Source organism: Streptosporangium sp. NPDC049078 (assembly GCF_040648855.1).
Classification (GTDB): domain Bacteria; phylum Actinomycetota; class Actinomycetes; order Streptosporangiales; family Streptosporangiaceae; genus Streptosporangium.
Window position 1 is genome coordinate 266,896 of record NZ_JBEZEL010000008.1, and the last position, 56,890, is coordinate 323,785.

55 protein-coding genes (2 of these 55 running past the window's edge) are annotated in these 56,890 nt (G+C 70.4%); 35 read left to right on the forward strand and 20 right to left on the reverse strand.

The features are described from left to right. Positions 1-213, reverse strand: the 5' portion of a protein-coding gene (locus AB0B90_RS15800) for an LLM class flavin-dependent oxidoreductase (protein WP_350946749.1). The gene continues 687 nt to the left of window position 1, outside the view; 213 of the gene's 900 nt are visible here — the first part of the coding sequence; the start codon lies at positions 211-213; the stop codon falls past the left edge of the window. A gap of 431 nt (positions 214-644) precedes the next feature. Between AB0B90_RS15800 and AB0B90_RS15805 the strand changes: the two genes are divergently transcribed. Then, the gene (locus tag AB0B90_RS15805; protein WP_350946750.1) at positions 645-1,187 is read left to right on the forward strand and encodes a hypothetical protein; all 543 of its coding nucleotides are present in this window, start codon (positions 645-647) and stop codon (positions 1,185-1,187) included. A 172-nt stretch (positions 1,188-1,359) separates the two neighbouring features. On the opposite strand, the gene AB0B90_RS15810 is transcribed toward AB0B90_RS15805, so the two are convergent. Then, on the reverse strand, positions 1,360-1,923 hold the full coding sequence (locus AB0B90_RS15810) for a MarR family winged helix-turn-helix transcriptional regulator (RefSeq protein ID WP_350946751.1): 564 nt from the start codon (positions 1,921-1,923) through the stop codon (positions 1,360-1,362). 151 nt (positions 1,924-2,074) lie between these two features. On the opposite strand from AB0B90_RS15810, the gene AB0B90_RS15815 reads away from it, so the two are divergent. After that, on the forward strand, positions 2,075-3,682 hold the full coding sequence (locus AB0B90_RS15815; RefSeq protein ID WP_362923039.1) for an LLM class flavin-dependent oxidoreductase: 1,608 nt from the start codon (positions 2,075-2,077) through the stop codon (positions 3,680-3,682). Positions 3,683-3,723: 41 nt separating this feature from the next. On the opposite strand, the gene cydB is transcribed toward AB0B90_RS15815, so the two are convergent. The 3 genes from cydB to AB0B90_RS15830 form a co-directional block, all read right to left on the reverse strand. Beyond that, positions 3,724-4,665: a cytochrome d ubiquinol oxidase subunit II gene (gene cydB, locus AB0B90_RS15820; protein ID WP_362923041.1), complete on the reverse strand. Its 942-nt coding sequence runs from the start codon at positions 4,663-4,665 to the stop codon at positions 3,724-3,726. Between the two features lie 11 nt (positions 4,666-4,676). Further along, positions 4,677-6,143 (reverse strand): cytochrome ubiquinol oxidase subunit I, encoded by a 1,467-nt coding sequence (locus AB0B90_RS15825; RefSeq protein WP_362923043.1) that lies wholly within the window; start codon positions 6,141-6,143, stop codon positions 4,677-4,679. Positions 6,144-6,630: 487 nt separating this feature from the next. Further along, positions 6,631-7,503 (reverse strand): polysaccharide deacetylase family protein, encoded by an 873-nt coding sequence (locus tag AB0B90_RS15830; RefSeq protein ID WP_362923045.1) that lies wholly within the window; start codon positions 7,501-7,503, stop codon positions 6,631-6,633. A gap of 352 nt (positions 7,504-7,855) precedes the next feature. Between AB0B90_RS15830 and AB0B90_RS15835 the strand changes: the two genes are divergently transcribed. From AB0B90_RS15835 to AB0B90_RS15875, 9 genes are all read left to right on the forward strand, one after another. Continuing rightward, positions 7,856-8,842: an acyl-CoA desaturase gene (locus AB0B90_RS15835; RefSeq protein WP_350946855.1), complete on the forward strand. Its 987-nt coding sequence runs from the start codon at positions 7,856-7,858 to the stop codon at positions 8,840-8,842. A 232-nt stretch (positions 8,843-9,074) separates the two neighbouring features. Continuing rightward, positions 9,075-9,797 carry a carbon monoxide dehydrogenase subunit G gene (locus AB0B90_RS15840; RefSeq protein ID WP_362923047.1) on the forward strand — a complete coding sequence of 241 codons (723 nt, stop codon included), beginning with the start codon at positions 9,075-9,077 and terminating at the stop codon, positions 9,795-9,797. A gap of 209 nt (positions 9,798-10,006) precedes the next feature. Further along, positions 10,007-12,799, forward strand: coding sequence for a Na+/H+ antiporter subunit A (locus tag AB0B90_RS15845; protein ID WP_350946757.1), 2,793 nt, complete (start codon positions 10,007-10,009; stop codon positions 12,797-12,799). Further along, entirely contained in the window at positions 12,796-13,617 is an 822-nt protein-coding gene (locus tag AB0B90_RS15850; protein WP_350946758.1) for a Na(+)/H(+) antiporter subunit C, read from the forward strand. Before AB0B90_RS15845 ends, AB0B90_RS15850 begins: the two co-directional genes overlap by 4 nt. After that, positions 13,617-15,218, forward strand: a complete 1,602-nt coding sequence (locus AB0B90_RS15855; RefSeq protein ID WP_350946759.1) for a Na+/H+ antiporter subunit D — start codon at positions 13,617-13,619, stop codon at positions 15,216-15,218. The genes AB0B90_RS15850 and AB0B90_RS15855 overlap by 1 nt, the downstream gene beginning before the upstream one ends. After that, the gene (locus AB0B90_RS15860; RefSeq protein ID WP_350946761.1) at positions 15,215-15,775 is read left to right on the forward strand and encodes a Na+/H+ antiporter subunit E; all 561 of its coding nucleotides are present in this window, start codon (positions 15,215-15,217) and stop codon (positions 15,773-15,775) included. The genes AB0B90_RS15855 and AB0B90_RS15860 overlap by 4 nt, the downstream gene beginning before the upstream one ends. Then, the gene (locus AB0B90_RS15865; protein WP_350946762.1) at positions 15,772-16,032 is read left to right on the forward strand and encodes a monovalent cation/H+ antiporter complex subunit F; all 261 of its coding nucleotides are present in this window, start codon (positions 15,772-15,774) and stop codon (positions 16,030-16,032) included. The genes AB0B90_RS15860 and AB0B90_RS15865 overlap by 4 nt, the downstream gene beginning before the upstream one ends. Beyond that, positions 16,029-16,361, forward strand: coding sequence for a monovalent cation/H(+) antiporter subunit G (gene mnhG, locus AB0B90_RS15870; RefSeq protein ID WP_350946763.1), 333 nt, complete (start codon positions 16,029-16,031; stop codon positions 16,359-16,361). The genes AB0B90_RS15865 and mnhG overlap by 4 nt, the downstream gene beginning before the upstream one ends. Before the next feature lie 25 nt (positions 16,362-16,386). Next, on the forward strand, positions 16,387-17,286 hold the full coding sequence (locus AB0B90_RS15875) for a hypothetical protein (RefSeq protein WP_350946764.1): 900 nt from the start codon (positions 16,387-16,389) through the stop codon (positions 17,284-17,286). An 8-nt stretch (positions 17,287-17,294) separates the two neighbouring features. On the opposite strand, the gene AB0B90_RS15880 is transcribed toward AB0B90_RS15875, so the two are convergent. Both AB0B90_RS15880 and AB0B90_RS15885 read right to left on the reverse strand, forming a co-directional pair. Next, on the reverse strand, positions 17,295-18,278 hold the full coding sequence (locus AB0B90_RS15880) for an MBL fold metallo-hydrolase (protein WP_350946765.1): 984 nt from the start codon (positions 18,276-18,278) through the stop codon (positions 17,295-17,297). Between the two features lie 307 nt (positions 18,279-18,585). Next, the gene (locus tag AB0B90_RS15885) at positions 18,586-19,467 is read right to left on the reverse strand and encodes a serine hydrolase (RefSeq protein WP_362923051.1); all 882 of its coding nucleotides are present in this window, start codon (positions 19,465-19,467) and stop codon (positions 18,586-18,588) included. Positions 19,468-19,707: 240 nt separating this feature from the next. Between AB0B90_RS15885 and AB0B90_RS15890 the strand changes: the two genes are divergently transcribed. The 3 genes from AB0B90_RS15890 (at position 19,708) to AB0B90_RS15900 (ending at position 22,634) form a co-directional block, all read left to right on the forward strand. Beyond that, entirely contained in the window at positions 19,708-20,706 is a 999-nt protein-coding gene (locus AB0B90_RS15890) for a LysR family transcriptional regulator (protein ID WP_362923053.1), read from the forward strand. Positions 20,707-21,110: 404 nt separating this feature from the next. Continuing rightward, positions 21,111-21,563 carry an ATP-binding protein gene (locus AB0B90_RS15895; RefSeq protein ID WP_350946768.1) on the forward strand — a complete coding sequence of 151 codons (453 nt, stop codon included), beginning with the start codon at positions 21,111-21,113 and terminating at the stop codon, positions 21,561-21,563. Positions 21,564-21,935: 372 nt separating this feature from the next. Next, positions 21,936-22,634, forward strand: coding sequence for a DsbA family oxidoreductase (locus tag AB0B90_RS15900; RefSeq protein WP_362923056.1), 699 nt, complete (start codon positions 21,936-21,938; stop codon positions 22,632-22,634). A gap of 27 nt (positions 22,635-22,661) precedes the next feature. Here AB0B90_RS15900 and AB0B90_RS15905 read toward each other — a convergent pair whose 3' ends face one another. Beyond that, positions 22,662-23,294 (reverse strand): thymidine kinase, encoded by a 633-nt coding sequence (locus tag AB0B90_RS15905; protein WP_350946770.1) that lies wholly within the window; start codon positions 23,292-23,294, stop codon positions 22,662-22,664. Between the two features lie 235 nt (positions 23,295-23,529). After that, on the reverse strand, positions 23,530-24,168 hold the full coding sequence (locus tag AB0B90_RS15910) for a hypothetical protein (protein ID WP_350946771.1): 639 nt from the start codon (positions 24,166-24,168) through the stop codon (positions 23,530-23,532). Between the two features lie 335 nt (positions 24,169-24,503). Here AB0B90_RS15910 and AB0B90_RS15915 point away from each other — a divergent pair, with 335 nt between their 5' ends. The 5 genes from AB0B90_RS15915 (at position 24,504) to AB0B90_RS15935 (ending at position 30,473) form a co-directional block, all read left to right on the forward strand. Continuing rightward, the gene (locus AB0B90_RS15915; RefSeq protein WP_350946772.1) at positions 24,504-24,950 is read left to right on the forward strand and encodes a hypothetical protein; all 447 of its coding nucleotides are present in this window, start codon (positions 24,504-24,506) and stop codon (positions 24,948-24,950) included. Positions 24,951-25,159: 209 nt separating this feature from the next. After that, positions 25,160-27,319, forward strand: a complete 2,160-nt coding sequence (locus AB0B90_RS15920; protein ID WP_362923059.1) for a hydantoinase/oxoprolinase family protein — start codon at positions 25,160-25,162, stop codon at positions 27,317-27,319. Continuing rightward, on the forward strand, positions 27,312-29,231 hold the full coding sequence (locus AB0B90_RS15925; RefSeq protein WP_362923061.1) for a hydantoinase B/oxoprolinase family protein: 1,920 nt from the start codon (positions 27,312-27,314) through the stop codon (positions 29,229-29,231). The genes AB0B90_RS15920 and AB0B90_RS15925 overlap by 8 nt, the downstream gene beginning before the upstream one ends. Positions 29,232-29,509: 278 nt before the next feature. Further along, positions 29,510-29,713: a cold-shock protein gene (locus tag AB0B90_RS15930; protein ID WP_350946775.1), complete on the forward strand. Its 204-nt coding sequence runs from the start codon at positions 29,510-29,512 to the stop codon at positions 29,711-29,713. A 112-nt stretch (positions 29,714-29,825) separates the two neighbouring features. Beyond that, positions 29,826-30,473, forward strand: a complete 648-nt coding sequence (locus AB0B90_RS15935; protein WP_362923064.1) for a histidine phosphatase family protein — start codon at positions 29,826-29,828, stop codon at positions 30,471-30,473. 195 nt (positions 30,474-30,668) lie between these two features. Here AB0B90_RS15935 and AB0B90_RS15940 read toward each other — a convergent pair whose 3' ends face one another. Then, positions 30,669-31,556, reverse strand: coding sequence for a phosphotransferase (locus AB0B90_RS15940; RefSeq protein ID WP_362923066.1), 888 nt, complete (start codon positions 31,554-31,556; stop codon positions 30,669-30,671). 172 nt (positions 31,557-31,728) lie between these two features. Here AB0B90_RS15940 and AB0B90_RS15945 point away from each other — a divergent pair, with 172 nt between their 5' ends. The 3 genes from AB0B90_RS15945 to AB0B90_RS15955 all read left to right on the forward strand — a co-directional run bounded on the left by AB0B90_RS15945 (position 31,729) and on the right by AB0B90_RS15955 (position 33,848). Next, positions 31,729-31,902 (forward strand): hypothetical protein, encoded by a 174-nt coding sequence (locus tag AB0B90_RS15945; RefSeq protein WP_350946778.1) that lies wholly within the window; start codon positions 31,729-31,731, stop codon positions 31,900-31,902. A 249-nt stretch (positions 31,903-32,151) separates the two neighbouring features. After that, on the forward strand, positions 32,152-32,484 hold the full coding sequence (locus AB0B90_RS15950; protein WP_350946779.1) for a hypothetical protein: 333 nt from the start codon (positions 32,152-32,154) through the stop codon (positions 32,482-32,484). After that, entirely contained in the window at positions 32,481-33,848 is a 1,368-nt protein-coding gene (locus AB0B90_RS15955; RefSeq protein ID WP_362923069.1) for an AAA family ATPase, read from the forward strand. The genes AB0B90_RS15950 and AB0B90_RS15955 overlap by 4 nt, the downstream gene beginning before the upstream one ends. A 94-nt stretch (positions 33,849-33,942) precedes the next feature. Here the strand turns inward: AB0B90_RS15955 and AB0B90_RS15960 are convergent, their stop codons facing one another. Next, positions 33,943-34,161, reverse strand: coding sequence for a hypothetical protein (locus AB0B90_RS15960; protein ID WP_350946781.1), 219 nt, complete (start codon positions 34,159-34,161; stop codon positions 33,943-33,945). Between the two features lie 9 nt (positions 34,162-34,170). Between AB0B90_RS15960 and AB0B90_RS15965 the strand changes: the two genes are divergently transcribed. The 3 genes from AB0B90_RS15965 to AB0B90_RS15975 all read left to right on the forward strand — a co-directional run bounded on the left by AB0B90_RS15965 (position 34,171) and on the right by AB0B90_RS15975 (position 37,589). Then, the gene (locus tag AB0B90_RS15965; RefSeq protein WP_362923071.1) at positions 34,171-34,587 is read left to right on the forward strand and encodes a hypothetical protein; all 417 of its coding nucleotides are present in this window, start codon (positions 34,171-34,173) and stop codon (positions 34,585-34,587) included. A gap of 265 nt (positions 34,588-34,852) precedes the next feature. Beyond that, positions 34,853-36,043, forward strand: a complete 1,191-nt coding sequence (locus tag AB0B90_RS15970; protein ID WP_362923073.1) for a CoA transferase — start codon at positions 34,853-34,855, stop codon at positions 36,041-36,043. 49 nt (positions 36,044-36,092) lie between these two features. Next, positions 36,093-37,589, forward strand: a complete 1,497-nt coding sequence (locus tag AB0B90_RS15975; protein ID WP_362923075.1) for a carboxyl transferase domain-containing protein — start codon at positions 36,093-36,095, stop codon at positions 37,587-37,589. A 124-nt stretch (positions 37,590-37,713) separates the two neighbouring features. On the opposite strand, the gene AB0B90_RS15980 is transcribed toward AB0B90_RS15975, so the two are convergent. From AB0B90_RS15980 to AB0B90_RS16005, 6 genes are all read right to left on the reverse strand, one after another. Further along, positions 37,714-38,145 (reverse strand): hypothetical protein, encoded by a 432-nt coding sequence (locus AB0B90_RS15980; RefSeq protein WP_350946785.1) that lies wholly within the window; start codon positions 38,143-38,145, stop codon positions 37,714-37,716. After that, complete coding sequence (locus tag AB0B90_RS15985; protein ID WP_350946786.1) at positions 38,142-38,603, reverse strand: hypothetical protein; 462 nt, start codon at positions 38,601-38,603, stop codon at positions 38,142-38,144. Before AB0B90_RS15985 ends, AB0B90_RS15980 begins: the two co-directional genes overlap by 4 nt. Before the next feature lie 10 nt (positions 38,604-38,613). Further along, positions 38,614-39,408 (reverse strand): carbon-nitrogen hydrolase family protein, encoded by a 795-nt coding sequence (locus AB0B90_RS15990; protein WP_350946787.1) that lies wholly within the window; start codon positions 39,406-39,408, stop codon positions 38,614-38,616. Next, a complete protein-coding gene (locus AB0B90_RS15995) occupies positions 39,405-40,394 on the reverse strand; it encodes a DUF418 domain-containing protein (RefSeq protein ID WP_362923077.1) in 990 nt (329 codons plus the stop codon). Before AB0B90_RS15995 ends, AB0B90_RS15990 begins: the two co-directional genes overlap by 4 nt. Before the next feature lie 89 nt (positions 40,395-40,483). After that, entirely contained in the window at positions 40,484-41,848 is a 1,365-nt protein-coding gene (locus tag AB0B90_RS16000; protein ID WP_362923079.1) for an extracellular solute-binding protein, read from the reverse strand. Positions 41,849-41,955: 107 nt separating this feature from the next. After that, on the reverse strand, positions 41,956-43,968 hold the full coding sequence (locus AB0B90_RS16005) for a VWA domain-containing protein (protein ID WP_362923081.1): 2,013 nt from the start codon (positions 43,966-43,968) through the stop codon (positions 41,956-41,958). A gap of 478 nt (positions 43,969-44,446) precedes the next feature. On the opposite strand from AB0B90_RS16005, the gene AB0B90_RS16010 reads away from it, so the two are divergent. From AB0B90_RS16010 to AB0B90_RS16020, 3 genes are all read left to right on the forward strand, one after another. Further along, positions 44,447-45,646 (forward strand): pyridoxal phosphate-dependent aminotransferase, encoded by a 1,200-nt coding sequence (locus AB0B90_RS16010; RefSeq protein ID WP_350946791.1) that lies wholly within the window; start codon positions 44,447-44,449, stop codon positions 45,644-45,646. A 214-nt stretch (positions 45,647-45,860) separates the two neighbouring features. Beyond that, positions 45,861-46,778 (forward strand): tetrahydrofolate dehydrogenase/cyclohydrolase catalytic domain-containing protein, encoded by a 918-nt coding sequence (locus AB0B90_RS16015; RefSeq protein WP_350946792.1) that lies wholly within the window; start codon positions 45,861-45,863, stop codon positions 46,776-46,778. 225 nt (positions 46,779-47,003) lie between these two features. After that, positions 47,004-47,504 (forward strand): RICIN domain-containing protein, encoded by a 501-nt coding sequence (locus AB0B90_RS16020; RefSeq protein ID WP_350946793.1) that lies wholly within the window; start codon positions 47,004-47,006, stop codon positions 47,502-47,504. Positions 47,505-47,706: 202 nt separating this feature from the next. Here AB0B90_RS16020 and AB0B90_RS16025 read toward each other — a convergent pair whose 3' ends face one another. Then, the gene (locus AB0B90_RS16025; protein ID WP_350946794.1) at positions 47,707-49,296 is read right to left on the reverse strand and encodes an MDR family MFS transporter; all 1,590 of its coding nucleotides are present in this window, start codon (positions 49,294-49,296) and stop codon (positions 47,707-47,709) included. Positions 49,297-49,376: 80 nt separating this feature from the next. Between AB0B90_RS16025 and AB0B90_RS16030 the strand changes: the two genes are divergently transcribed. From AB0B90_RS16030 to AB0B90_RS16050, 5 genes are all read left to right on the forward strand, one after another. After that, positions 49,377-49,937 carry a TetR family transcriptional regulator gene (locus AB0B90_RS16030; RefSeq protein WP_350946795.1) on the forward strand — a complete coding sequence of 187 codons (561 nt, stop codon included), beginning with the start codon at positions 49,377-49,379 and terminating at the stop codon, positions 49,935-49,937. Between the two features lie 109 nt (positions 49,938-50,046). Next, positions 50,047-50,775, forward strand: a complete 729-nt coding sequence (locus AB0B90_RS16035; protein WP_350946796.1) for an alpha/beta fold hydrolase — start codon at positions 50,047-50,049, stop codon at positions 50,773-50,775. An 88-nt stretch (positions 50,776-50,863) separates the two neighbouring features. Further along, on the forward strand, positions 50,864-51,772 hold the full coding sequence (arcC, locus tag AB0B90_RS16040; protein WP_350946797.1) for a carbamate kinase: 909 nt from the start codon (positions 50,864-50,866) through the stop codon (positions 51,770-51,772). A 27-nt stretch (positions 51,773-51,799) separates the two neighbouring features. Next, complete coding sequence (locus AB0B90_RS16045) at positions 51,800-52,891, forward strand: ring-opening amidohydrolase (RefSeq protein WP_350946798.1); 1,092 nt, start codon at positions 51,800-51,802, stop codon at positions 52,889-52,891. Positions 52,892-53,109: 218 nt separating this feature from the next. After that, entirely contained in the window at positions 53,110-53,673 is a 564-nt protein-coding gene (locus tag AB0B90_RS16050; protein WP_350946799.1) for an SseB family protein, read from the forward strand. Here AB0B90_RS16050 and AB0B90_RS16055 read toward each other — a convergent pair. Next, on the reverse strand, positions 53,594-54,613 hold the full coding sequence (locus AB0B90_RS16055; RefSeq protein WP_362923087.1) for a cation:proton antiporter: 1,020 nt from the start codon (positions 54,611-54,613) through the stop codon (positions 53,594-53,596). The two genes, AB0B90_RS16050 and AB0B90_RS16055, sit on opposite strands and share 80 nt — an antisense overlap. Then, on the reverse strand, positions 54,592-55,584 hold the full coding sequence (locus tag AB0B90_RS16060; RefSeq protein ID WP_350946801.1) for a hypothetical protein: 993 nt from the start codon (positions 55,582-55,584) through the stop codon (positions 54,592-54,594). Before AB0B90_RS16060 ends, AB0B90_RS16055 begins: the two co-directional genes overlap by 22 nt. 385 nt (positions 55,585-55,969) lie before the next feature. On the opposite strand from AB0B90_RS16060, the gene AB0B90_RS16065 reads away from it, so the two are divergent. Continuing rightward, on the forward strand, positions 55,970-56,752 hold the full coding sequence (locus AB0B90_RS16065) for an A24 family peptidase (RefSeq protein WP_350946802.1): 783 nt from the start codon (positions 55,970-55,972) through the stop codon (positions 56,750-56,752). 83 nt (positions 56,753-56,835) lie between these two features. Beyond that, positions 56,836-56,890 carry the 5' end (the start) of a chorismate synthase gene (gene aroC / locus AB0B90_RS16070; protein ID WP_350946803.1) on the forward strand. Its footprint extends 1,124 nt past the window's final position, so only the first 55 of its 1,179 coding nucleotides appear in the window; the start codon lies at positions 56,836-56,838; its stop codon lies beyond the right edge, outside the window.

Consider the following 56,890-nt stretch of genomic DNA (forward strand, 5'->3'; position numbering starts at 1 on the left):
CCCGACCCTGATCCGCGCGGTCGCCCCCGCCGCGACGGCGAGCGCCACGGCGCAGTCCAGCGACGCCGTTCCGGTGGCCAGATGGTCGCCGTGCCAGACGCCGTCCAGCCCTACCTGCTCCGCGTGCCGTGCGGCGGTGCCCAGGTCGAGCCGCTGCTCTCGCTGTACGGCGACGCTGGGCAGGATCACTCCGATGTCCATGAGGGAGGCCATGGGGGTCAGTCTTCAACCTCAAGTCTTCTTGAGGTCAATCGCGCTTTCGTGGAGATGTGTGCAGGAGCTCTCGTCTGGTTTCCAAGGCGACAAAAATATAGTCAGATAAATTAATTACAATACCGACAAATAGTACGTTGCTCTGAGCTGGTGGTCGGGTTGATCTGGCTCTTTCTCTCGTTTTCTGTTGCTTCTCCAGATCGTATTGCCCTCCGTCTTTCGGGAAAGGAAGATTTCGCTTTACGCTACTCCTGTAGTCAGGAATGCATCTTCTGCCGCCGGGTGGGAGACAGGGTGGAGAGGGTGCCGGGAGGGAGATCGGCATGGATTTCATGGGGTCGAGGAGTCGAATCCGGGCGAGGGCGAGGGCGAGGGCGGACGAGGACGGGACGTGGAGCAGGAGGGCCCGGACCGGGAGGAGCAGGGGAAGGGTGGCGAGGGCGCTCGCCGCGGGGGTGTTGCTCACCGGGGCCGTGGTGTCGGCTCCTGCCGCGCAGGCGTCCGCGTCGGGACAGGCCGGGGCGAGCGCGCCCACCGGGTCCGGGCAGGTGGTGAGTGCCGCCTTCCCCTACCGCTTCCGTACGGCGAGGGTCACCCGGTTCCAGCAGCTGAAGGGGCAGCCCGCCTGGGCGAACAGCGCGCTCTCGCGCGTCAGGAACGCGGTGTGGGTCTTCTCGGGAAACGGCACGTTCGCCTTCAATACCACCAACGTGCGCACGGACCTCTATCCGCTGCGCGGCCGGTTCCAGAGGCAGGGGAACAGCTGGGTCTTCGCGGCGAACGGTTCGTCGCGGATCGGTGGCAGCAGTAACTTCACCGAGATGGTGGGCAACATCGACTTCAGCGGGAACCGGCCGGTGATGACGTTTCACTGGGCGAGCGGCGCCGGTTACGGATCGGTGGTGAACGACCAGCGATTCGGCGCGGGAGCGTCTTCCGCCTACAGCTCCACGCTGATCCTGTCCGTCGGCTGAGTCGCGTCCGGGGCGGTTCCGGGCCGGGGGTGGGTGCGTCCCCGGCCCGGAACGGCTTCTCCGGATCTTCGGTGCGCCCGGTTCGGCGGGTTCTCGGCGCCTGGTTCTTCATGCCCACCGATCCTCCGGCGGCCTCGCGGGCGTGCTCACGGGCGCTCGCGACGGCCGGTGGTCAGCGGCGGGGGGAGCGTCGCGGCTTGGCGGGGGCGGCCGATGCCGAGGGGACGCTTTCCGGGGCGAGCTCCTCGACGAGCCGGCAGGTGTTGTGCTCCGGGTCGAGGCTGTCGGCCCGGGCGGCGAGCCTGCGCAGCAGTTCCCGGAACACCGAGCGGTCGGCGGGGTCCAGCGGCTCCAGCACATGGTCTTCGGCGTGCTCCAGCCGGGTCTGCGTGTCGACCCAGGCCGCCCTGCCCCGCTCGGTGGCGACGACGCGCTTGTTGCGCCGGTCGGCGGGGTCGGGGCGGCGCTCGACCAGCCCGGCCTTCTCCAGGTCGTCGAGCAGGTAGGTCATGACGGTCTTGTCGACGCCGAGACGCTGTGCCAGCGCGCCCTGGCCGCCGGGGAGTCCCTGGGCCGCCGCGGCGAGCACCTGGTAACCGCGCGGGCCGCCGGGGAGGTGGCTGACCAGCGCGTTCGCCGTCCTGACGTAGGCGCGGAAGACGACTCCGAGGGTCCAGCCCAAATCGCTGTCCAGGGCGTCCTGGGTCTCGGCACTGGTGGGTCGGGGCGCGGGCATGTCACGAGGTTACCAGGATCGACGGTTAGCGAGACCTTCTGTTTGACAATTCATCTGTTTTACATACGATCTGTCCTGCCGCACCATCGCGGTGCCGCGCGTCCGGAAGGGACGTGTGTCGCGCATCCGAGATGACGCACCGAGGAGAGACATGCCCGACTACCGGCACGAGTTGTTGTTCGGGACATTCCTGACACCGGTGGCCGACCAGGCCGAGAGGGTCGTCGCGCTCGCCAGGCTCACCGAGCAGGTGGGGCTGGACCTGGTGACCGTGCAGGACCACCCGTACCAGGCGCGGTTCCTCGACACGTGGACCCTGCTCTCGGTCATCGCGGCCGGCACCTCGACGCTGCGAGTGTCGCCGAACGTGGCGAACCTGCCCCTGCGCCCGCCCGCGGTGCTCGCCCGCAGCGTCGCGACCCTGGACATCCTCAGCGGTGGCCGCGTCGAGCTCGGGCTGGGAGCGGGCGCCTTCTGGGACGGTATCGCCGCTCTCGGTGGCCCGCGGCTGACCGCGGCCCAGGGGGTCGACGCGCTTGAGGAGGGCATCGAGGTCATCCGGGCCATGTGGAAGGCAGGGGGCAGAGCTGTGCGGGTGGACGGCGGCCACCACCGCGTGCGGGGGGCACACCCCGGTCCGGCCCCCGTCCACGACGTCGGCATCTGGCTGGGGGCCTACAAGAGGCGCATGCTCGACATGACCGGCAGGCTCGCGGACGGCTGGCTGCCCAGCCACGCCTACGCCGGCCTGGACGCGCTCCCGGCGATGAACGCGATCATCGACGAGGCCGCTCTCGGCGCGGGACGCTCACCCGCCGACATCCGGCGCCTGTACAACATCGGCGGCACCTTCACCGGCTCCGGCCGCGCCTTCCTCCAGGGACCCGCGGGCGTGTGGGCCGAGCAGCTCGCCGAGCTCACCCTGGACCAGGGGATGAGCGCCTACATCCTCGCGAGTGACGACCCCGACGACATCCGGCGGTTCGCCGCCGAGGTCGTCCCCGCCGTACGCGAACTCGTGGACGCCGAGCGTGCCGGTTCGCCTGCGGCCACCGGCGCGGGCCGGCCCACCGGAGTGAGTGCGGAGATCGCGCGGAGCGTGTCACCGGACGTCACCGCCCACCCCGCGCCCGTCGCCGCTCTCGGCGGCGGGGTCCCTCCCGCCCTGGGGGTCACGCCGACCCCGGACGACGGCACCCGGCTCTCCGATGTCCGGGTCTGGGACGAGACCACCCGGCCCACCGGTCCCGCTCCCGACCCGGCCCGCACCTACACCCCCAGGGAGCAGGCGGCGGGACGCCATCTCGTCGACGTCCACGACCACCTCCGCCAGGAACTGGCCGAGGTACGGCGGCTCGTCGAGGAGGTCACCTCCGGAGCGATGGATCCCGGCATCGCGCGCTCGCACATCAACGCGATGACGATGCGCCAGAACAACTGGACGGTCGGCGCGTACTGCGAGTCCTACTGCCGGGTCGTCACGACCCACCACACCATCGAGGACCAGAGCCTCTTCCCTCGTCTGCGCCGCGCGGACCCCGGGCTGGTGCCCGTCGTCGACCGGCTGGAGCAGGAGCACCACGCCATCCACGAGGTCCTCGAAGACGTCGACCGGGCGCTGGTCGCCTTCGTCTCCGAACCCGACGGTCACAAGGCCCTGCGGGGCGCGATGGACCTGCTGAGCGACACGCTCCTGTCGCACCTGTCCTACGAGGAGAGGGAACTCGTCGAGCCGCTCGCCAGGCTCGGCCTGCACTGAGGCGGCTGCCCGGGGCGGCCGGGTCGGGGTGGCCGGTGTTCTCAGGAGACCTCGGCGACCAGGCGCTTGCGGAAGACCCAGTACGACCAGGCCTGGTAGCCGAGCACGAACGGCAGCGCGATGAGGCCGATCCAGGTCAGCACGCCCAGCGTGTACGGGCCCGAGGCGGCCTCGGCGACGGTGAGGCCGGGGAAAGGGGCGGGCCACAGGGCGCCGAACAGGGCGGCGCCGCCCAGCGCGATGGACGAGGCCGTGGCGGCGAAGGCCCAGCCGTCCCGGCCGCGCCAGGTGAGCGCGATTCCGGCGGCGAGGGCCGCCATCGCGGCGAGCGAGGCCGCCCACAGCCACGGGGCCGCCGACCACGCGTCGATCGTCGTGGTCGCGACGGGAATGGTCGACAGCGCCGCCACCGCGGCGGGCAGTGCCACCACGGAGGCGATCAGGGCGGCGCGCCGGGCACGGGAGCGCACCGGTCCCGTGGTCTTGAGCGCGACGAACACCGCCCCGTGCAGCACGCACACCGAGAGCGAGAACACTCCGCCGACGAGGGCGGCCGCCGCGCTGCTCCGCAGCAGATCGGCGAAGACCGCGCCCCACAGGAACGCGGGCAGGGCGCTGCCGACCAGCACGCCCAGGTCGCACCAGACGCGGTCGGAGGCGTGCTGGACCTTGCCGCGCCACTCCAGGCCGACGCCGCGCACGATCAGCCCGACGAGGACCAGCACGATCGGCAGGTAGAACTCGCTGAGCAGTCCGGCGTACCAGGCGGGGAAGGCGGCGAACATGGCGCCGACCGCGGTGATCAGCCAGACCTCGTTGCCGTCCCAGACCGGGCCGATCGTGCCCAGGACCTGCTTGCGCTCGGCCTCGTTCCTCGCCAGTACGGGTGCCAGCATGCCCACGCCGAAGTCGAAGCCCTCCAGCACGAAGTAGCCGGTCCACAGGAACGCGATGACCGCGAACCAGAAGGTGGTGAGTTCCATCGTCGTCGCCTTCAGTACATGAGGGTCGGCTGGAGCCGGGCGTCCGCGTCCTCGTCGTCGCGTGAGGGCGGCGGCGCGAGGGGAGCGGCGGGGGCGGCGGGCTCGGGACCCGCCTTGACGTGGCGCGTGAGCAGTACCGCCTCGGCCAGCGCGAGCGCGCCGTACAGCGCCGTGAAGACCGCGAGCGAGACGGCCACCTCGGCCAGGCTGACGCCCGGCGAGACGCTCGCGGCCGTGAGGAGTTCGCCCTGGACGGTCCACGGCTGGCGGCCGATCTCGCTGAGCAGCCAACCGGCGATCATCGCGACGGTCGGCAGTGGCAACGCGAGCACGCAGAACCGGGCGAACCAGGCGGGAATCTCCCGGGGGGCGAGGGGGGTGCCGCGCCGCCTGCGGCGGGTGAGCCAGAGACCGAGCACGGAAAGGGCCACCGTGGACAGACCGAAGACGATCATCACGCGGAAGGACCAGAAGACCACCGGCAGGTTGGGCCGGTAGTCACCGGGGCCGAACCGCTCCTCGTACCGCGCCTGCAGGTCCTCGGTGCCCTGGACCACGGCGTTCGGGTCGCCGGTGGACAGGAAGCTGAGCAGCATGGGCACCTCGATCCCGGGGACGGGCGAGAACGCCGCGCCGGCGGTGTCGTGCCGCAGTCCTTCCGCGGCGGCGAGTTTCATGGGCTGCTGCTCGTACAGCAGCTTGGCCGACATGTCGCCGCTGCCCGCGACGAGGGCCCCGGCGATCGCCGTCATCAGCAGCGCGGCCCGCATCGGGGTCCGCCAGATGCTCGGGCCGCCACGCGGCGCCGTCACCGAGGCCGTGCCGGCACCCGGGAGCGCGCCGGCGCCGGTGCGGCGCTCGCGCAGGAGGTGGTAGCCGCAGATCGCGAGCACGAAGCCGCCCGCCACGACGAAGGCTCCGGCGATCACGTGGGGCACCTGGGCGAGCGCCGCGGAGTTGGTGAGCACCGCCCACAGGTCCGTCATCCTGGCCTTGCCGTCGACCACCTCGTACCCGACCGGGTGCTTCATCCAGGCGTTGGCGGCGAGGATGAAGTACGCCGACAGGTTGGACCCGATGACCGCGGCCCAGATGGTGGCGAGGTGGACGCGCTTGGGGAGCCTGTCCCAGCCGAAGATCCACAGGCCGATGAAGGTCGACTCCAGGAAGAACGCGAGCAGTGCCTCCAGAGCGAGCGGCGCGCCGAAGACGTCGCCCACGAAGATCGAGTACTCGCTCCAGTTCATGCCGAACTGGAACTCCTGCACGATGCCGGTCACCACGCCCATCGCGAAGTTGATCAGGAAGAGCTTCCCGAAGAACTTCGTGAGCCGCAGGTAGTGCTCCTTGCCCGTCCGGTGCCAGGCGGTCTGCAGGCCGGCCACGAAGACGCCGAGACCGATCGTGAGGGGTACGAACAGAAAGTGGTACACGGTGGTCACCCCGAACTGCCACCGGGCCAGGTCTAGTGCGTCCATCTTCCCCTTGCGTTCCCTTCGCGGGCCAGGAGCTCTACGACTCGTAGTTCTACTTCTAGTAGTACTACGGCTTGTAGAGCAACGGGAGGGAGAGGCGCCGCGAACCGCTGCGATCTTTGTCACATGGCCCGGTGGGAGACCGCACTTCTCCGTCGAACCAAGATCGTCTCTGTCGGCTCGCGACGCCGGATCTTCCTCGTGCCCCCGAGAATCCCCTCTCGGGCGCCCCGCGCGCGCAGGACATGTGTTCCGCCGGGCCCGGCGATCCCCGCGCCCGCTTCCCCCCGGGGCGTGGCTCAATGATGGGCCGGGCGCCCTCTCCGGGACGTCCGTCTCCTGGGGGATTTCCGGGTACGCCGGGCGGTGGACCCGCCGTCCGGTACGCGGCCGAGATCGCTTGGAGGGTTACGCCGGGCGGTGGACCCGCCGTCCGGCACGCGGCCGAGATCACTCGGCGGGTCGCGGCCTCCCGCTGTGCGCCGATCGCTCAGCGGGTCGCGGCCTCCAGATACGCGTCGAGGTTGCCGATCTCGAAGCCCCGGCGCTTGATCTTCGCGACGAGGATCCCGAAGTCGCGGGCGAGGTTCGGACGGAAGTGCAGCAGCAGGACGTCTCCGGGGCGGAGCTTCTTGTCGGGCACCTGGTAGGCGATCTTCCCGCCCGGCTGCACGGTCGCGGTCCAGAGCAGGAGCGCGTCGATGCCACAGGCCTTGGCGGCCCTGCGGGTGAGGGTGTTGTGGTTGCCGAACGGCGGGCGGAACAGGGTGGGGGTGGTGCCGGTGTGCCTGCGGATCAGCTTGGAGACGCCGCAGATCTCGGCCTTCTGGCCCTCGTAGCCGAGCGCCGGCAGGTTCGGGTGGGTCAGCGTGTGGTTCTCGATCGTCGCCCCCGCGTCGCGCAGGTCGCGCACGTACCCCCACTTGCCCGCACCGAGGTATCTGCCGCCCTGTGCGGTCGGGTCGGCCGCGCCCCTCGCATCCACGGCGTCGCGGGTGACGAAGGCCGCCACGGGAATCCGCTGGTCCCGGATTCGCGCCACGAAACCGGGGTCCTGCTCCCAGCCGTCGTCGATGGTGAGGAAGACGACCTTCCGCTTGGTGGGAATGGAGCTGATCACCGGAGGCAGGCCGTCGCCGGGGCGGGGGATCCTGCCCACCTCGCCCGGCCTGGGCCTCACCCCGGGAGGTCCTGTCGGTCTCACCGCCTGCTCTCCTGAGGAGGGCTTCGAGGCTCGGGAGGCGCCCGGCGCGGAGGTGGCACCGTCCTCGCCCGCACCGTCGAGGCCGGTGGCACACCCGGCGCTCACCGCCAGAGCCGTCGCCGCCGCCGTTCTGACCGTCCAGTATGTCCCCGATGCCATGGGCGACCATCCTGCCAGCAGCCGGGAGCCCGGCCTAACGCCGCTGAAAGCGGCGAATGTGATTACTTCCATGACTACCCTGCGGCAACCCCTAAATCCGTATATTTGCCGGGGTAGGGTCAGCACTACCACAAGCTGGGGTGGAAGCGGGGGTTTGTGATCACAGCTACCGCGCAATCCTAAGATGGCCGTCCTGCTTGGTTGACGCAGATCTGTGCCCCTCCTTGCTGACGCAATCATGTCGAATGATCCGGCCCATTTGAGGAGAAGCGTGTCCAACTCAACCGCGATCGATGACGAGGACCTTCCCGCCATCCCGGCAAACGGGGAGCGGGGCAGTGATTTCGCCCGCCTGTCGCGCCGGATCGCCAAAGCCGGTCTGCTCGACCGGCGCCCCGGTTACTACGCCGCGCGACTCGGCCTGGTCGCCGCGGCCTTCGTCGGCGGCTGGGCCGCCTTCTTCGCCCTCGGCGACTCGTGGTACCAGCTGCTGGTGGCGGCCTTCCTCGCGGTGGTGTTCGCTCAGATCGGGCTCGTCGCCCACGACCTGGCCCACCGTCAGGTCTTCCGCTCCCGCCGCTCCAGCCAGCTCGCCGGACTGGTGGCGGGAAACCTCGCCATCGGCATGAGCTACGGCTGGTGGATGGACAAGCACACCCGTCACCACGCCAATCCCAACCACGAGGACCACGATCCCGACGTCAGCCCCGACTTCCTGCTCTGGTCACCCGAACAGGCCGCCGTCAGCAAGGGGTTGCCCAGGTTCATGGGCCGCTGGCAGGCGTTCCTGTTCTTCCCGCTGCTCACGCTCGAGGGGTTCAACCTCCACGTGTCCAGCGTCCGGGCGCTGGCGCGCCCGACGATGAAGAACCGCGTGCTGGAGGCCTCGCTGCTGGTCGTGCACGCCGTCCTGTACGTGGGCGCGCTGTTCGCGGTGCTGTCTCCCGCCAAGGCGGTGGTCTTCTTCCTCCTGCACCAGGCGATCTTCGGCGTCTACCTGGGCTGCACCTTCGCCCCCAACCACAAGGGCATGCCGATGCTCAGGGGCGAGGACAAGCTCGACTTCCTGCGGCGCCAGGTGCTGACCTCGCGCAACGTGCGCGGCGGCGTGCTCCTCGACGTCGTCCTCGGCGGGCTCAACTACCAGATCGAGCACCACCTCTTCCCGAGCATGCCGATGCCCAACCTGCGCCGCGCCCAGCCGATCGTCCGGGCGTACTGCGAGGAAGTGGGGGTCGACTACCTGGAGTCCGGGATCGTCAGCTCGTACGCGCAGGCGCTGCGCCACCTGCACGACGTGGGCGAGTCCCTGCGGGTGAAGAGTCCCGCGCCCGGCTAGTCCGTTCGGATCGGTCGGTTCGGCCCGTCCCGCGGGGCCTCGCGTTCGGCCCGTCCCGGGCGGGGCCCCGCGTTCCGCAGGCGCGAAGGCCCCGCCCGGGACGCCGAGGCTGCGTCCACGGCGTCGGCGCAGCACTGACACAGCACTGACACAGCACTGACAAGGGCGGGGCGCGGCGGCGGGCAGATGTTGCTGTTATCCGCCCGACCGGCGATTGCCTATGGTGCTTGGTGTGAAGCTCGCAGGCAGTGCCGTGCTCGGCATCGACAGAGATCGTGTGTGGTCAGCGCTCCAGAACCCGGCCGTGCTCGTACGCACGATCCCGGGGTGCGAGCGCCTTGAGGAGACAGGGCCGGACACCTACCGGATGACCGTCACCGCGGGGGTGGCCTCCATCAAGGGCGTCTACCAGGGCGAGGTCGCCCTGTCGGAGCCCGAGGCACCGGAACGGTTCGTGCTCAGGGCCCGGGGCCAGGGCGCTCCGGGAACCGTGGACGCCACCGTGGAGATCCGCCTCAGCGAGGTCGAGGGCGGCACCCGGGTCGACTACGACGCCGAGGCCGTGATCGGGGGCATGATCGGCGGCGTCGGCCAGCGCATGCTCGGCTCCGTCGCGAGGAAGACCGCGGGGGAGTTCTTCTCCGCGGTGGAGAGCCATCTCGCCTCCGGAGCGGTTCCCGCCGTTCCCGCCGGCCACGCCCTCGCCGAGATCGCGCCGGGCGACGAATCCTCGCTCGCCGCACCCGCCGCCCTCTCGTCCGCCACGCCGGCATCGTCGGCCGGGGCGGGCCAGGCCGGAGCCGCGCACGTCTTCGAGCGCCCGGTCCCGCCCAGGGAGACCACGTCGGGAGTCCCCGCCTGGTCGCTCCTGGCCGCCTTCGGGATGGGCGCGGGCGTCGCGCTCGGCGGCGCGGTGATCGGCTGGTTGCTCGGCCGTGGCGGCGGAAAGCGGTGATGTCGCTCACAGCCGGAGCAGGGTGATCGTTTCCTTCGCCCGCGCCGCCGGAGATGTGAATGGCCCTGCCAGCAGGAATGCTCATAAAGTTGATCATGGATCGGTGGCGGGCGGGCGCCCCCGGACCAGGCGGCCCGCGAGTTTGACCTGTCAAAGTCGGGCCTTCTAGGATCCTGGCGTACGTCTGCCACGACGGGTCACGGGGGAACATGGAGCCGCTGCTGATCCTGCACGCCGTGGCGGCGATGCTCGCTCCGGCGTTGGTACGCCGCTTCGGCAGGAACGCGTTCTTCCTGCTCGCCGTGCCACCCGCCTGCGGATTCGTCTACACGATCTGGATCGCCCTCACCGGCATCCCCGTCGAGTCGCACCACGACTGGGCGCCCGGCCTCGGCATGGGACTCTCCTTCCGTGTCGACGCGCTCGCCCTGCTCATGATGGCCCTGGTCACCGGCGTGGGCACCCTGGTCGTGCTGTACTGCTCGCGTTACTTCTCCGCGGGCAGCGAGGGGCTCGGCCTGTTCGCCGGGGTGCTCGTCGCCTTCGCCGGGGCGATGCTCGGGCTGGTGGTCGCGGACGACCTGCTGCTGCTGTTCGTGTTCTGGGAGCTGACCACGGTCTTCTCCTACCTGATGATCGGTCACGATCCCGCGAGCAGAAGCAGCCGCAGAGCCGCGATGCAGGCGCTGATCGTCACCACCACCGGTGGCCTCGCGATGCTGGGCGGCATGATCATACTCGGCGAGTCGGCGGGAACGTACCGCATCTCGCAGATCGTGCAGAGCCCGCCGTCCGGTGGCCTGACGGCGGTCGCGGTGGTGCTGATCCTGATCGGAGCGCTGTCGAAGTCGGCGGTCTTCCCGTTCAGCATGTGGCTGCCCGCCGCGATGGCCGCGCCGACCCCGGTCTCGGCCTACCTGCACGCCGCGGCGATGGTGAAGGCGGGCGTCTACCTGCTCGCCCGCCTGGGCCCCGCCTTCGGGGAGCTCGCCGCCTGGTGGTGGACCGCCGTACCCCTGGGCCTGCTCACCATGCTGTTCTGCGCCTGGCGGGCGCTGCGCGAGCACGACCTCAAGAAGCTGCTCGCCTACGGCACGGTGAGCCAGCTGGGTTTCCTGACGGTGCTGTTCGGCGCGGGCACCCGCGACGCCGCGATCGCCGGGGTCGGGATGCTGCTCGCGCACGCGTTGTTCAAAGCCTCCCTCTTCCTGGTCGTCGGCGTCGTCGACCACTCCACCGGCACCCGCGACCTGCGCAGGCTGAGCGGTCTGCGGCGCTCGGCACCCTGGCTGGCCGCGGTCGGCACCGGGGCCGCCGCCTCGATGGCCGGCATCCCGATGTTCCTGGGGTTCGTCGGCAAGGAGGCGGCCTTCGAGTCGCTGATGACCGGGCGGGGCATCGACACGGCGGTGCTCGCCGGGATCGTCCTCGGCTCCGCGCTCACCGCCGGCTACAGCGCGCGTTTCGTGTGGGGCGCCTTCGCCGCCAAGCCCGGTGTCGAGCCGGTGGACGTGCGCTCCTTCGGCGCCGCGGAGTTCGTGCCGCCCGCGCTGCTCTCCGCGCTCGGCCTCGCCGCCGCCCCGTTCGCCGCCCTGTACGGCGGGGCGATGGAGAGCTACACCGACACCTTCGCCGGGCCCGGTCACGGCACCCACCTCGCGCTGTGGAGCGGCGCCCTGGTGCCGCTGCTGCTCTCGGCCCTCGCGCTGGCGGGCGGAGCGCTCCTGTTCCGGTTCAGGGAACCGGTGGCGCGGGTCGGGGAGTCCCTGCACGTGATCGACTCCGGCCGGTCCTACTGGGCACTGGTCCGCGGGCTGGAACGCTTCTCCCTGCAGCTGACCGGCGTCGTCCAGCGCGGCTCGCTGCCCGACTACCTCACGATCGCGTTCGTCTCGGTGGCGGCGGTGGGGGTCTTCTCACTGAGCTACGGCCCCGGATTCGACCTCGGGCTGGACATGGTGGTCTGGGACCGCATCGAGCAGCCCGTCATCGGCGTGCTCATCGTCGCCGCGGCGGCCGTCGCGCTCCGGATGCGCTCGCACGTCGTGCTCGTGCTGCTGGCCGGTCTGACGGGGTACGGCACGGCGTTGCTCTTCCTCGTCCACGGCGCGCCCGACCTCGCGCTCACCCAGTTCCTCGTCGAGACGCTGAGCCTGGTCGTGTTCGTGCTGGTGCTGCGGAGACTCCCCCTCGGGCCGAGGGAGGACCGGGGCCGGTTGTCGTTCGGCGTGCGGCTCACCCTCGGCATCGTGAGCGGTCTCGTGGTGGCCGGGGCCGGCATGTTCGCGATGAACGCGCGGCAGGCGATACCGGTCGGCACGCTGATGGCCGAGGCGGCGCAGGAGGCGGGGGCCGCCAACATCGTGAGCGCGCTCCTCGTCGAGATCAGAGCCTGGGACACCATGGGGGAGAGCTCCGTCCTCGTTGTCCTCACCCTCGGCATGACCGGCCTGGTCTTCCTGCGCAGCCGGGCGCACGCGACGCAGCCCCCGCAGCAGAGAGCCGACGAGGAGAAGCCCAGGACGTACTGGCTGGCGAACACCCAGCCCGAGGGACAGCGGATGGTGATCCTGGAGTTCGTCGCCAGGGTGACCTTCCACACCGTGATGCTGGTCTCGATCTTCCTGCTGTTCACCGGGCACAGCGCGGTGGGCGGCGGGTTCGCCGGAGGCATCGTGGCAGGTCTCGCCCTGGTCCTGCGCTATCTCGCCGGAGGCAGGCACGAGCTGGCCGCAGCCGCGCCGGCCGCTCCCGGGGTGCTGATCGGCCTGGGGCTCCTGCTGTCCACGCTCACCGCGCTGGTGGGGCTGGTCGCGGGCGCCGGGGCGCTGGACATGCTCGCCGCCGATCTGTACGTCCCGCTGGTCGGCAAGCTGCACCTGTCGACGGTGCTCCTGTTCGACATCGGCGTCTACATCACGGTGATCGGCATGGTGCGGGACATCCTGCGCAGCCTGGGCTCGGAGCTGGATCGGCAGATCGACGAGGAGGAGAGCCGGTGACCGCGCCCGTAGTGCCGCTCCTGGTGGTCGCCGTGCTCGTGGCCGCGGGGGTCACGCTGCTGCTGGAGAGAAGCCTGGTCCGGCTGCTCGCCGGCGTCATCATGCTCAGCAACGGGGTGAACCTGCTCATTCTCACCGTGGGCGGGCCACCGGGAGCGCCGCCGATCCTGGGCACGGCGGAGCCGGAGCGGATGGCCGACCCGCTGCCGCAGGTCATGGTGCTCACCGCCATCGTCATCACGCTGGGCGTCACCGCCTTCCTGCTCGGCATGATCCACAGGTCCTGGCAGCTCACCGGAGCCGACGAGGTGCAGGACGACACCGAGGACCGCCGGGTGCGGCTGCGCGCCAGGTGGGGTGAGCTGGGCCAGGCCGTGCTCGACCGTCAGGCGGCCTACCAGCAGCTCGTCCTTGAGCAGCGGGCCGAGCTGGCCCGGCTGGAGGAGGAGCACAACGAGTGGGAGCGCAGGGAGGCCGAAGAACTGGAGCAGCGGATCCTCGACGTCAACGCCGACCTGGGCCGCTGGCTGCAGGCGCACAAGAACGACGAGTTGTCCGCGGAACGGCTCGCCGAGCGGTTCGCCGAGGCCCAGCAGGCCGAGGACCTCTCCAAGGAGGAGCGGGAAAGACGCCTCAGTGAGGTGCGTGCCGAGTTCGCCCGCAGAGAGCGCGAGCAGGCCGCGCGCGAGCGCGAGATCCGCAAGCGGCTCCGCGTCCGTCAGCGCGACGCGCGCAGGCAGATGCGCGCCGCGATCCGGGAGGACCGTGCCCGACAGGCCAGGGCGCAGGATCCCGAGCTCGAGGGGGAGGAGGACTGATGGAGGCACTCATCCCGGTGCCCGTGGTGCTGCCACTGCTCGCCGTCGGTCTCAAGCTGGCCATCGGCAGCAGGCTGCGCAAACTCCAGGCGCTGATCAGCGTGGGCACGCTCGCGGTGGTGCTGGTCGTCTCGCTGGTCCTGCTGTTCGCGGCGGACCAGGACGGCCCGCTGGTGGCCCACATCGGGGGCTGGAGCGCGGAGATCGGCATCGCGCTCGTCGCCGACCGGCTCTCCACGCTGATGCTCGCGGTCTCCTCCGCGGTGACGCTCTGCGTGATGATCTACTCGCTCTCCCAGTCCTGGGCGGACCAGGACTACAAGGCCTCGCTCTCGATCTTCCACCCGGCTTACCTGATCATGGTCGCCGGAGTGTCGGACGCCTTCCTCTCCGGTGACCTGTTCAACCTCTTCGTCGGGTTCGAGATGCTGCTCGGCGGCTCGTACGTGCTGCTCACCTTCGGCGGGACCGAGTCCCGCATCCGGGCGGGCGCCACCTACACGGTGGTGGGACTCGCCTCCTCACTGCTCTTCCTCGTCGCGATCGCGGTGACCTACGGCGCCACGGGCACCGTGTCGATGGCGCAGCTGGCCGAGCGGTTCGCGGTCCTGCCCGAGCACATCAGGCTGCTGATCGAGCTGATGCTCCTGCTGGTCTTCGCGGTCAAGGCCGCGATCTTCCCGATGTCGGCGTGGCTGCCCGACTCGTATCCGACCGCGCCCGCTCCCGCGACGGCGCTCTTCGCCGGTCTGCTCACCAAGGTCGGCGTCTACTCGATCATCCGCCTGGAGGCGCTGCTCTTCCCCTGGGGACCGGTGAGCAACCTGCTGATGTGGGCGGCGCTGCTGACCATGCTCGTCGGGGTGCTCGGCGCGGTGGCGCAGAGCGATATAAAACGAATGCTGTCCTTCACCCTGGTCAGCCATATCGGCTACATGGTGTTCGGGGTCGCCCTGCTCAGCGTCGAGGGCATGGCCGGTGCCGTCTTCTACGTCGCCCACCACATCACCGTGCAGACGAGCCTGTTCCTGGTGACCGGCATGATCGAACGCCGCACCGGCACCACCTCCCTGGACAGACTCGGCGGCCTGGCGAAACTGTCACCCGTGATCGCGGTGCTGTTCTTCGTGCCCGCGATGAACCTGGCGGGCATCCCACCGCTGTCGGGCTTCCTGGGCAAGCTCGGCCTGATCCAGGCCGGGGTGGCCAACGGTGGTCCGATGGCGATGACCCTGGTCGCCGGAGGACTGGTCACCAGCCTGCTCACCCTGTACGCGGTGGCCACCACCTGGAACAAGGCGTTCTGGCGGGTGCCGCCCGAGGGAATGGTCACCGAGGGGGGAACCGTGCTGGAGACCCAGGAGAACGGGGACGGAGAGGACCCGAAGGGAGCGCCGGTCACGAACGTGAACGGGAACGAGGCGATCGTCACCTCCGTCACCCTGCCGAAGCTCATGTTCGCCTCCACGGCCGCCCTGGTGGCGCTCGCCCTGTCCTTCACCGTCCTGGCCGGCCCGCTGCACGCCCTGTCCGAGCGGGCCGCGGAAGAACTCCTGGCCCGCGAACCGTACATCTCCGCGGTGCTCGGCGGTGGGCGATGAGCGAGTCCCGTCCGGCGTTCACGGTGCTGAAGCTGCTGGGCAGGCCCGTGCCGCTGCCGCAGGTGCTCTGGCTGACGCTGATCTGGCTGATGCTCTGGGGCGACCTGAGCGTGGGCAACGTGCTCGGGGGCCTGCTGGTCGGGCTGCTCCTCGTGTGGCTGATGCCCCTGCCGCTCCAGGACACCGGCATCCGGTTCCATCCCCTCGGCATCGCGTGGTTCATCGTCCGCTTCATGCGGGACATGGTGGTCTCCAGCTCCCGAGTGATCTTCTGGGCGCTGAGACTGGGCAAACCACCACCGATCCAGATCGTCGAGGTGAGGTTGCGCACCTCGTCGGAGCCGATGGTGGTGCTGGTGACGGTGGCGCTGTCGGCGCTGCCGGGCAGCCTGGTGCTGGAGGCGAACACCCAGGACAAGAAGCTCCTGCTCCACGTGCTCGGCATCTCCGGCGACCTGGAGACGGTCCGCCGGATCACCCAGGACGACGTGACCCGGCTGGAGAAGCGCATCGTGGCCGCCTTCGGTACCCGAGCGGACCAGGAGGAGGTGCGATGACGACGGTTTACCTGATCGTTCTGGCGATGCTCGCCGTCGCGGCGGCGATGACGCTCTACCGGCTGGTGCGCGGCCCGACGATGCTGGACCGTGCCGTCGCGCTTGACGTGCTCACCGCGGTCGTCATCTGCGCGGTCGGCGCGGGGGCGGCCGTCTACCGGGAGTACTCGGTGCTGCCCGTGCTGCTGGTGCTCTCCCTGCTGGGATTCGTCGGCTCGGTCTCGCTGGCCAGGTTCTTCACGGGACGTGCCCGGTGAGCGCCGTGATGGACGTGGCCGCGGCCGTCTGCCTGCTGCTGGGGGCGACGCTGGCGTTCGCGGCGGGGGTCGGCATGGTCAGGTTCCCCGGCACCCTGGCGCGCATGCACGCGGCGACCAAACCCCAGGTGCTCGGCCTGCACCTCATCCTGCTCGCCATGTGGCTGCGCGACCCCAGCTGGAAGATCGCCGGTGTCATCCTCCTGGTCGCCGTCTACCAGGTGGTGACGGCGGCGGTCGCCGCCTACGTGGTGGGAAGGGCCGCGCATCTCGCCGAGTCGCCACAGGACGACGGCACGGCCGTACCGCACGGCGACACTCGCGCCTAAGGATCTCCCGGCGTACCGTGTCGGTATGCGTGATGCACGTGCGGAGGACGCGAGGACCGAGGCCAGACGACTGATCCGTGATCTCCTGGGCGAGGAGCGGCCGGACGCCGCCCTGCTGCTGAGCGAGGCGAGGTCGGCGCTGGGCGCCGACCGCGTCGCGCGTTCCGTCGAGCTCGCGCGCGGCGCCCCCCTCACCCGCAGGTCCACCGAACTCGCCGCGCTCGCCGGTCTGCTGGTCGGCACCCGCGAGCTCGGCGAGCGGTGGTGGCACCTGGAGCGCGGCGACAAGCTGCCCGCGCCCGACGAGGCGCTTCGGACCTCCACGGCGATCGACCCGTGGACCGACCTGACCGTCCTGGAGATGCTCGCCGCCTGGATCGCCGACGACGCGGCCGACGAGGCCTGGGGCCGTCCGGCCGCCGTCACCGACCTCAACTCCTGGCAGGCCGAGGACCGGGTCGAGCTGCCCAAGGACGCGCACCCCGGCCAGCGGGTCGTGGTCTCCTTCGACGCCGGCGGCCGCCTCGACGCGGTGGTCCTGCGCCGTCCCGACGACGAGCTCGGCTCCAACCTCGACTTCGACTCGCTGCGCTACTCCCGCCCCGCCGAGGCCCAGTGGAGCTGGGGCGTCGCCGCCGGGCTCGGCCCCCACCGGCTGGACGAGCACCCCGACCCGTACGAGCGGCCGGTCGACGCCGAGGCCGCCGCGACCCTGCACACCTGGGCGCTGCGCCACGGCGCCTCCGCCGAGCAGGCCGGTGAGGTGTGGCGCGACAAGGGCGACGTCGTCGCCTCCATCGAGCGGATCGACTGGATGTGGCGCAGCGGCGAGTGGTTCGCCTGGTGGCGCGGGGTTTCCGCCCTGGTCGACGGCGAGCCCGAGCAGCTGGCCGCCCGCCTGGAGGAGATCGCCTCCGTCTCCTGACGCGGACGTCAGCCGAAGGTGTGCGGTGTCAGATAGTCCGGGATCACGACCTTCGTCGTGGGGCTCACCCTGCGTACCGCCGCGACGAACTCGGCGAGGCTCTTCCTCGACTTCTCGTCGGCCTGGGGCGGGTTGCGCAGAGCCACCTCGAAGTTGTCCCAGTGCACCGGCACGACCACCCCCGGCATGTCCAGGGCCTTCAGCAGGCGCGGCACGTAGTCGTACGTGGACGACGAGGAGGTGGTGGGAATCATCGCGACGTCCGGGGCGAGACCGCTGAGGTTACGCTCGACGAAGTCGCTGCCTCCCATGAAGAAAACCGAAGGACCGCCCTTGACCGTCACCTGGAACGCCAGGGTGTCGCCCTCGGGCAACTCGGAGATGTTCTTCGGCCTGCGTTTCGGCCTGGTCGGCCGGACACCGGGAAAGAGCATGGAGTAGTTGGCGTTGCGGCTGTGCAGCGACGCCACCACCTCGACGACGTAGTCGCCGAAGTCCAGGACCTCTCCGCCCTTCACCGGGCTGAGCAGGCTGTCCTTCACGTCGTACGCCAGGGCCAGGTTGCAGGTGGTGGCGGTGCCGACCACCCGCGCCCCGGTCGAGGTCGCGATGTGCGGGACGTCGTTGAAGTGGTCCCAGTGCGCGTGCGTCACCAGCACCACCTGCGGGGTGCCCGTGTGCCTGCGGACGGCCCCGGTGTCGACCTTGAGCGATGTGGCGGGATCGAACTTGCCCGCCGCCAGGCCGGTGTCGAACCGGGTCACGTACGGGTCGACGAGGAGCGTCGACGATCCCACATCCACCCGCCAGCCCGACGTGCCGAGCCAGCGGAACGTCGCGGAGCTCTTCCGCCCACCCTGACCACTCTGGCCACTCGGACGCGGGGTCGCGGCCCCGGTGGGGGACGGGGACAGGAGGGTTCCGGCCATCGGTGCCAGCACGGCCCCCGCCGTCGCGGTACGCAGGAAACCTCTTCGATCAAATCGGGACATGTCTCCCCTTGGGTGCGTGTGAACATACGGCCGTCGTCCAGGCATCCCGGGGACGACCGTCGGCCGCGTGCGGCCCGATGAGGACCCAACCATCGCCGCACCGGCCGCGTCCAAGATTCGCGACCGTCGCCTCCCATAGGCGAACACGTATCGGAGCAGGTGAAACGGGGTCCCGGCGGTCCTCGGGGCGGCAGAAGCCGCCTCGGCCGCGATGTGCCGGCGGCGGGAGTCGCCGGGCTCGTCAGCGCGTCGCCGGGACTTGAGGGGCTCGTCGACGCGGGCTCGTCGACGCGTCGGCGGGCAGGGCTCACCCGGCTCGCAGCGCGTCGACGGCGGTCCGCGCGGCCTGGCCGATCGCCAGGTCGACGTCGAGACGCCGGGTGGGCAACTCCCCGCTCCGGGCGAAGACCGCCACCGCGTAACTCTCCCCGGAGGGATACTCGACGACCCCGGCCTCCATGTGCAGGCCCGGCAGCGTCCCCGTCTTGGCCGCCACCCGCGTACCCGGTGGGAAACCCGAGGCGATCCGCGTCCAGAAGATCTGTCGTGTCAGGTAGTCGCGGACGGCCGCGCACGCCTCCGGCGGCCCCGCCTCGTCGCGCCAGATCAGTCCGAGCAGCCCGGTCACGTCGCGCGCCGTGCTGGAGGTCGTGCGATCGGGGTCGAGGACCCGCAGCCCCCGAACCCGCTCTGGGGACAGCGTCGGGAAGATCCGCGCGAACTCGGCGTCGTCCCGCGCCCCCACGTCCGCGAACATCGACTCCAGCACCTGCCTGGGCCCGCCGATCACGCGCGTGCGCTCCAGTCCCAGCTCCGCGGCGAGCATCCGCACGGTGTCCAGGCCGATCCTCCGCATCAGCAGGTCGGCGGCGGTGTTGTCACTCACCTGTACGGCGAAGTGGACGAGATCACGCAGCGACATCTCCACGTCGTCCGCGCATCCGGCGGTGCCCCACCCGCCGAGCCTGTCCTCCGCCGTCACGAGAACCCGCTCGGCGGGGTCGAGCTGGCCCGCCGCCGCCTGACGGGCGAACTCCAGGACGAGGAGCACCTTGAAGATCGAGGCGATCACTACCTGCTCGTCGGCGCGTACGGCGATCTCACGGCCCTCGGCGATGTCCAGCGCGTGCAGGTGCCCCTCCACCCCCGCGGCCGCGAAGATCTCCGCTATCCGTTGCTCTGGCGACATGCCCGCAACGCTATCCAGTCCCGCGCCCCTGTCCGGACCCGCCGCCGGGTTCCCGCCCGTGCTCGCCCCGGGAAGCACGCCGGAGCGTGCGGCAGGGTTCCTGCCCGTGCTCGCGCCGGGAAGTCTCCGGGACCAGCCACCGGAGCCCTGAGCCTTCCCGGACCCGCCGCCGGAAGCCTGTTCCGACCTGCGACGCGACGCGGGTGCGCGGGGCCGTGGGCGATCGCCTATCGTGACGCCGTGGACCTCACCCGGCATCTGCGGCACTTCCTCGTCGTCGCGGAAGAACTGCACTTCGGCCGTGCCGCGGAGGTGCTGGGCATCGCGCAGCCTCCGCTCAGCCAGTCGATCCAGAGGCTGGAGCGCGAGCTCGGCGCGGAGCTGTTCGACCGCTCGCGCCGGCAGATCGAGCTCACCATGGCGGGACGGCTCCTCGTCGGGGAGGCCGGACGGTTCCTGGCCGGTGAGGAGCGGCTGCGGACGACGATGCGCCAGGCCGCCGACGGTGAGCTGGGAACTCTGCGCGTCGGGGTGCCCCCGGAGATGCCGGCCGTGACGCTGCACGCCCTGCTGGGACATGTCGGGGAGGAGACACCGGGACTGCACCTGGAACTCCACGAGCTCACCACTCCGGAACAGCTGCGCGGCCTGGCCTCCGCCCGCCTCGACGCGGGTCTCGTGCACCACCCCGTCGAGGTTCCCGGTCTGCGGTCCGGCCCCGTCGTGGAGATCCCGCTGGGCGTGGTGCTGCCACGTACCTCCCCCCTGGTACTGGCGCGGCCGGAGACGCGACGGCCGAGGGGACGGCTGTGGGAGATCGCGCTGGCCGACCTCGCCGGGCACGACCTCGTCGTCTTTCCTCGCGAGACCTCCCCGGCGTGGTACGACCGGATGCTCGATGTCTGCCGCGCCGGGGGTTTCTCGCCCGTACGCCTCAAGCACGCCCGCAACCCGGAGTTCCTGCTGGGGCTCGTGCTGGCCGGGCAAGGGGTGGCGTTCGAGCAGGAGGCGATAGCCCGCAGGGAACCCCGCCTGGTCTGGCGCCCTCTCGCCGGTAACCCCCTCGTCCGAGGGATCCGCGTCGTCTGGCCGGAGCGGTCGGCGCACCCAGCCGCCGCCAGGTTCGCCACCCTGGCCACCGAGGTCCTCACCCGGGACGCCGCAGGGACACCACAGGTGGCACCCCGGACCTCACCGTCGCCCACGCCCCGCCCCTGGTCCGTCATCTACACCCCCTAGTTTCCTCGTCCCCGGCGGGTCGTGAGGGAGACGAGCTTTACCCGGCGTGCGGAGAATTCCGCATCGCAAAGAATGCTCTACCAGGACAAGACCGTGTATCTGTCGACCCTCAATACACCTGGGTGTAAATACAGATAAATCGATACATAAATGGCGACAAAATCAACGGCGCGTTCGCTCGGGGAGTGTGCTGGAAGATCCCACACCATGTACGGGTCATAGAACGGATGAATGCGGTCGACGACGGAGTTTCCCGGTTACGGTCGGAACCGTCCGCCGCGAACCGGCCGTGCCGAGGGACCGCCGAGGGCCGCTGAGAGGCGGGAGGCGCGGGTGCGTGTCAGGGCGCTGTCGCCGGGAGACGGAAGCGTTCCCGTCCATCGAGGGCTTTTCGGGAGGTCGGCATGAGACTGTTCGTCCATCTCGCCCTCTTCGTGGCCGCCGTCCCGCTGCCTCGGCCCCGCCCCAAGAGAGCGTCCTGGCCGCTCTTCCCCGTCGCGGCCTCGGTGCCCAGGGCCCGGTGGCTGATCGGCGGCCGGCTGGCCCAGTGGGGGATCGACGGCCAGAGCGAGGTCGCCCGGCTGCTCGTCAGCGAGCTCGTCACCAACGCGCTGCGCCACGCGTGGGGACCGATCCGGCTCACCATCTCCTACCGGGACGGAACGCTGCGCTGTGAGGTGGGTGACGCCAATCCCGACCCGCCCATCCCACGCGACGCCCACGAGGACGACGAGGGAGGGCGCGGGTTGCAGCTGCTGGAGCTGCTCTCCGACCGGTGGGGCAGCGACCGCACGCCCATGGGAAAGGTCAGCTGGTTCGAACTGGCCGACAGGCGTTCCGGTGGTTCAGCGGCGTGAGAGGGGTAAGAGGGCTTTCGGGGACCCGGCTCACCCGACGCGAGAGGATGCTTCTTCCCCGTGAACGACACGCACGACTCGCGCCGCTCGGACGGCGGTACGCGAGGAGAGAAGCGGGCCATGCCCGCGCACGCACACGAAGGAGTCCCGAACGATGCGTCAGATCCGGATCCGCAGGCGACCGCGACGCCCCATCAAGGGCCTGCTGGACCTGCGGACCCCGTCGGGAAGGCTGCTGCCGTACTGACCCCGCCCCGCCGGGCGTGAACACCCCGTCCGGCGCCGCCTCTCATCCCGTCGCGCGGCCCGCGTCCCCGGATGACGGGACGAATCAGCGGAATCAGCGGCCCCCCGTACCGGTTGCAGCGTTGTGTGAAGGTTGAAATTTACTCAGACGTCGTCTGCCCCTGGTGCTACATCGGCCACACCCGCTTCGCCCGCGCCGTGCAGCGCTATCGGGCCAAGGGCGGTGAGGTGGAGGTCGAGTTCAGGCCGTTCCAGCTCGCTCCGGACGCGAAGTCCAGCGGCGAGCTCACGCGAACCTGGGCGGCGGCGAAGTTCGGCGGGGCCGAGCAGGCCGCCCAGATGTTCGCGAGGGTGTCCGGGGTCGCCGCCGAGGACGGGCTGGTGCTGGACTTCGATCACGCGATCCAGGCCAACACCCTCGACGCGCACCGCCTCATCCAGCTCGCCGGGGAGCAGGGCAAGGGGGAGGAGGCGCTCTACGCCCTCTTCCGCGCCCACTTCACCGACGGTCTCGACATCGGTTCCCGGGAGGTTCTCGCCGGGCTGGCCAAGAAGATCGGCGTACAGGCCGACCTGGACGGGGAGGACGGCGTGGCGGCGGTGAAGGAGGAGCTGGCCCAGGCCCGCGCGATCGGTGTCAGCTCGGTGCCGCTCTTCCTGTTCGAGGGCCAGTTCGCCGTCTCCGGAGCCCAGCCGGAGGACACCCTGCTCGCGGCTCTGGAGGAGGTCGCCGAGCGGACCGGCCAGTCCCCGGCCGCGCGGGCCGTGAAGGCCGCGACGCCGGGTGGCGACGCCTGCGACGACGAGGGTTACTGCCCGGTCTGATGGTTTTTCTCCTGCCCGGCGGAGAGGTCAGCCGGGCAGGCCGAGTTCGCCGGAGCGGTGGTGGCGGCGGCACAGGACCTGGTAGCGGATCGGATCGGCGCCCGTGTCGCCGATGACGACCTGCTCACCCGTACGGACCATCCTGCCGCCGACCACCCGGGCGTTCAGGCGCCCGGGGCGTCCGCACCAGCACAGCACCTCGACCTGCAGGCGGCTGATCTCGTCGGCCAGCTCGAACAGCCGCTGGGCGGCGGGGAACATCTGCGAGCGGAAGTCCGAGGCGAGGCCGAAGGCGTAGACGTCGATGCCGTGGTCGTCGGTGAGATCGGCGAGCTGCTCGATCTGGGCGACCGTGTAGAAGCACGCCTCGTCGCAGATGACGTAGTCGATGGGTTCGTGCGCGCGGACCAGGGCGACCAGGTCGAGGTCGTCGACGACCTCGACGGCCTCGCTGCCCAGGCCGATCCGGCTGGTGACCTGCGGGGCGCCCGAGCGGTCGTGTTTGGTGAGCACCAGCCCGCGCCTGCCCTGGCGGCCGTGGTTGTAGTTCATCTGCAGGGCCAGCGTGGACTTGCCGCAGTCCATCGGGCCGAAGTAGAAGCGCAGCACTCCGTCCCGGGAACCGGTGGGAACGGCGGAGAGGGCAGACAATTCGGTCACGGGGCGCCAGCCTAGTGCCCCGGCCACGCTCCGCGATCTCCACCCCTGACGATCGGTTCGCCGCTCTCGGCTGCCGCCGGGGCGTACGGCGTCTCCCGCCTCGCCCGGCGGGACCGTTCGCGGCCTCGCCGGGCGGAAGCCTCCGGAGTGCCCGGGGGACGGGCCCAGAAGGGGGCCGGGGCCGGCCGAGGGAGGCTCGCCATCCCCGGCGGGGGAGTTTCCCTCGGCCGGTGGGTCAGAGCTCGCCGCTCTCGATCGCCGCCTTGAGACCCGCCTGCGTCGCCTGGTGGGAGGAGACACCGTTCGTCACGGTGAAGTCGAGGAGCAGGATGCTCGCCTCGAAGGTGAGATGCTCGGTGACGCGCGTCCGCCCGTCGCCCAGGTCGTGAAAGACGATCTTCTGGTGCGTGACGACGTTCGGCAGCGTCCAGGTGTCGGTCTCGTAGTAGAGGGCGTCGCGGTGAACGCGCTGCTGCGCGTGCGTGTTGACGGTGACGGGCAGTCCGGCGACCGGGATGTTCTCCACGGCCGTGAAGTTGACGTAGCGCACCCCGGCGTCGGTCCGGTCGGCGTGGGTGACGACCCGCTGCAGGAACGAGTGCGCGCCGAGGTGGTTGTTGATATTCGAGTAGGCGTCGAACACGTGCTCCACCGGCGCGTCGATCTCAATCGAGACGTCGCGCTTGGCCTGGCCGCGTCCCGTGATCGGGAGGGGAGCGGTGAGGCACTCGTAGAACCTGTAGGTGTTCCACGCGATCTGCCACTGGGCGGCGAGAACGGGGTCGGTGTCGGCGCGGGCGGGGGCCGAGAACACGGTGGTGAGGAGGACGACGGCGGACAGCGGGGCCACGAGGAGCCGGAGGAGCTTCGTCACAGATACCTCTGGGAGCCGGACGAGAGTAGTAGATCTCTTGTATCTCGTCTGACCGTGGTTCAGTACGCCGCAGACGGATCGTGATCGCGATGTTTCATGGATGGCTCGTTTTCTTACATCCGTCAGAAAAGAGGGCTATCTCCGCGCGACACTGAGCCGCGCGGTGTATCAGGACGTTTGGGGAGATGATGTCCTGGTAGGGGTGGGTGGTCCCCGGCCGACAAGCGCCGGCCACGCCCCGACTAAGTCCCGACAAGACCTGACATGGTCTGACTTGGCTTGACGGCGAAAACCATGGGAGATTCCTTTTGGTCTATCGAAAAGTGGGAGAATCTGTGACGACCACCAACAACTCCGCTCCACCCCACGGCAAGACCCCGGCCGTCGTGACCTCAGGCCCCTCCAACGCGGAGACCGCCGAGATACCCACGGCCCTCGCGGCGATGATGACCGAGGACGAGGCCGTCGCCGCCCAGGCCGAGGCGGCCCGCTGGCGATACGGGTTCTACGTCGTCATCGTGGGACTCCTGGTCATCCTGATCGGCTTCGTGGTGATCGCGATGCGCGCCGGCGACACCGCCGCGCCGTTCGCCGGGCTCGTCGGCGTCTCCGGCGCCATCATCGGCGCCTACTTCGGCGTGCAGGTCGGCCAGTCCGGCAAGGACCGGGTCGAGGCCGAACTGCGCCGTACGAACGAGATGGCGATCCGCCTCGCCGCCAAGATCCACGCGCACGACGCCGACGCGGTGATCAACACCACCATGGGCCCCCGCCGCCGCTAGAGCCCACCCTTCGACCCTCCCGGCCCGTGACGGCGAGGCCGTCTCCGGGGCGGGAGCGTCGTCGTCGGTGAGGCCGCTTCCCGGGTGGGAGCGTCTCCGGAGAGGTCGCCTGCCACGCCACCCGCCGCCAACACTGCACAAGGAACGGCCACAGCTTCGGCAGGGTCCGCCGATTTGTGGACTCGCCGGGACTGGGTAGACACGGGGGCATGCGCAGCGTCCGTATCGGGGTCGACACCGGAGGCACGTTCACCGACGTGGTAGCGGTGGACGAACAGACCGGTGAGATCACCACGACCAAGACTCCCTCCACCCCGGCCAACCCGGCCGACGGGTTCATGGAGGGGGTGCGAAAAGTCCTGCGTAAGGCGGCCGGCGCCGAGGACGTGACGATGGAGGCCGTCTCCGCCGTCGTGCACGGCACCACGGTCGCCACGAACCAACTCCTCGAAGACCGCATCGCCGACCTCGGCTTCGTCACCACCGAAGGCTTCGAGTTCATCCTGGAGATCGCCCGCCAGAGCGTGCCGGACGGCTACGGCAACTCCTACTTCTGGGTGAAACCACCCCGCATCGTCCCGGTGCACCGGGTCAGGACCGTCGGCGGACGCCTGGACCACACCGGAGCGGAGGTGCGGCCCTTCGACGAGGAGCAGGCCGTCGCGGCGGCCCGCTGGTTCCGCGACCGCGGCATCACCGCGATCGGCGTGTGCTTCCTGCACTCGTACGCCAACCCCGCCCACGAGCAGCGCATGCGAGAGGTCCTCGAAAGAGAGCACCCGGACGCCGTCGTCTCGCTCTCGTGCGACGTGCTGCGCGAGTACCGCGAGTACGAGCGGTCGGTCACCACCCTCGTCGACGCGGCGGTCAAACCGACCATGCGCCGCTACATCGCGAACCTGGCCGAACGCCTGGAGGCGGCGGGGAACACGCGTACGGGAAGCCCGGAGGAAAGCACGCGGCAGGGAAGTGCGGAGAAGGAAAGCGCTGAGAAGGGAAGCGCGCGGCAGGGGAGCGCGGGGAGGGGGAGCGGCATGCCGTTCTCCGTCATGAAGAGCAACGGCGGCGTGCTGTCCGCGGCCGAGGTCGTGCATCAGCCGATCACCACCGTGCTCTCAGGACCGGCCGCGGGCGCGCTCGGCGCCGCCCTCATTGCCGCCACCGCCGGACACCCCTCGGTGATCACCCTGGACGGCGGTGGCACCTCGACCGACGTCGCGGTGGTCGTCGACGGCGAACCATCCCTCACCACCGAGGGCAGCATCGGCCGCTACCCCTGCAAGATCCCGATGATCGACATCGTGACCGTCGGCGCGGGCGGCGGCTCCGTCGCGTGGATCTCACCCGAGGGCACGCTCAAGGTCGGCCCCCGATCGGCCGGAGCCGACCCGGGCCCGCTCTGCTACGGCCGGGGCGGCACCGAGGTCACCGTCACCGACGCGCACGTCTTCCTCGGCCGGGTCCCGCCGCACCTGCTCGGTGGGGAGATCCCGCTCGACGCCGACGCCGCCCGCGAGGGCATCGAGGCACTCGCCGGCAAGATCGGCCTGACCCCGGAACGGACCGCGGCGGGCATCCTGGAGATCAGCGCGTTCAACCAGTCGAACGCCATCCGCCAGGTCACCGTCAAACGCGGCCTGGACGTACGCGACTTCCCCATGGTCGCCTTCGGCGGCTCGGGACCGCTGCTGGTCTGCCGGTTGATCGACATCCTCGGCCTGCCATCGGTGATCGTCCCGCCGGATCCGGGCAACGTCTCGGCCTTCGGACTGCTCACCGTGGACGTCAAGAACGACTACGTACGCACCTTCGTCACCCGCGACCTCTCCCTGAAGGACGCAGAGGAGATCTTCGGCGACCTGGAGGGACAGGCCGCCTCCGCCCTGGACCGCGAGGGCTTCGCCGCCGACGCGCACGTCTACGCGCGCAGCGCCGACCTGCGCTACAACGGCCAGGCCTACGAGGTGAGGGTGCCCGCCCCCGCAGGACCGCTCGACGAGGCATGGCGGGCCGAGGTGCTGGACCGCTTCCACACCGAGCACCGCAAACTCTACGGATACGGCTACCGCGACGACCCCCGGCACGGCGTCGAGTGGGTCAACCTCCGCGTCTCCGGCATCGGCCCGATCACCCGGCCCTCCATCGGACGCAGACCCCACGGCGACCCGCGACCCGAGCCCACCGCCTCCCGCGAGGTCTTCTACGACGAGTGGGGCAGCGCCCCCATCCACCGCCGCCGCGACCTGACCGCCGGAGCGAGGATCACCGGCCCGGCGGTGATCGAGGAGTACGGCTCCACCCTGCCGCTCCACCCCGGCTTCACCGCGACCATGGACGAGTTCGGAAACCTGGAGGTACGCCGTGCATGACGCGGATCGGCCGACGATCGCGGACGAGCGAGGAACGGTGAGCGGTGAGCGACCGGCGAGCACGGGCGGGCGGCCTACGAGCGGGGCCGACCCGGTACTGGTGGAGATCGTCGAAGGGACCCTCACCTCGGTGGAGATGGAGGTGGAGACGGCGATCGCCCGCACCGCCCGCTCACCCATGATCCGCGACGCGCACGACTTCCGCGCGGGCATCCACGACGTACGGCTGCGCAAGCTGACCGGCAGGTCCTACTCGGCGCTGGTCCAGCCGATCGTGCGGGACTTCCCGATCGACGAGATGAAGCCCGGCGACGTGTTCTTCCACAACGACGTCTACCTGTCCGAGGGCGGCATCGGCCACCTGCCCGACCTGTGCGTGACGGTCCCGGTCTTCCACGAAGGACAGGTCGTCGCCTTCGTCCAGGCGTTCGGCCACCACGACGACATCGGCGGGGCCGTACCGGGCTCCATGCCGAGCAACGCGCGCAGCGTGTTCGAGGAGGGACTGATGGTCCCGCCGATCAAACTGTGGGACGAGGGCGTACCCAACCGGGCGGCACTCACGATCATGACGCGAAACTCCCGGATGCCCGACTCCCTCGCCGGAGACCTGGACGCCGAGTGCTCGGCCTGCCTGATGGGCGCGCGGCGGCTGGGAGAGCTGTTCGACCGCTACGGGCGTGAGGCGGTCGAGGCGTGCTTCGACGCGATCATCTCCAACACCACCGAGACGTTCCGCAGGGAGCTGCTCGCCAAGATCCCCGAGGGCACCCACGTCTGGGAGGACTACGCCGAACACGACGGCGTGGACGCCCCCCGCCTGCACACCCAGCGGATGACCCTCACCGTCGACCACTCCGTGCCGGTGCCGCTGGTGATCGACTTCACCGGCACCTCCCCGCAGGCCAAGGGCCCGATCAACCACGCCGGCGACTACGCCGACGGGGTCTTCCTGAAGAAGTGGCTCGCACCGATCCTGCGCAACCTGGCCGACACCCCCGAGCGGATGGCCGAACTCGACGTCAACGAGGGCGTCGTCCCCCTCATCGAGATGCGCTTCCCCGAGAAGGGCACCCTGCTCACCCCGATCTTCCCCGCCCCCACCAACGCCCGCACCTTCGTGATCCTGCGCCTGCTGGGCGTGCTGGCCGGGGTGCTGGCCAAGGCGACCGGCGGCCGGATGCCCGCCGACCAGGAGACCATCCGCTACACCGGCGTCTACGGCGACGGCCTCGACGGCACCCCGTACCTGATGAGGGAGGTCCTCGGCGGCGGCTCTGGCGGCCGATGGTACGCCGACGGCGAGGACACCATCCACGTGGTGCCCGACTCGCGCAACATCCCGGTCGAGTTCGCCGAGTCCCGCTGGCCCTTCCGCGTCGAACGGCTCGGCCTGGCCCGCGACTCCGGCGGCCCCGGCCTCTACCGGGGCGGCCTCGGCTACGACAAGCACCTGCGGATGCTCCGCGACGCCTCGTTCATGTCCATCGCCGACCGCTCGATCCTGTCCTGCTGGGGCGTGAACGGCGGCCGGGCCGGGCGCCCCTTCGTCGTGGAGATCGAAGGGAAGGAGATGGAGGGCCTGGTGGACGACTCACCCGTCCGCGCGGGCGAGATCATCCGGGTCCGCACCACGGGCGGAGGCGGCTGGGGCTCCCCGCTGGACCGCGACCCCGCCCTGGTGGCCGCCGACGTCCGCGACGGCAAGGTCTCACCCGAGGGCGCCCGCGACGACTACGGGGTCGTCCTGAGCGGCGCCCCCGACGACCCCCAGGCGGACACCGAGGCCACCGAGGCCCGCCGCGCGGAACTGCGCACCCTCGCCCCCGCCGACGCGCCCTTCTTCGACCGAGGCCCCGGTTTCCCCACCCTTTCTGGCGGCCTGCCGTACGCGGAGGTGGACCTCGTGTGACGCTCCGTGGGGTGCCCATCCCCGCCCGCTCACGCCGTCCGCCGGGCCTGTCGCGACGGCGGCCCGGCGGCGGGGGTGGACTCGTGTGATGGTCCGGGCAGGTGCTAGCCTGGACGTAGTTGCGGTTGTGGTACCCATGAAACTTTGTGTGCACCTGACGGATGACCCTTCAGGTGCATTTTTGTTTTCCCGGTCATCTCCGGATGGGCTCATCGCGGCGACGCGGGTTCCGCGCGGTGCGGATCCCGGCTCTGCCCCCTGTTCGAAGGAGAATGATCATGGCAACTGGAACCGTCAAGTGGTTCAACTCGGAAAAGGGCTTCGGCTTCATCGAGCAGGACGGCGGCGGCGCCGACGTCTTCGCCCACTACTCCAACATCGCCGCCCAGGGCTACCGTGAGCTGCAGGAGGGCCAGCGGGTCTCCTTCGACGTCACGCAGGGCCAGAAGGGCCCGCAGGCGGAGAACATCGTCCCCGCCTAGTAGCACCTGTATTTCACGGGCCGGGGCCCGCACCTTTCCAAGGTGCGGGCCCCGGCTCGTTTCGTGTCCGGCGTTTCTTTCCCACTGATCGAGAAAGTGTTTTCATACGAGAATGCCACTGACGATCACTGTGGTTCGACATGGCCAGAGCGAGTCCAACCTGGCCTTCGAGGAGGCTTTTCACGCGGGCAGGGCGGTCGTTCTGGGCCGCCCCGATTCCGAGGTCGGGCTGACCCCGCTCGGCAGGGAGCAGGCCACCAGGCTGGGGCGGCACCTCGCGGCGGGGGATCCTCCGGAACTCGTCCTGTGCTCGCCGTACCTCAGGACCGTGCGGACCTGGGAGCTGGTCGCCGCCGAGCTGGACGCGGCCCCCGAGGTCCGGCTGGAGCCGAGACTCAGGGACCACGACATGGGCCGCTGGTCCGGGATGAACGCACTGGCGCTCAAGGAGAGGTTTCCGGACGAGTCGGAGAACTTGATCGCGCGCCTGTACGGCGGCTTCCGGCCCCCGGAGGGGGAGAGTTTCCCGGACCTCGCCGCTCGGATCCGCGAGGTGGTCGAGGAACTGCGTACCGGGCACACCGATCGCCGGATTCTCGTCGTCGCGCACGACTCCGTCGTGCTGATGTTCAAGCACGTGATCGAGGGTGTCCCGATCGACTCCGTCGAGGCGTCCGGTCCGGTCGGCAACGCCTCGGTCTCGGTGTGGCGCGACTCCAAGCCCGAGATCTTCAACGAGACAGGCCATTTGCGGGGGTAGTTCTCTGAGTGGGCTCCGCAGAGAGCTTGAATGACGCATGAAACCGAACCCTGGCGCGAGGTGCCCGTGAGGAAGATCCCCGGGTTTTCGACTCCAGGGATCCCGATCCTTGACCGGGGAACCGTCCATACGGGCAGGGACCAGTGATTTCCGTTGACGCTCAGCTCTCCTGCCAGGTTCACGCGGGCGGCCCGGTCAGCTGGTGCGGTACTCCACCCACACCCGGCACGCCGCCGCAGTCCTCGCGCGCTTCGCCCGCAGATGCTCGGGGCCGACGTCGGCCAAGCGGGCGGCGAACAAGGCTCGGGTGGCGGCTAGCGCGGTCACCGCGTCCATAGGTGCCGAACTCCACGCGGGTACTTGGGCGGCGGCAGCCTCAGTCTCAGCAGGTGTGTGGCCAGCGTCGATCAGGCGGGAGATCAGCAGGGCCACGTCCACCCAGGCGGCACCCTGGCACGCCATCGACCAGTCGATGATCCGGCACTGGTTGCCGTCGACGAGCAGGTTGCCCGCGTGCAGGTCCGCGTGCAGCAGTGTGGTGCCGGTGAGCTCGTCGAGGTCGAGGGCTTTGACGAGCGGTCCGTACCGGCCGGCCTCGGCGGGTGTTTCGGCCAGCTGCTCCTCGGCGACGCGCAGCAGGGTGGCGGCCTTGCCCGTGATCGACGGTGCCCCGGGCCATGAGCAGGGCACAGGGATGGCGGAGATCGCGTCCAGGACAGCGGGCAGGTCCGAGGAGCCGGGCGACAGGTTCGCCTCCTGGCCGGCCGTGTGCTCGAACAGCAGCACATGCCAGCCGTCGACGTCCGTGGTCCACAGCAGGCGGGGAGCTGGGATCTGCGCGGGGAGGGCTTGGTTGGCGGCGCGCTCGCGCAGCAGATGCCCGGCGACCGGAGCGGCGGCGGGGGCCGCCTTCGCGAAGAACACGGCCTCCTCGGTGGTGAGGTGTGCGGCGACGCCGGAGGTCAGCCCGACCTCGGCTGATCGGACGCCAGTGACTGGGCCGATCTGCTCTTCGACGGCCGCGCGTGCTTGTTCGGGCAGGTCAGACCACTGCCTTCTTCGGTGAATCGGCACACCCCGCATAGCACTGGTTGCAATTGCCGTTGCTGCACTCGGCGGAAGTCGGCCACACCACCGGATCCACCCGGTAGCCGGCCGCCTCCATCGCCTGGATGGTATCCGCGAGGCTGCCGCCCGTCCCGGAGGGCGGTTTCAAGGGGGCGTCGCAACTCCTCAGATCGAGATGTTGCGAGAGGTGATCGAGAAGCTGACCGCCCGGTGCCGCCGACTGGAGGACGACCTCGGCCCCGAGGTCGTGCTTCCCATGGTCGACGCCCAGCGTGAGCTGGTCGCAGGTCCACTGCACAGTGAAACGCTGCTTCCCGCGCTGTGCGACCGCCTCACCCATGCCTACGCCCAGCTCAGCTAGCTCGCCGGCTCTACGGCAGGCGCGTACCCGGCTCCAGCCGTGGGCGGACAACAAGCACGTCCGTCATCTCGACGAGGAACTTCGCTCCCTGGGCATCGTTTCCCAGGTCAAGGCATGAATCGAGCGGATCGCCGTCGTTTCGTACTCGAAGCATCAGCCCTGGCGGCTAACGTGATCTCGTCGTGAAGGGGGCGGCCGATATCTCGGCATAGGCTCTTTACCTGGCCATAGGATTCGAGCCTGCCGAGCTTGGCCGCCGCCACCCACGGAGCGGCGACGCTGGGAACGGATACGAGACGCAAGGGCGAGGTCGCGAGCACGATGGAGCAGGTCAGCCTGGAGACCGGCAAGATGAAGAAGATCAAGGGAGAGGCGAACGCCGTGCCGCGCTCCCTGTGTGCTGGGGAGAGCATCGGCTTCGTCATCGGCGAGCGGATCAAGCTGAAGGGTAACGAGCCGATCAGGCATGCCGTCGAGAAGATCCTCGCCTACGAATACCGGATTCCGGCTGAACTGCCTGAGAGCGCCAAGGCTTACCGGCGATTCCGGGAGAAGTACCCCCAGCAGGGGAGCCCGCGTTGATCACTCGGATCGAGGCCTACAACTACCGCTGCTTCCCCGCGCTCAGCGTCGACCTGAGCCGTTACCACGTCTTCGCCGGAGCCAACGGGGCAGGGAAGACGACACTGCTTGACATTCCTACGCTTCTCGGTGACCTACTCGGTCGACAGCGGGCGGTCACCGCGTTCCTGGAACGGCAGGAGCACGGCAGGGCCGCCCGAGCGAGTACGCCGACCGACCTGCTCCACAAGGGGCGAGGCGACAGCATCGTCTTCGTCATCGAGGCGAAGCTGGACGACGAAGTCGTGGAGGCGCTGTCCGTGGCCGGCCAGGTCCGGCCGGGCCGCCGTGAGATCCACACCCACCTGCGATACGAGCTCTGCCTGGAGGTCGGACCGCGTGTGCTGAACGTGGCGGAGGAATATCTTTTCCTTTACTCCGACGCGGGGGTACGTCCGGAGCCTGGAACTTTTCCGCAGGGGAGAGTCGGTTTCGGCGGCACCTTGGCACACCCGGACTGGCAGCCGGTGATTCTCCGGGAAGGGCGTGCGCCGACCCGATTCATCCCGGAGACGACCACGCCGACCGCAGAAATCGATGCGCGGAGGTCGCCTTCCGCCTCCTCGCACCAGGATCTGCCAGGGACGTTCGCTCAGGAAACGGGAATTCCGCCACTCCGGGTGCCGCCGGGGCAACTCGCGCTCGGCTCGGTTCCCGCCGACCCGACCCTCTTTCCGGCCGCGCTCTGGCTCGCGCAGTTGCTCCGCGAAGGTGTGGTCTTCTTCGCCCCTGACTGGGAGGTGTTGCGCCGCCCGGCGCCTCCTGGCGACCCGGCTCGGCTTCTGCCGTCGGGGGTGAACATGCCCTGGCTCGCACTGGATCTACAGCAGTCCGACCCCGACCGATTCGCCTCCTGGGTCGATCATGTGCGCACCGCACTGCCCCAGGTCACCGGGATCAGTGTGGTCGAACGTGAGGAAGACCATCATGCCTACTTCGCGGTGGAGTACGCGGGGGGGTACCGGGTGACCTCATCAGGCCTCTCCGACGGCACGCTGCGCATTCTGGTGCTGACGCTCCTGCCCTACCTGAGGGAGGAGGAGATGCCCAGGCTGCTGGTGACCGAGGAGCCGGAGAACGGCATCCACCCGCGAGCGATCGAGACGGTCGTTCAATCGTTGAGTTCTCTGTACGACTCTCAGGTTTGGATCTCCACCCACTCTCCGATCGTGCTCGCCCATACCGAGCTCGCGGATGTGCTGGCCGCGAGGCTGAACGAGGACGGCAGCGTCAGTGTGATCCCCGGCAACCGCCACCCTCGGCTTCGCGACTGGCGCGGCTCGCTCGACATCGGCACGCTCTTCGCGGCGGGAGTGCTCTCGTGAGCGCTGCCCCAGCGACGGGTGGCGTCGCGTCACCGCTCACTGTCTTCCCCAACGTCGTGGGAGTTCGTGCGTGATCTCATCTTCCCCCCGGTCGTCATCGCAGCGTGACGTTGTCTTCCTCGTCGCCGACGCGGGCATGGAGCAGATGCTCCGTGGGTTCTTCGGGCGTGAGAGGTTCCATCAGAGCCTCCGCTGTGGCCCTTTCTCCTTCGATCCCGCCCTTGACGTCATCGTCGACACCCAGGGGCGAGATCCGGGTGTCTATCTGCGTGCCCATCAGATCCTCAGTGCTTATGAGGGGAGATACGCTCACGCCGTCGTGATGCTGGACGCGGCATGGGAGGGCAGCCCGGGGGCGGTCGCAATCCGCGACGACATCGCCGAGCGGATGAAGGGCAGTTGGGAACGTTTCGCCGTCGTGGTGATCGACCCGGAGTTGGAAGCCTGGGTCTGGCAGGACAGCCCGCATCTCGCCCAGGTGTTGAAATGCCCTCCCGATTTCCGCGCCATTCTTGAGCGCAGCGGTCACTGGCCCGCGAACACGCTGAAGCCACCGGACCCGAAGGCCGCCCTCGATCACCTGCGTCGCCGTTATCGGGTGAAGGCGTTCAACGCCGACTTCGGCAAGCTCGCCGCCAAGATCTCCGTGCGGCACTGCCAGGACGCCGCTTTCAACTACCTCTGTGATCATTTGCGCGCCTGGTTTCCTGCGAACGCCGTCACTTCGGAGCACTCGTGAAACCCGTCGACCTCGCCCTCTGTATCAAGCTCAATAGGACTCTCAGGGGCGAAGTTCTTAGCACGGAATGAACAAGGCGGGGAGTGGTGTAGTTCTTGATCATATCGGTCGAATCCTTGTGGAGATCGTGACCCGCTTGTTTTCGTGGTCCATCCCTGCTCGTCCCGTCAGGGGGCGACATGGGAGATCATGGTGGTTCCCCATCCGGATATCGTGCTAAGTGGTCTCATGACAGGCGGACCGGGAGCACAGTGGCGTCCTTTAGATGGACGCGGCCACCATGTATCGGAGGTTGATCTTGCAGGGAGCACTCGGCGACATCGTCGTCCTCGATCTCTCTCGCGCGCTCGCGGGTCCGCACGCCGCGCAGATGCTCGGTGACCTGGGGGCCCGGGTGATCAAGGTGGAGCATCCCGAGGGGGGTGACGAGTCGCGGGGGTGGGGGCCGCCGTTCGTAGGCCCTGATCATGATATTTCCACGTATTTCCTGGCGGCCAACCGCAACAAACAGTCGATCGCCGTCGACCTCAAGTCCGCCGAGGGGAAATCGCTGATCGAGCGGCTGGTGCGTCAGAGCGACGTGCTGGTGGAGAACTTCCGCACCGGGGTCCTGGACCGGCTGGGTTTCTCCGCCGAGCGGCTGCACGAGCTCAACCCCCGCCTCGTCATCCTGTCGATCACCGGGTTCGGCCATGACGGGCCGGAGGGCGGCAGGCCCGGCTATGACCAGATCGCGCAGGGGGAGGCGGGGCTGATGAGCCTGACCGGCCCGTCGCCCGAGGAGCCGTACCGGGTGGGTGCCTCGATCGCGGACCTGCTCGGGGGCATCCACGGCGCGTACGGGGTGGTCGCCGCGCTGTACGAGCGGGAGCGGACCGGGCGGGGCAAGGTCGTGCGGACCTCGCTGCTGGCCGCGGTGACCGGGGTGCACTCCTACCACGGCACGGCCTGGACGGTCGGCGGGCAGGTGCCCGGGGCGGGCGGTAACCACCACGCCTCCATCGCTCCGTACGGCGCCTTCCGCTGTGCCGACGGCATGATCCAGATCGCGGCGGCGAACGACGTGCAGTGGCGCAAGGTCGCTGCCCTGCTGGACATAGACCCAGATGTCGCGAAATATGCGATCAATAGGGAAAGATTCGCGCATCGGGATGAGCTGATCGCCGACATGGAGCAGGCGCTCACCAAGCATGACAGGAGGCACTGGCTGGCCGCGCTCGCCGAGGCCGGGGTGCCCGCGGGGGCCATCAGGTCCATCGACGAGGTCTACGCCTGGGATCAGACCCGCTCCCAGGGCCTGGTGGTCGAGGTGGACCACCCCGTGCTCGGCACCATCGAGCTGCCGGGACCGCCGCTGCGCTTCGACGGCGACGCCCCCGTGCGCCACACCGCCCCGCCGGCCCTCGGCGAGCACGGCGACGAGGTCCTCGCCTGGCTGGAGGAGCGCGAGCGATGACAGGCAGCCTTCCGGCCCACGCCCGCATGCCGTCTCCCGGAGCGTGGTTATGACCCCGGTACGGCCCGACGCGCGGACGCTGATCGACACCTTTCTCGATCCGGGGACGTGGGTCTCGTGGGACGAGCCGCCCGCCGACCCCGCCGCGCCCGGCTCCGGGTACGCGGAGGAGCTCGCCGCGGCCCGGGCCAAGACGGGGTACGACGAGTCGGTGATCTCCGGTGAGGGCCTGCTCGAAGGGCGGCGGGTGGCGATCGTCGCGTGTGAGTTCTCCTTCATGGCAGGTTCGATCGGGGTGGCCGCCGCCGAGCGGCTCACCGCCGCGGTCGAGCGCGCCACCGCGGAAGGGCTCCCGCTGCTGGCCGCCCCGGCCTCGGGCGGGACCCGCATGCAGGAGGGCGCGGTGGCCTTCGTCCAGATGGTGAAGATCACCGCCGCCGTGGCCGCGCACCGCGCGGCGGGGTTGCCGTACGTCGTCTACCTGCGTCATCCCACCACCGGTGGCGTCTTCGCATCCTGGGGGTCGCTCGGGCACGTCACCGCCGCCGAGCCGGGCGCGCTGATCGGCTTTCTGGGGCCGAGGGTGTTCGAGTCGCTGCACGGCTACCCGTTCCCCGAAGGTGTCCAGGTCTCCGAGAACCTCTTCGCCCACGGCCTGGTCGACGCCGTGGTGTCGGCACAGGACGCCCGGGGGATCGCGGTACGGGCGCTCGCCGTGCTGTGCGCACCGCGCGCGGGCCTGGATCCGGGGGAGGAGCCCGACGGGCGGATTCCCGCGATCGAGGCGTGGGACGCGATCAGCCGTTCCCGCCGTGACGACCGCCCCGGGGTGCGGGCACTGCTCAAGCTCGGTGCCTCCGACGTCACCCCGCTGCACGGCACCGGTGTGGGCGAGAACGATCCCGGGCTGATCCTCGCCCTGGCGAGGTTCGGCGAGGCCCCCGCGGTCGTGCTCGGCCAGGACCGGCGGCACCAGCGGATCGACGCCCCGCTCGGCCCGGCCGGGCTGAGGGTCGCGAGGCGGGGCATGCATCTCGCCTCCGAGCTGGGGCTGCCGCTGGTCACCGTGATCGACACCGCCGGTGCCGCGCTGTCGAAGGCGGCCGAGGAGGGCGGCCTCGCCGCGGAGATCGCACGTTCCCTGGCCGATCTGGTGATGCTCGACGCCCCGACGGTGTGTCTGCTGCTGGGGGAGGGGGCGGGCGGTGCCGCCCTGGCGCTGCTTCCCGCCGACCGGGTGCTCTGCGCGCAGCACGGCTGGTTGTCGCCGCTGTCTCCCGAGGGGGCCTCGGCGCTTCTTTACCGGAGTGTCGACTTCGCGCCGGAGATCGCCGCGGCGCAGGGGGTGAGATCCACCGACCTGCGCGGGAACGGGCTCGTCGACCGGATCATCCCGGAGTTTCCCGACGCCGCCTACGAGCCGGAGGCGTTCTGCGTCCGGGTCGCGCGCACCCTGGAGCACGAGATCGCGGGGCTGCTGAGCCAGGATCCCGCCGACCGCCTCGCCGCCAGGCTGGCCCGTTACCGGCGGCTCGGCACCGGCTGAAAAGGCAGCGGCTGAGAAAGGCGCCGGCCGAGCGGGATACCGGTTGAGCGGGACCCTCGCCGAAGTGGACCTCGGCTGAGAGGGACGCCTCCGAGGAGGCGCCGGTCGAGAGGAGGGCGGCGGGTTACGGCTCGGCGCCCTCCGGCGAGAGGGGGACGGGCAGCCGCTCGATCCTGATGGAGAAGACCTCGTCGCGGGGGACGACGACCTCGTACGCCCCGTGGTCGACCATCCAGTAACCCAGCGCCTCGGCCTTCATCCCGCTGTGCCCGGTGTAGGCGATGTGCAGGCTCTCCTCGCCGTTCTCCTCGGAGACGTCGAGGACCAGGCACGGCTCGCCGCCGAACGCGCCGACCGTGCGGACCAGCACCAGCCAGTCGAGGTCCTCGCGGGCGACGACGAGCCGCCAGTAGCCGGAGGCCGCCTCGAAGCCCTTCTGGGCCTCCTCGTTGAACAGCACCACCTCGGAGGCGCCGGGGCCGAGGGCCGCGGCGTACGTACGGCCCAGGTAGCGGGCGGCGAAGCCCGAGGCCACCGGCTCGATCTCGGCGCTCATGAGGCGGGCCGCCAGCTCAGGCCGTCGTAGAGGCCGAAGGGGCGCTCCTCGCCGGGGACCACGTGGATGATCTCGGCCCCCGCGGGGATCGGCATGGGTGTGGTGTGGAACTGCGGCACGACGTGCTCCCGCGAGGTGGTGAAGCCGTTTCCCGCGAAGGGCGGTGAATCGTTCCAGTCACCGCCCATGTGCGGTCCGTACGGCACGATGTAGGCGTCCATGTCGCGGGCGAACCAGCGCATCAGGTAGATCTCGGGGACCGTCGCGGTCAGCTCCGACCCCTCGAACCCCAGGTCGAGGCCGACGAAGAGCTGCGCGGGGGTGGTCAGCCGCGCGCAGTCCTGAACCCGGTAAACGTATCCGGAGATCACGGTGCGTCTGCCGGCCAGATAGGGCACGAGCAGCCGAGGCGGTATGACCTTCTGCATCTGCGTTCTACGCCCAGGTGGCTCACTCACGATCGGCATTTTACGATCTGCCGAGAGGGAGTCGCCGGTGTTCCAGGCACGGTACGGCATTCCGGGTGGCAATCGTGATCTGCGAGTCGATTTCACACGTCTGTACGGCCGGCGTGGGTCCCATATCGGTGCGTGTCACTCCCATCGGATCGACCAGCATGCTCCGTCCGATCCCGAATCCGTCGCGGGCCTCGGGGTTCGGCGCCTGGCCCACGGCGGCGACCCAGGTGGTGTTCTCGATCGCGCGGGCCCTGACGAGGGTGGTCCAGTGTTCTTCCTTCATCGGCCCCGATCCCCACGCGGCGATCACCGCGAACACCTCGGCCCCCAGGTCGACGAGGGCCCGGGTGAGCTCGGGGAAGCGGATGTCGTAGCAGGTGACCAGTCCCACCCGGAGCCCGGCCAGCTCGACCACGACCGGCGTGTCGCCCGGCGCGACCAGCTCGGACTCGCGGGCGCCGAAGGAGTCGAACAGGTGGATCTTCCGGTAGGCCGCCTCGATCGAGCCCGAGGGGCCGATGGCGACCGCGGTGTTGTACACCCGGCCCTCGACGGGCTCGAACACCCCCGCGATCACGGCAAGCCCGTGCTCCCGCGCCGCCGCGGCCAGTCCGGTGACGAACGGCCCGTCCAACGGCTGGGCGAGGTCGGTGACGCGCTTGCCGTACCGGGTGAGGGTGGCCTCCGGGAAGATCGCCAGCTCGGCGCCGCCCGCGGCGGCCTCGGCGAGGGAGTCGAGGACCCGGCTCAGATTGGCGGAGGGATCTTCGGCCACCGGGATCTGGCAGAGGGCTATGCGCGTCACGGGTGTGACCCTATCCGTCTGTTCGGCACTCGTTCCATCCATGTGAGGCTTCGCCACGCCCATTCCAGCGGGCCGTACCTGAACCTGCCCAGCCACACACGGCTAAACAGCACCTGGAGCGCCAGAACGGCGGCGGAGAGCGCCACACCGGCGAGCCGGGTGGTGTCCGCGACGAGCAGCGGCACGAAGAGCAGGATGATCGGGGTGCTCATGAGGTAGTTCGTGAGCGCCATCCGGCCGAGCGGGGCCAGAAGCGCGAGCAGGAGGTCGCGCAGCCGGGTCCGCAGCAGGAGCAGCAGCCCGGTGCAGTAGGCCGTGGCGGCGGCGAGCCCGGCGGCCGGGTAGACGGACGCGTGGAACAGGGCGGGATCCTTGGCGATGACCACCCAGAGCCAGGTGAGCGTCACGCCCAGCACCGTGCTCGCGACGAACGCGGGGAACAGCAGCCATTCGGGCGGCGGGTGCTCCATCAGGGCCATGCCCAGCACGAACAGGCCGGGGACGAGGATGATCCCGCCGCCCTGGTACACCGCCCACGCGGTGAGGGCGACGCCCAGCACCACCACCGCGGGCTGCGGGAAGAACGAGGCGGGCAGCAGGACCAACACCCCGAAGATCGCGTACGGCAGGAGCACCTCGCCGTGGTTGAAGACCTGGTGGATCGCGCCGAGTGCCGCGAGCACCGCGAGCCTGCGTAGCAGCACGGCCCAGGGGTGCGCGGTCCGTGCGGCCGCCGACCTCAGGAAGAGGACGAAGCTCAGCCCGAACAGGAAGGAGAAGATCGGATAGAACCTGCTCTGCAGCAGGTTGTCGATCGCCCAGTCGACCGCGTTGCGATCGGACTCCCTCAGGTGCTCACGCGTGTGCTGCCAGGTGTTGACCACCATGATCCCGCACACCGCGAAGCCGCGAAGCGCGTCGAGCTCGTGGAGCCGGGGCGGTCCGGTCGGTCCTGCCGGTTCCGCCGGTCCGGTCGGTCGGGTCATTCGGGTCACAGCAAATAGACGTACCACCCCATAATCACCTACGCATAGACGACCCCATCCATAAGCCCTTTTCAGGCTTCCGGTCCGGCTCAGCCGCCGGCCAATGCCTTTCTCAGCTTGAGGGCGAGGCCGGCCGTGAACGTCTTCGCGTCCTCGCAACCCTTCCGCCCGAGCGACCAGCAACTGAGCAGCTCGTGGACCTCGGTGCGGAAGACCCGGCTGAACTCGCTGTAGTACGGGGAGGGCGGACGGAGCCTGGCCTGGGTCAGCGCGCGCAGCAGTGTGTCGGGCCGCACGCTCTCGGACTCCGGTTCCGCGCTTGAGGAACCGGAGGAACCGGAGGAACCGGAGCGAGGGCCGGGCGGGGCCGCCGGGGCCTGGCCGTCGCAACCGGTCCCCGCCTCCGTGTAGAGGGCTGAGACCCTGGCCGGGGCGAACCCGCCGCACCGGTAGAGCAGTCCGGCCGCCTCCTCGCCGGTCAACGCCGCCACCAGTCGCTGCGCGAGGTCGCGCCGGGGAGTGTGTCTGGAGACGGCGAGGTACTGGCCGCCGAGGACTCCCTGCCAGGGGAGTGGCGCCGCCAGGAAGGCGATTCCGCCCGACTTCCGTTCCCCGGAGAGCACCTCGTGGGCGTAGGGCCAGTGCCTCAGGAACAGCGCGCGCCTCTCGCGGAAGGCGGTCAGCGATTCCGCCTCCGTGCTGCCGAGGGTCTCCCCGGAGATCACGCCGGCCTTCACCGTCTCGATGAGCCGTCCGACGGCCTCCACACCCTCCTTCTGGGCGATCACCACCTGGCCGTCCGCGTCGACCACCTCTCCGCCGTTGGCCCAGATCGCCTCCAGGGCGTTGACCGTGAGCCCTTCGTAGGAGGCGAACTGCCCGGAGAGGCCGAGGGCGGTGGGGTCGGGCCCGGCGCGGCGCGCCTTCGCGAGGTCGGTCATGTCCCGCCAGTTCGCCGGTGACCTCAGGTCGTGGCGGCGGTAGAGCAGTCCCACGTCGGTGTTGAACGGCACCGCGTACTGGACGCCGTGCCAGGCGCCCGCGGACCAGATCTGGGAGAGGAAGTCGTTGGTCCCGCCGTGTGCGGTGGTGTCGATCGGGCGCAGGTATCCCTCCTCGGCGAACTCGGGGATCCACTGGATGTCGAGGTTGTACACGTCGTAGTGCCCGGCCTTCGACTGGGCGGCCGAGATCATCGCGCTGCGTTGCTCGTCCGCGACCGAGGAGATCGCCACGAAGCACGCCCGGGGCCTGCCCTTGACGCCGTTCCAGACGGCTTCGAGCGCCCGTTCGCGGGCACCTCCCGAGACGTCGGCGCCACTGGCGATGCGCAGGACGCAGTCCTGCCTGGGCGGTCCCGGGGGAGGGGTGGGCGCGGTGCTCGCCGCCAGGGAGGGAAAGCAGGCGAGCAGCAGGAGGAGAAGGATCACTCCGCGGCCGGCCGGCTCCGCCACGGCCGGTGTTCCTTGCCCGGCCGTCCCACTTGAGGAAGCCGGTGTGACCCGCCCGGCCGTCCCACCTGAGGAGAACGGCGATGACGGCGGAGGCGGCGTGGGACGGCTCATCCGGTGACCGGCCGGAGTTCGGTGAACGCGTCGTCCAGCTTCTGGTCGGGGTCGGTGCTCGCGTCGTAGCAGGACATCAGGCCCTCGTCCCTGAGCGCGGGCAGCGGGGAGGTCTCGCAGCCGTGCAGGTCGAAGGAGAGCATCAGCAGGCGCACACCGTCGCGCCCTTTGATGTCCTCGCCGCTCAGCCCTCTCGGATTCCCGCCGTCGGTGAGCACGAGCACGACCTTCCGCTCTCCCGGGGCGCCCGTCCTCTCCAACCGGTCGAGAGCCTTTTCGATGATCGGACGCATCGGGGGATCGGGGCGCGAACCGCCTCGGTAGGCGTTCTGGACTTCGGTGAGCCTGCCGGTGAGGGCCTTTCCCTCGTCGCCGACGGGCGCGGGGGAGACGGCGTAGTCGTCATCGGGGAAGAACGTCATGATTCCCGTGGTCCGCTCGCCGCGCTTGGACGTGACGGCGACCTGGGCCACCTGGATCGCCGCCTCCAGCCGTGACCTGCCGTCGTTCACCTTGTTGCGCGCCATCGAGCCGGAGACGTCGACCACGACGAGGACGTGGTCCGCGAGGGGGGTCGTCAGCTTGTACAGCAGCTTGGGAATGTCGGGCTTCCAGTTCGCCGCCACCGGCGCGTCGCTCCTCAGCCGATGTGTTTTCACCGGCAGCCTCTGGACGTCCAGGCGGCCCTCGGCGTCACGGAATCCGTAGCGGGGGAGGATCTCCCGCAGGAAGTCGCAGAACTCCTCGACCGTCTGCTCGACGGCAGGGGGCCGCCTCAGGTCGGGCCACCGCTTGGAGACGCATTCGTACCGCATGGCGTGGCCGCCCTTCGGGTAGACGGCGACCGGTCGCGGAGGCTTCTTGCCGGCGCTTCGCGGCACGGAGACGGCGCCGGGCGACGGCCGTTCGCCTCCCGCACCGGAAAGGGCGCAGCCGCCCGGTTCGGGAAGCGCGGGGTCGGCGCCCGACAGCGCGACGTCGAGCTCGTAGAACTGCTGCTCGGTCATGACCATCGCGGAGGTGTCGAGGGAGTTCGCGTACCGGCACATCACGTCGCGGACGGTGTCGCCCGGCCGCACCTTCCTGGACAGTCCTTCCGCGGGGCCGGGCGCGGCGGCCGTGGCCATCAGGCCCACGTTGGAGGCGAGCGGATGGGTGCGCACGACCTGCTGCCGGGCGCCGGGCCTGCTCCGCAGCAGGTCGGCCCAGTCGCGCTCTCCGGGATTCCTGTTCGCCTCGGTGAGCTCCTCCGCGAGCCTCTCCGGTGCGGCGATGACCAGTGGCGAGGTCGCGACGACCGTCCGCTCGCCGAACGTCGCCACGCCGTCCGTGTCCCTGTTCACGTAGTCGATCTCCTGGGAGGAGTCGGCGATCCACCCGTCGGGCCGGGCGCCGGGGGGTTTCCTCGCCGTCCGGCCGGCGCCCGGCCCGACGGCCGGTTGGACGGGGAACGTCCAGTCGCTCAGCCGGTCCCGCACCTCGGCGGCGCGCAGCCCGCTGACGTTGATGTTGATCTGCCGGCAGCCCCACAGGTCGACCTTCCCCGCCATGAACTCCCCGGCCGCCCGCTGGACGACCGGGGAGGTCTCGGCGGACGCCAGGAGCGTGATCTCGTCGGGGACCCGGCAGGTCACCCACGGCTCGTCCTTGGGAACGACCGCGAGGGCGGCGACGACGGTGACCGCGACTCCGGTGCAGAGGAGCCACCAGACGTCCCGGCGCACCCATCGGGAGAACATCGTGAGAACGCCGTACGACCGCTCGGGAATGACGCGACGCAGCCATGCGGTGCTTTTCAGCAGGTGGCCTGGGAAGATGGTCAGCGTCGTCAGCGCGAGAATCCCGAGGATCAGGGCGACTTTCGAAGCCGTGGAAATGGAGAGGGCGAGAAGCACGAGAAGTGTCTGGATGAGAGCGTTGGAGAAACCCGTCACCATCTGCCAGGCGCGGTTCGTCGATCCGGCGGTGTCCGACGAATGCGGGGGCTCCGAAGTCTTCTCGCTGTTCACGATCTGTCAGCTGTCTCCGCCGGTGGTTTCCCGCTGGTCCGCCTTCACCCTACGTCGGATCATCACCACCGAGAGATGCTTTCTGTGATCTAGGGAGGGGGATTAACCGCTTTGGTATTTACGGTCGGCCGCATTTGAGGGCGGGAGAGGCCGGGGCATTCGGGCTGGTGTGTTACGTCCGTATCGCGAACTCCAATGGAATGAAGAGCCGACAATCGGGCGACTCGCCGCCGGACGCAGCCGATGTGTGATTGTCGAGGCGCGTCCATGATCGTTGACAGAACGTATTCGGCGTGCTTTCCCGTCGCGTGCTCACCGCTTTTCCGGGCGCTCTTCGTGAATGCCGGCGCGTCAGGCCCCCGTCACCGCGTCTGCGACGCTCTCGGGACGAGATGTTCCCGGGAAAGGGCGCGCTCGGGAACGAGGCCGGGGCGGAGGCCACGAGGCGGCGGGAAAGGGCGGGACTACGCTGTAGCGCGTGAACGATCCTCTGGTGGCGCGGATGCGCGAGTTCGGTACGACCATCTTCGCCGAGATGTCGGCGCTCGCCCTGCGAACCGGCTCGATCAACCTCGGGCAGGGCTTTCCGGACACCGACGGGCCCGCCGCGATGCTGGAGCGGGCGGTGTCGGCGATCCGGGAGGGCTCCAACCAGTACCCGCCGGGGCCGGGGACGCCCGAGCTGCGCCAGGCCGTCTCCGAGCACCGCAAGGACCACTACGGGCTCGACTACGACCCCGACGGCGAGGTCCTCGTCACCGTCGGAGCCACCGAGGCCATCGCCGCGACGATCCTCGCGTTGTGCGAGCCCGGCGACGAGGTGATCGCCTTCGAGCCGTACTACGACTCCTACGCCGCCGCCGTCGCCCTCGCCGGGGCCGTGCTCCGCCCGGTCACCCTGCGCCCGGTCGACGGCCGCTTCACCTTCGACCCCGCCGAGTTGCGCGCGGCGGCCGGGCCGCGCACCCGGGTCGTCCTGGTCAACTCCCCGCACAACCCCACCGGTACGGTCTTCACCCGCGCCGAGCTGGACGAGATCGCCCGGCTGTGCCTGGAGCGCGACCTGGTGGCGGTCACCGACGAGGTCTACGAGCACCTCACCTTCGACGGGGTCGAGCACGTGCCGATCGCCACCCTGCCGGACATGCGCGAGCGCACCGTGATGATCTCCTCGGCGGGCAAGACCTTCTCGGTCACCGGCTGGAAGACGGGCTGGATCTGCGCGCCGCCCGAGTTCGTCAGGGCCGTGCAGACCGTCAAGCAGTTCCTCACCTACACCGCCTCCGCGCCCTGGCAGCTCGCCGTCGCCCACGGTCTGCGGCACGAGTCGGCCTGGGTCTCCGCCCTGCGGGCGGATCTGGAGTCCAAGCGCGACCGCCTGATGGCGGGCCTGTCCGCGGCGGGATTCGAGGTCTACCGCCCCGCGGGCACGTACTTCGTGCAGACCGACATCCGTCCCCTGGGTTTCACCGACGGCCTCGCCCTCACCCGGGAGCTGCCGTCCCTGGCGGGCGTGGTCGCCATCCCGACCCAGGTCTTCTACACCCACCCCGAGCGCGGGAGCCACTTCGTCCGCTTCGCCTTCTGCAAGCGGGACGAGGTCATCGACGAGGCGGTGAGCCGCCTGGCCGGGCTCGGCGCGGCGGGCGCGGCGCGAGATGGAGGTGGAGGGGGATGATTCGCCTGGCCGGCCCCGGTGGGGCGGGCGCGGCGCGAGGTGGAGGGGGGTGATTCGCCTGGCCGGGCCCGGTGCGGCGGGGGCGGTTCGACCTGGAGGGGGATGATCGGGCATCCTTGGGGATGACGCGACTGGCGGCAAAGGGATGGCATCAACCATCGGGGAGCTCGCCGTGGGAGTCGACCGCCTGGGCGCCCACGCCGGGAGGAAGCGCATGTCCCAGCCCGTATCGAACGGTTCCAGCTCCGAGGGCACGTCGTCGGCCCGGTTGCTTCCCGGCGGCCCGGTCGCCGAGCGGATCCTCGCCGACGTGGCCGAGCGGGTGGCCGCCCTGACCGGCCGGGGTGTCACGCCGAGCCTGGCGACGGTCCTGGTCGGTGACGACGACGCCAGCGCCGGATACATCCGCATCAAGCAGCGGCAGGCCGCCGAGCTCGGTTTCGCCTCGCCGCACGAGCACCTGCCCGCGAGTGCCACCCAGGCGGACCTGCACGCGGTCATCACCGCCTTCAACGACGACCCGGCGGTGCACGGTCTGCTCGTGCAGCACCCCGTCCCCAAGCACCTCGACTACGACCGGGCCCTGCAGGTCATGGATCCCGACAAGGACGTCGACGGCATGCACCCGCTCAACATCGGGCGGCTGGCGCTGGAGCTTCCCGGCCCGCTGCCGTGTACGCCCGCCGGGATCGAGGCGCTGCTCGCGCACTACGAGATCCCGGTGGCGGGCCGGGAGGTGGTCATCCTCGGGCGCGGGGCCACGCTCGGCCGTCCCCTCTCGATCCTCCTCGCGCAGAAGCGCCCGACGGCGAACGCCGCCGTCACGGTCGTGCACACCGGGGTGAGCGACTGGCCGCGCTACACGCTCCGCGCCGACGTCCTGGTCGCCGCCGCGGGCGTGCCCGGGATCATCCGGCCCGAGCACGTCAAGCCCGGCGCGGTCGTCATCGGCGGCGGGGTGCGTTACGAGGGCAGGCGTCTGCTGCCCGACGTCGACGAGTCCTGCGCCGAGGTGGCCGGGGCGATCACCCCCAGGGTCGGCGGGGTCGGGCCCACCACGGTCGCGATGCTGTTCCGCAACGCGATCACGGCGGCCGAGCGCGCCGTGGGCTCCGCCTCCTCGGAAGGCTGAGGGCGCCCGGTAGCCGCCCGGAAGGCGCCCGTACCTCCCTGAAACGCCGGTCGCCGTCTCGTCCACCCGGGACCGATCTCCGTACGTGTACTTTCTGCTGCGGAGAGTGATCGACGGGTGCGTCCGCGGGGTGACGCGCACGGTGCGGAGCGGGTGGGCGGCGGGTTCCTTCCGCCGACGCGCCGCTCTCCACCTCCGTGATTCGCAGGAAGGAGAGCATCGACGATGCGACGGGGATTCAGGGTGCTGGTGTCGGTGGCGGCGGTCGCGCTGGGCTGCGCGGGATTCGTCCCGGGCGCGGCGGCCTCGGACTCGGAGTCCGCCGCCTGGGGACCCGTCCGCAGTCACCAGAACTGGCGCTGCCTGGACGCCGATCTCGGGACCATCGGCCCGAACGGGACCAAGGTGCAGCTGTGGGGCTGCAACGGCTGGGACAACCAGTCGTGGAGCTACGAGGTCTCCACTCACACGATCCACAGCAAGGAGAACGGCCGCTGCCTGGACGCGGATCTCGGGACCATCAACGCGAACGGCACCAAGGTGCAGCTGTGGGACTGCAACGGCTGGACCAACCAGAAATGGATCTACGACGCGACGAGCCACACGATCTACAGCATGCACAACGGCCGCTGCCTGGACGCGGACCTGGGGACCATCAACGCGAACGGGACCAAGGTGCAGCTGTGGGACTGCAACGGCTGGGCCAACCAGAAGTGGACGCTCTGACGGCCGCCCGAGGGCGGCGCTACGTGCCATGTCCGTCGTTCGCCCGCGCGGGGGCCTGATCCCGGCCGGGGAAGGGGGGCGACTCCCCGTGGCGCCGCCACGAGGGGCCGCCCTCGCCCGGGGAGGGCCGATGCGCGAGGCGGAAATGAGAGGGCCCGGGGCCGGCCGGAGAGCGGGCCGGTCCCGGGCTGCGCGGGGGTGGTTACGGCCTGCCCGCGCCGATCGGCGGGGCGGCGGGGTCGGCGGCCGCCGGGGCGGGGGTCCGCGCCGAGCGCAGCGGGATCTCCTTGATCATCAGGACGGCGAGCGAGGCGAGGACGGCGATCGGGACACCGACCACGAAGACCGCGCTCATCGCCCGGGTGAAGGCCTCCAGGATGATCTCCAGGACGGGCGCGGGGAGGTTGTGGATGGCCTCGGGGGAGCCGAGGCTGGGGACCGCGCCACCACCGCTCAGCGGCAGGTGCGCCGCCTTCGCGAGGGAGACCAGCTCCGCGGTGAGCCGGTTGGACAGGATCGCGCCGAAGGCCGCGACGCCCACCGCGCCGCCGAGTGAGCGGAAGAACGCAACCCCGGAGGTCGCCGAGGCGAGGTTCGCGCGGCTCACCGCGTTCTGGGCGGCGAGGATCAGGATCTGCATGGAGGCGCCGAGCCCGATGCCGAGCACCGCGTTGTCGATGCCGACGATCACCAGCGAGCTGTCGACGTGCAGGCGCGAGAGCAGGAACAGCCCGAGCGCGACCAGCAGCATGCCCACCACGGGGAAGATCTTCCAGCGGCCCGTCCTGCTGACGAGCCGGCCGGTGAGGATCGAGGCGGTGAGCAGGCCGAGCACCAGGGGGAGGGTCATCAGGCCCGATCCCGTGGGGCTCATGCCCTTGACGATCTGCAGATACTGCGGCAGGAACATCAGCGCGCCGAACATCGCCGCGCCGACCAGCAGGGAGGCGACGGCGGTGAGCACGAAGGTGCGGTCGCGGAACAGGTGCGGGGGCAGGATCGGGTCGGCGGCCCTGCGCTCGGCGACGACGGCGAGACCGAACATCACCAGGCTGAGCGCGCCCAGGCCGTAGGTCCACGTGGAGTTCCAGCCGAACTCCTTGCCCCCGAGGGAGAGCAGCAGCATCAGCGCGGTGGTGCCGCCGGTGATGAGGGTCGCGCCCCACCAGTCGACCTTCGTGTCGCGGCGGACGAGCGGCAGCCTCAGCACCCTCTGGATGACGACGAAGGCGACCACGGCGAGCGGTACGCAGATCCAGAAGGTCCAGCGCCAGGACATGTTGTCCACGATGAACCCGCCGAGCAGCGGGCCGGCCACGGTCGAGACACCGAAGACCGCGCCGATGTAGCCGGAGTAGCGTCCCCGCTCGCGGGGCTCGACCACGTCGCCGAGGATGATCTGCGGCAGCGCGGCGAGGCCGCCGGCGCCGATGCCCTGTAGCGCCCTGGCGGCGATGAGCTGGGCCATGTCCTGGGAGAACCCGGCGGCGATGGAGGCCACCACGAAGACGACCAGCGAGACCTGGAACATGAGCTTGCGGCCGTAGAGGTCGGAGAGCTTGCCCCAGATCGGGGTGGAGGCGGTCATGGTGAGCAGGGTCGCGCTGGCGACCCACGCGAGCTGGTCCTGGCCGCCGAGCGTGCCGACGATCGTCGGCAGCGCGGTGCCCACCACGGACGTCGAGATCATCGACGTCAGCATGGCGAGCATCAGTCCGGCCAGGATCTCCAGCACCTGCCTGTGGGTGAAGGACGGTGCGGCCTCGGCCTGGATCTGTTGTTCGGTCAGCATGAACCGCCCCCAATGTATGTACGGTACATGCGAAGTTAGTAGACGCTTGTTTACTCGTCAAATCTGGAAGGATCCCGTAAGTGGATGAGACACGGCATCGCGACAGGGAGGGCACCAGGCGGCGCATCCTCGACGCCGCCCGCCTGCTGTTCGCCGAGCTCGGGTACGACCAGGTGACGATGCGGATGATCGCCGCCGAGGCGGACGCCAACATCGCGCTGATCAACCGCTACTTCGGCAGCAAGCGGGACCTGTTCGCCGAGGTGCTCGCGATGCAGGGACGTTTCCCCGGCGTCCTGGAGGGCCCCGAGGAGGAGCTGCCCCGCCGGCTGGCCGAGTACGTCGCCGAACGGCTCCGCTCCGACCAGGGGAGCGTGGTGCTGGCCGCGCTCATCCGGTCGTCCAGCGCCCCGGAGATCCACGAGATCATCCGCGACCGGGTCAGGACGGCGATCCTGGAACCCCTCTCGGCGCGGCTTCCCGGCCCCGAAGCGGCCTTCCGGGCGATGATCGCCACCGCGCTCGTCACCGGCACCGGCACGATGCGTCAGCTCTACGGCCCCGACGCGGCCGGCGCCCCCGACCGCGAGACCGTGATCGCCCGCCTCACCGCCGTCTTCGAGGCCTGCCTCAGGGCATGAGGTCCGTCGGAGGACATGAGCCCGCCCCGGGACATCGGGGCCTGCCGCAAGACATGAGGTCCGCCTCAGGGCATGAGGCGCCGGGCCCACGCCATGGGATCATGGTCACATGACCTGGTTGCGCTGTGCCTTTCCCCGCCCGGGGGCGACCACGCGGTTGTTCTGCCTCACGCACGCGGGCGGATCGGCCAACGCCTACCGCGCGTGGTCCGAGCTGCTGCCCCTGTCCGTCGAGCTGCACGCGACGCAGCTGCCCGGCAGGGCCGACCGGTTCGCCGAGCCGCTGCCCGGCGACATGGACGCGCTCGCCGACGAGGTGACCGGGTCGATGCTGCCACTGCTCGACCGGCGTTTCGCGCTGTTCGGGCACAGCATGGGGGCGACGCTCGCCTACGAGGTCACGCGCCGCCTCGAGGCGAGGGGGATCGCCCCGGCGCGGTTGTTCGTCTCCGGCGCGAGAGCGCCGCACGATCCCCGCGACAGGCCCGCGATCTCGGGGTACGCCGACGACGACTTCGTGGCCGAGCTGGCGAAACTCGGCGGCACCGAGGCGGAGGTGCTGTCCCATCGGACGATGCGCGAGGTCGTCCTGCCCTACGTCCGCGCCGACTTCCGCCTGGCCGAGGCCTACCGGCACCGTCCCGGCCCCCCGCTGCACACCCCGATCTCCGTCCTCGTCGGCGACGCCGACCCGGTGGTCACCCCCGCCCAGGCCAAGTCGTGGGAGACCCGTACGAGCTCCGGCTTCTCCCTCACGGTCTTCCCCGGCGACCACTTCTACCTGCAGCCGCGGCGCGTGCCGGTGGTCGAGGAGATCACCCGTACGCTCATGGGGTGAGAGATTGGCCGGTTGTGCCGAAGGACGGGCGCCCCTTGGGCAATGAGTGCCCATGAGGCGAGACGGGCAGGCCGTTAACGTCGGCCAGGTGGGTGAACGAATACTGATCGCGCTCGGCGGCAACGCCATGACCGGGCCCGACGGAGGCGCCTCGCCAGGCGACCAGCACCGCGCGGTCGAGCAGGCGATGCGCCACGTCGTCGCGCTCATCCAGGAGGGTCACCAGGTGACCCTCACCCACGGCAACGGACCCCAGGTCGGCAACCTGATCCTGAAGAACCAGCTCGCCGCCCACGTCGTGCCGCCGGTGCCGCTCGACTGGTGCGGGGCGCAGACCCAGGCCACCATCGGCACCCTCGTACTCAACGCGCTCGACGGCCGCGCCGCGGTCGTGGTCACCCGTACGCTCGTCGACCCCGGCGACCCCGCCTTCGCCGACCCGGTCAAGCCGATCGGCCGCTACTTCAGCGAGGCCGAGGCACGCCGGTTCGAGGAACTCGGCCAGACCTGGCGCCACTTCGAGCGGGGCTGGCGCCGCGTGGTGGCCTCCCCCGAGCCGCTGGAGATCCTCGACGCGCCCGCGGTGGCCGCGCTGGTGGCCGCGGGCTTCACCGTCGTGGCCGCGGGCGGCGGCGGCGTGCCCGTGACCCGCGACGCGCAGGGGCGGCTCGCCGGGGTCGAGGCCGTGATCGACAAGGACCTCGCCGCCGCGGTGCTCGCCCAAGCCGTGCGGGCGACGGTCCTGATCATCGCGACCGACGTCCCCCAGGCCGTCGTCGGGTTCGGCACGCCCCGGGCCAGGCCCCTGGGTCACATCACCGCGGCCGAGCTGCGCGTACTGCACGCCGCGGGCCATTTCGCCGGGGGCAGTATGGGGCCGAAGGTCGAGGCCGCGCTGCGCTTCGTCGAGCAGGGCGGCGACCGGTCGGTGATCACCTCCCTGCAGGACATGGGCGCGGCGCTCACCGGGGAGACCGGCACCGTGGTGCGAAAGTGAACAGGACGCGATCGAAAGGCGGCAGAGATGCCCGAACCCATTGAAGTGCGCAAGGTGCCCATCGAGAGTGTGACCGACGCCTCCGGGCTGGCCAGGCTCATCGACGACGGGGTGATCGAGGCGCACCGGGTGCTCGCGGTGATCGGCAAGACCGAGGGCAACGGCGGCGTGAACGACTACACCCGCATCCTGGCCGACCGGGCGTTTCGCGAGGTGCTCCAGGCCAAGGGGCACCCGTCCCCGGAGAGCGTGCCCCTGGTGTGGTCGGGCGGCACCGACGGCGTGCTCAGCCCGCACGCCACCGTCTTCGCCACCACCGCGAACGCCGAGCCGAGCGACGAGCCGAGGGTGAGCGTCGGCATCGCGATGAGCGAGGTGATCCTGCCCGAGGACATCGGCCGCCCCGCGATGGTGGAGAAGGTCGCCGCCGGAGTCCGCGAGGCGATGAAGATCGCCGGGATCGACGACCCCGCCGACGTCCACTACGTCCAGACCAAGACCCCGCTGCTCACCCTGTCCACGATCAACGACGCCAAGTCGCGCGGCAAGGACGTGGTGATCGAGGACACCGGCCCGTCGATGGACATCTCCAACTCCACCACCGCCCTCGGCATCGCCGTCGCCCTCGGCGAGATCGAGATGCCCTCCGCCGACCAGATCCACCGCGACCTGTCGCTCTACTCCTCCGTCGCGTCGTGCTCCTCGGGCGTCGAGCTGGACCGCGCCCAGATCGTGGTCGTCGGCAACGTACGGGGGATCGGTGGCCGATACCGGATCGGCCACTCGGTCATGAAGGACGCGCTGGACGCCGACGGCATCTGGGAGGCGATCCGCTCCAGCGGCATCGAGCTGCCCGAGCGCCCCCACCCGTCCGACCTCGGCGACCGGCTCGTCAACGTCTTCATGAAGTGCGAGGCCGACCCGTCGGGCAGCGTGCGGGGGCGCCGCAACATCATGCTCGACGACTCCGACGTGCACTGGCACCGCCAGATCAAGGCCACCGTCGGCGGTGTCGCGGCGAGCGTCACCGGAGACCCGGCCGTGTTCGTCTCGGTCGCGGCGGTCCACCAGGGGCCCAGCGGCGGTGGCCCGGTGGCCGCCATCGCCGACCTCGGCTGACAGACGGCACACGCACCCCGGCGCACCGGGCCGGGACACCCCGCCCCCGACACATCGCCCGGGACACCCCGCCCGGGACCCCCCGCCCCCGGTGCCGGGATGCCCAGGCCCGGTGCGCCGCTCCGGCGTACGCGTCACGTCCGAGCCGAGGTCGGGCCGGGGCGGGCCGGGTGGGGCGATCGTCCCCCCTGGCCCGGCCGAGGGTAGGCTCCCGGTTCGTGCCGAGCATTCCGCGACCCCTGGTCCCCGGCGACGACGGTGCCGCCGACGCCGCCGTGACATCCGCGCTCGCCGCCTTCGCCGAGGGAGAGGCGCAGGCCGGCGAGGTCGTCGCCGCGCTGAGCGGGGCCCGGCTGCTCGTGCCGGTGGTCGCCCTGCTCAAGGAGTCGGAGATCGGCGAGCACGGGCTGCGGCAGGAGAAGGAGAGCGAGATGGCCCTCCCGAAGCTCGTCGGAGCCGACGGCCGCGAGGCGGTGCTCGCCTTCACCGGGACGGAGGCGCTGCGGCGGTGGCGCCCCGACGCCAGGCCCATCCAGGCCACGATCCTTCAGGTCTGCCAGGCCGCGGTGCACGAGGGCAGCGCGGCGGCGGTGGTGGACGTCGCGGGCCCGGTGCCCTTCGTGATCGAGGGCGGCCTCCTGCGGGCGCTCGCCGCGGTCGAGTCGGGCACCCTGGACCGGCTGGCATCCGAGGCCCCCGACGTCACAGTGGCGCGGATGGAAGAGATCGCCGAGCCTCCCAGGCGTCGGCGGTTCGGTTGGCCGCCGCGTGGACGAGGTTGACCGTGAGGATCGCCGGGGCGATCACGGCGACGAACCCCCCGAAGTCGCGTTCGAAGACCAGGGCGAGGATCACCGCCGTCACCCCGTTCTGCTGGGCCAGCCCCAGATGCACCCGGTCGATCATCGGCAGGCCGTGGGTGAGGACCAGCGCGGCGACCATCTGCGCGGCGTACGCGGCCAGACCGAGCAGCACGCCCATCCCCATGTTCGTCCCGCCGACGAGCAGCAGGCCCGTCAGGAACGCCGACAGCGCGAACGCCGCGCTCACCGCCCGGCCCAGCCAGCGCGCGTCGGGCAGGCGCAGGTAGAGCCCGGCGGTCGCGATACCGAGCATGAGGGAGGTCCAGGCGGCCGAGACGACCGCTCCGGCGGCCGTCACGTAGGTCAGCACCGGCGGGGCCTTCCTGATCAGCCGCCACAGCAGATAGACCACGACCGCGAACAGCACGTTCAACCCCAGGTCGGCGAAGTACGAGGCCGAGAGCCCGCCGCCTCCCGAACCGCTCACCAGCGCCGCCGCGTAGACGGCGAGGATGATCGTCACCGGGTCGTCGAAGGAGGACCACGCCCCGAGGATCGTCTTCGCCCGGTTCGACAGACGGCTGTCCCGCATCATCCCGGCGACCGAGAGCGGGTCGATCTGGGCGACCACCACCGCCATGATCAGAGCCCGGGGGTCGCCGGAGACGAGGTAGACGACCCCGGCGATGAACGCGGTCTTGAGCAGCACCCCGACGGTGACCGCGAGCACGATCAGCCGCGAGTGCTCCCTCGCCTCGGCGCGGTCGATCCCGTGCGTGCTGCCGTACAGGCCGATCGCGAGCAACAGGCTGCTGAGCAGCACGTAGGCGCTGGAGTGTTCCAGATCACGCAGGCCGCCCAGGTCGGCGGCGAGCCAGCCGAAGCCGACGACGACGATCAAGAGCCCGATTCGGGCCAACGTTCGCTCCTTGGGATGGATCGCAGGTGCCCCTGGGGTTTCGGGGCGCGTTCTCGCTGGTTGATCGGGGGCAGGGTGAAGTGCCCGCGGATGGTGTCCACGAGCTTGGCCATCTTGTCGTCGGCGACGTCGACCTTCCGCTGGTCCAGGGTCACCCCGATGAGATAGCGGGTCTCGTCGACCCAGTAGAAGAACATGGCCCCGCGCTCCACGTCGAGGACCGTGCGGATGAGGGCGCCGCCCTCCAGCCTGTGCAGCTGCTGGTTGAGCCGCTGGGTCAGCCAGTTGAGCTGGTTGCCCGCCCTGAGATAGATCTTCCTGCGCTCCTCCTGGTCGGTCTCGTGGAAGAAGTGGGCCAGGTCGCCGTCCTCCAGCACGTCGGTGTAGAAGCGGCACCTCTGGTCGCCGAAGTAGGCCACGAAGTGCAGGTCGTCCTGGTCGACCATGGCCACGCAGCTGGCCAGTGCCTTCTCCACCGAGGGGCCGATGTCCGGCATGGTGCGGATCAGGATCTCCGACTCGCCGATCACCCTGCGCTTGGTGGCCGTGGGCAGCGGGCCCATCCCGGCCTCCAGGTAGGGGAGGTAGAGGCCCCGGCGATACTGGACGAGCAGGTAGACGCCGGTGGCCACGGCGAACGCGCTCACCCCCGCGGTCACCAGGCCGTGCAGCTCGCCGGGCACCCCGCCCCGCCAGAGCACGGGGCCGAACGCCGCCACGAACCCCAGGACCGCCTCGCCCGCCGCGGTGACCGTGAGCGCGACCACCATCAGCACCGGCAGCCGCGCCCTGATCCGGCCGAGCACGGTGGCGATGAGGGCGAGCGCGACGATCACCGTGATCACGGTGGCCGCGCGGGCCACGTCGTACTCCTCGCCCTCGATGTACCACGCGAGGAGTTCGAGCAGCACGGGCAGGAGAACGAGTGACGCGATGACCGCGGGCAGCTTGCTGAAGCGATCCGTGTCCACGCGTTCCTGACCTCCGGGGGTAGGTAGGGGTGCCTACAGCCTCCGTGATCATCGCCGTCATCGTCAATGACCTCCGAGGTCACTTCGATCCTTCGGTGTGGACGGGGCTCGGCGTGCGGGGTGGCCACCGGATGCGCGCCGCTCGGGACTCTTTCCGCGGAGCCGGAGACCGGTGCGGGGTGGCCACCGAATGCGGGTCTTCTCGGCCACTCCGGTGGGGGCGGGGCTCGGCGTGCGGGGTGACCACCGGGTCCCCTCGGCGGGAAGGGAGGTCGGTGCGCGGCGCGGTCGCCGGGCGCGGGCCGTTTCGGCACACCCGGCGTGGGAGGGGAGGAGTGCCCGGATTCCCGGCGCGGGCAGAGGACCGCCGATTATGGTCGGCTTCATGAGCCCCCCGGTGACCCTTCTGCCCCTCTCCGCGACGGCGGTCCTGGCGGCTCTGGCCGGACTCGCGATCGGGCGCGGGACGCGGCGCCTGGTGGCCCGTTTCTCGGGGGTCGAGTCGTCGGGGGCCGAGCTGTCAGGGGTCGAGTTGTCAGGAGTGGAGGGGGAGCGGCGGGGCGCCCGGCCCGCGGCCGGGGCCGTGGAGGGGGTCACCGCGGTGGTGCTGGCCGCCCTCGCGCTGCGGGCCCTGTGGCCGGACGCGGCGGCGGGAGCGGCCATCTGGCCGGGAGTGCCGGAAGGGGCGGAGGTCACGCCGGTCGGGAGGGGGGCGGAACTGCTCGCCTTCGGCTGGCTCGCGGTGGTCGCCGTCGTCCTGTCCTTCGTCGACGCCGCCGTCCACCGGCTGCCCGACAGGCTCACCCTCGCCGCCTACCTGGGGACCGCCGCCCCGCTCGCCGTCTCGGCCCTCGCCGACGGCCGCCTCGGGGACCTGCTCGGCGCCGGGCTGGGCGGCCTCGCTCTGGCGGGCTTCTACCTGCTGCTGTTCCTGGCCAACCCGGCGGGCATGGGGTTCGGCGACGTCAAGTTCGCGGCGAGCCTGGGCACGGCCCTCGGCTGGCTGGGCTGGAACACCCTGGTCACCGGGGCCTTCCTCGGTCTGCTGGCCGGAGGGCTCTACGGAGCCGCCCTGATGGCCTCGCGCCGCGCGGGCCGCAAGAGCGAGATCCCCTTCGGCCCCTTCATGGCCGTCGGCGCGCTCGTCGCCGTCCTCACCGCCCTGTGACCGGACCGTCCTGGTGACCGGCGGATGTCTCAACCGGTGAACAAAGGCCATTCCAGTGGGCGGCACGTGGAAGACTTGTCACCATGTTGCGCTGGTTGACCGCAGGGGAGTCCCACGGCCCCGAGCTCGTCGCGATCC

Coding starts and splice junctions, on each gene's coding strand:
- AB0B90_RS15980 (WP_350946785.1), bottom strand. CDS start 38,145: ATGAGCGCCGAGATCGAGCCGGTGGCCTCGGGCTTCGCCGCCCGCTAC.
- AB0B90_RS15930 (WP_350946775.1), top strand. CDS start 29,510: ATGGCAACTGGAACCGTCAAGTGGTTCAACTCGGAAAAGGGCTTCGGC.
- AB0B90_RS15975 (WP_362923075.1), top strand. CDS start 36,093: ATGACCCCGGTACGGCCCGACGCGCGGACGCTGATCGACACCTTTCTC.
- AB0B90_RS16020 (WP_350946793.1), top strand. CDS start 47,004: ATGCGACGGGGATTCAGGGTGCTGGTGTCGGTGGCGGCGGTCGCGCTG.
- AB0B90_RS15935 (WP_362923064.1), top strand. CDS start 29,826: ATGCCACTGACGATCACTGTGGTTCGACATGGCCAGAGCGAGTCCAAC.
- AB0B90_RS15825 (WP_362923043.1), bottom strand. CDS start 6,143: ATGGACGCACTAGACCTGGCCCGGTGGCAGTTCGGGGTGACCACCGTG.
- AB0B90_RS15860 (WP_350946761.1), top strand. CDS start 15,215: ATGAGCGAGTCCCGTCCGGCGTTCACGGTGCTGAAGCTGCTGGGCAGG.
- AB0B90_RS15970 (WP_362923073.1), top strand. CDS start 34,853: ATGGACGCGGCCACCATGTATCGGAGGTTGATCTTGCAGGGAGCACTC.
- AB0B90_RS15830 (WP_362923045.1), bottom strand. CDS start 7,503: ATGGCATCGGGGACATACTGGACGGTCAGAACGGCGGCGGCGACGGCT.
- AB0B90_RS15810 (WP_350946751.1), bottom strand. CDS start 1,923: ATGCCCGCGCCCCGACCCACCAGTGCCGAGACCCAGGACGCCCTGGAC.
- AB0B90_RS15880 (WP_350946765.1), bottom strand. CDS start 18,278: ATGTCCCGATTTGATCGAAGAGGTTTCCTGCGTACCGCGACGGCGGGG.
- AB0B90_RS15875 (WP_350946764.1), top strand. CDS start 16,387: ATGCGTGATGCACGTGCGGAGGACGCGAGGACCGAGGCCAGACGACTG.
- cydB (WP_362923041.1), bottom strand. CDS start 4,665: ATGGAACTCACCACCTTCTGGTTCGCGGTCATCGCGTTCCTGTGGACC.
- AB0B90_RS16025 (WP_350946794.1), bottom strand. CDS start 49,296: ATGCTGACCGAACAACAGATCCAGGCCGAGGCCGCACCGTCCTTCACC.
- AB0B90_RS16035 (WP_350946796.1), top strand. CDS start 50,047: ATGACCTGGTTGCGCTGTGCCTTTCCCCGCCCGGGGGCGACCACGCGG.
- AB0B90_RS16065 (WP_350946802.1), top strand. CDS start 55,970: ATGAGCCCCCCGGTGACCCTTCTGCCCCTCTCCGCGACGGCGGTCCTG.
- AB0B90_RS15895 (WP_350946768.1), top strand. CDS start 21,111: ATGAGACTGTTCGTCCATCTCGCCCTCTTCGTGGCCGCCGTCCCGCTG.
- AB0B90_RS15815 (WP_362923039.1), top strand. CDS start 2,075: ATGCCCGACTACCGGCACGAGTTGTTGTTCGGGACATTCCTGACACCG.
- AB0B90_RS15855 (WP_350946759.1), top strand. CDS start 13,617: ATGGAGGCACTCATCCCGGTGCCCGTGGTGCTGCCACTGCTCGCCGTC.
- AB0B90_RS15920 (WP_362923059.1), top strand. CDS start 25,160: ATGCGCAGCGTCCGTATCGGGGTCGACACCGGAGGCACGTTCACCGAC.
- AB0B90_RS15965 (WP_362923071.1), top strand. CDS start 34,171: ATGCTGGACGCGGCATGGGAGGGCAGCCCGGGGGCGGTCGCAATCCGC.
- AB0B90_RS15885 (WP_362923051.1), bottom strand. CDS start 19,467: ATGTCGCCAGAGCAACGGATAGCGGAGATCTTCGCGGCCGCGGGGGTG.
- AB0B90_RS16045 (WP_350946798.1), top strand. CDS start 51,800: ATGCCCGAACCCATTGAAGTGCGCAAGGTGCCCATCGAGAGTGTGACC.
- AB0B90_RS16015 (WP_350946792.1), top strand. CDS start 45,861: ATGTCCCAGCCCGTATCGAACGGTTCCAGCTCCGAGGGCACGTCGTCG.
- AB0B90_RS15845 (WP_350946757.1), top strand. CDS start 10,007: ATGGAGCCGCTGCTGATCCTGCACGCCGTGGCGGCGATGCTCGCTCCG.
- AB0B90_RS15995 (WP_362923077.1), bottom strand. CDS start 40,394: ATGACCCGACCGACCGGACCGGCGGAACCGGCAGGACCGACCGGACCG.
- AB0B90_RS15865 (WP_350946762.1), top strand. CDS start 15,772: ATGACGACGGTTTACCTGATCGTTCTGGCGATGCTCGCCGTCGCGGCG.
- AB0B90_RS15940 (WP_362923066.1), bottom strand. CDS start 31,556: ATGCGGGGTGTGCCGATTCACCGAAGAAGGCAGTGGTCTGACCTGCCC.